The following is a 54,532-nucleotide window of genomic DNA, read 5'->3' as shown; positions in this document are numbered from 1 at the left end:
GTTCGGCGCCCGGCCGCGCCGCCGGCCCGGGCCTGCGCCGGCTTCGGCAAAGCGCCCGCGCCCGGCGGCGGGTACAACTCCAAAGTACTAAGGCTTTCGCCACCGCGGTCGCGCGAATCCGCCTCGGCGATCCTTTAGACTGCAAGTCCACCTTTCCTCGCGCCCTTGCCACGGCAGCCATTCCCTGATGTCCGACAACGATCTGAAAACCGCCGCGCTCGACTACCACCGCCTCAGCCCGCCGGGCAAGATCAAGGTCACCGCGACCAAGCCGATGGTCACCCAGCGCGACCTCGCCTTGGCCTACTCGCCGGGCGTGGCCTACGCCTGCGAGGCCATCGTCGAAGACCCCAACGCCGCCAGCGAGCTCACCGCCCGCGGCAACCTCGTCGCGGTGATCAGCAACGGCACCGCCGTGCTCGGCCTGGGCGACATCGGCCCGCTGGCCGGCAAGCCGGTCATGGAAGGCAAGGGCGTGCTGTTCCAGAAGTTCGCCGGCATCGACGTGTTCGACATCGAGATCGACGAGCGCGACCCCGACAAGCTGGTCGACATCATCGCCTCGCTGGAGCCGACCTTCGGCGGCATCAACCTCGAAGACATCAAGGCCCCGGAGTGCTTCATCGTCGAGCGCAAGCTGCGCGAGCGCATGAAGATCCCGGTCTTCCACGACGACCAGCACGGCACCGCGATCATCGTCGGCGCCGCGGTGTTCAACGCTTTGGAAGTGGTCGGCAAGAAGATCGAGGACGTCAAGCTCGCCACCAGCGGCGCCGGCGCGGCCGGCATCGCCTGCCTCGACATGCTGGTCGCCCTGGGCATGAAGCCGGAGAACATCCTCGCGGTCGATCGCGATGGCGTGCTCTACACCGGCCGTCCCAACCTCGACCCGGACAAGGCCCGCTACGCCCGCGACACCGACAAGCGCACCCTGGCCGACATCGTCGCCGGCGCCGACGTGTTCCTCGGCCTGTCGGCCGGCGGCGTGCTCAAGCCCGAGATGGTCGCGACCATGGCCGCCAAGCCGATCATCCTGGCGCTGGCCAATCCCTACCCGGAAATCCTGCCCGAAGACGCCAAGGCCGTGCGTCCGGACTGCATCATCGCGACCGGCCGTTCGGATTACCCGAACCAGGTCAACAACGCGCTGTGCTTCCCGTACATCTTCCGGGGCGCGCTCGATGTCGGCGCGACCGTCATCAACGAAGAAATGAAGCTGGCTTGCGTGCGCGCGATCGCCCAATTGGCGCGCATGGAGTCCTCCGACCTCGGCAGCGCCTACGGCGGCGAAGTGCCGACCTTCGGCGCCGAGTACCTGATCCCGCGCCCGTTCGACCCGCGCCTGCTGGTGATGCTGGCCCCGGCCGTGGCCAAGGCGGCCATGGATTCCGGCGTCGCCGCGCGCCCGATCGTCGACATGGACGCGTACGAGGAAAAGCTCAGCCAGTACATCTACCGCACCGGCCTGCTGATGAAGCCGGTGTACGACCGCGCCCGCGCCGACCGCAAGCGCGTGGTCTATGCCGAAGGCGAGGAAGAAACCGTGCTGCGCGCGGTGCAGACGGTGATCGACGAAGAACTGGCGCACCCGATCCTGATCGGCCGCCCCGACGTCATCGAGACCCGCATCCAGCGCCTCGGCCTGCGCATGCGCGAAGGCGTGGACTTCGAGTTGACCAACATCAACGACGATCCGCGCTTCAACGACTACTGGCAGCAGTACCACGCCCTGACCGAACGCCGCGGCGTGACCCCGGCGGCGGCGAAGAACCTGCTGCGTTCGCGCCCCACCTTGATCGCTGCCCTCATGGTCGAGCGCGGCGAAGCCGACGCGATGATCTCCGGGCTGGTCGGCCGCTTCCACAAGAAGCTCGGCTACATGCGCAGCATCTTCGACTTCGACCCCGGCGTTTCGGGCACCTCGGCGATGACCGGCGTGATCAACGACCAGGGCGCCTGGTTCTTCCTCGACACCCATGTGCAGGTCGACCCGACCGCCGAGCAGATCGCCGAAGCGACCCTGCAGGCGACCTATCGCCTGAAGCTGTTCGGCATCGAGCCGAAGGTCGCGTTGCTGTCGCATTCCAACTACGGCAGCCACGACAACCCGTCGGCGGCGAAGATGCGCAAGGTCCGCCAGATCATCAAGCAGCGCCAGCCCAAGCTCGAGATGGACGGCGAAATGCAGGCCGACACCGCCTGGGACGACGCACTGCGCCAGCGCATCTTCCCGAACGCGACCCTGCACGGCCGCGCCAACCTGTTCGTGCTGCCGAACCTCGACGCCGCCAACATCACCTACAACATGGTGCGGGTGATGACCGATGGCGTGGCCATCGGCCCGATCCTGATGGGCCTGGACAAGCCGGCGCACATCCTGACCCCGGCCTCGACCCCGCGCCGCGTCGTCAACATGACTGCGATCGCCGCGGTCGACGCCCAGATCCGCGCCTCGCGCGATTCCGAGCGCAAAGGCCTGGGCGAAATCGGCGGCACCTGAGCCGCTGGCTCACGGCGATGGCCGGCTGCGTCGATGACGCGGCCGGCGTTCGGACGTCGCCGTTTGTGTCGCCATTGCAAGGTCGCGGTCGCGACACCTAGATGCCGCGGTTTGCACCGTAGCCGCAGATTCGCGGTCGCGACTTACGTCGCTCCTACAGGGAAGCGCAACGTCGCCGTATTTCCCTGCTAACCCGATGCTGTTCTCCCCCTTTGGAAAGGGAGGCAGGGGGATTTGCTTCAGCGCTCCGTTTGCGTCGGCGATTGATTGGCGCGGTCGCGGCTCGCGCCGCTCCTACCCCAAAGCCGCGCCAGCAAAGGGTAGGAGCGGCGCAAGCCGCGACCGCGATGCCGAACGCTTGCGGCGCAACATTCAGTGCGCGCGTAGCCCCACGAAACCTGCGCCAGCATCCAACCCCGATCACGCCGCATCAAAGCCCCTCTCCCGTCCACGGGCAAGGGGTTGGGGTGAAGGCCAAACGCCGATCAACCGCCTCAATCCAGCGCCACCTCACCCGGCAACCACTGCAAAGCAAACTCCCGCAACAGCTTCACCTTCGCCGAGCGCCGCAGATCCGGATGGGTCGCGAACCACAGGTCCGCGCGCACCTGCGGCAACGGCGCAGAAATCCGCCGCACACCCGGCGACGCGTCGGCCAGATAACACGGCAACAGCGCCCGCCCCAATCCGGCCTCGCAGGCCGCCAACGCCGCCGGCAAGGTATTGACCCGCATCGCGATGCGCTCGGCCGGCACCCGGTCGCTCAACCACTGCGCCGACGACAGATGCGCCAGGCTTTCGTCCAGCGCGATCCAATCGCCCTGCGCCAGCGCTGCTTCGTCGAGCGTCGTCTTGCCACGGCCACCGCCGCGTCCGCCGCCGCGTCCGGCCGACTCATAGGCCGCGATCGAAATCGTCGCGACCTTGCGCGACGACAAACCTTCCGGCGGCAACACGCTCGCCCGCAACGCCACATCGGCATCCTGCTGCTGCAGGGTCAGGAACGCATTAGCCACGACCAGGTCGCAACGCAGCCCCGGCTGTTCGACACGAAACGCCGCGCACATCCGCGCCGCGACCGGCGCCAAGGTGTCCGGCAGGGTGATGCGAATCCGCCCCTCGGTGCGCGCATCGCGCCCGGCGAGTTCGCGCTGCAGGCGCTCGGTTTCGGCGAGCACGCGCTGCGCGCTGGCGATGGTCAGCTCGCCGGCGTCGGTCGGCGTATAACCGCGCCGGCTCCGGCGGAAGAGCGCTGCGCCGACCCGCGCCTCGACCGCGGCGAGGCGCCGGAACGCACTCGAATGGTCCAGTCCCAAGGCCTTCGCCGCACCGGTCAGGCTGCCGTGCGCACCGATCGCGCGCACCAGCTCCAGGTCGTCCAGGCTCAGTCGTTCGTGTCGCATCTGCAAGCAATCCTTGTCGGTTCGCCGTGTTGGCGCGGCGTCGGGGTGCGCGGAAAGTATCGGCTTCCCGACTGGAGTACGCCATGAAGCTCTACTACGCCCCCGGCACCTGCTCGTTCGCCCCGCACATCGTCCTGCGCGAACTCGGCCTCGATGCCGAACTGCGCCGCGTCCGCCTCGGCGCCGAACCGCTGGTCGTCGCCGAAGGCCGCGACTTCCGCGAACTCAACCCGCTCGGCTACGTGCCGGTGCTCGAACTCGACGACGGCCGCGTGCTGACCGAAGGCGCGGCGATGCTGCTGCACCTGGCCGAGCTGAAACCCGAAGCCGGCCTCGCTCCAGCCGTCGGCACCGCCGAGCGCGACGAACTGCACCGCTGGTTGATCTTCATCAGCTCCGAACTGCACAAGACCTTCAGCCCCTGGCTGTTCCACCCCGAGTACGGCCAGCAGGCGGCCGACGTCGCACGCGAACGCCTGGCCAAGCGTCTGGCCGTGGTCGAACGCCACCTGGCCGACCGCGACTACCTGCTCGGCGAGCGTTTCAGCATCGCCGATGCGTATCTGTTCACCATCGTCGACTGGGTGCGCCCGCTGAAGATCGCGCTCGACCCGTATCCGGCCCTGGCCGCTTACCTCGAACGCGTGCGTGCCCGCGACAGCGTCGCCGAAGCCTTGCGCCGCGAGAAAGCGCCATGATCGGCGAGGCCATCAAACCCTCCGTCGCCTGGACCATGCTGATCGCCGCCGGCCTGATCGACGTGGCCTGGGCGCTGACCATGAAGCTGTCGCAGGGCTACACCAAGCCTGGCTGGACCGCGGCCTCGGTGATCGCCCTGATCGCCTTCGTCTGGCTGCTCGGCCGCGCCCTGACCGCCTTGCCGGTCGGCAGCGCCTACGCCGTATGGACCGGTATCGGCGCCGCCGGCACCGTCCTGCTCGGCTCGATCCTGTTCGGCGAAGCGATCACCCCGTTGCGCCTGGGCGGCGTGGCCTTGATCGTTGCCGGCATCGTGGTGTTGCGTAGCGCGCCGGGGTGAGGGTCTGGCGTCGAAGTGGCGCATCGTCGCCGATGATTGCGCGGCTGCTTGGACATGGCGGTCGCGGCTCGCGCCGCTCCTACCCCAAAGCCGACCAAGCAAAGGGTAGGAGCGGCGCAAGCCGCGACCGCGAATCCACACCTGCCAGGTCCGGTCAGAACCGGCATTCCGTCAGCCATAACGGCTTCAAGGGTAGGAGCGGCGCAAGCCGCGACCGCGAACCATCAACCACCACGATGCGCGCAGAACCTGCGCATCACCGCCACAACTCACCCCAGCCATAACCCAGCATCCCCATCGCCTTCATCGGCTCCAACACCTGCGTCACCGCTCCACACCGCGCCCCAATGCGGATACGCCCGCACGTCGTCCACTAACCCCGCCCGCACCGGGTTCATCACCACGTACCGCGCCGCGTCGATCAGCGACTCCTCCCGCCGGAGCGCATGGTCGTGATACGCCTGCGCCCACACCGCATCCAACACAGGCAGTCCGTACATCGCCGCCCGCACCCGTCGCGAGGCGCAGCATTTCAATTGGCGAACCAAGGCCGGCAACGAATCCCTCGGCCCCAGTTCGACCAACCCGTGCCAGTGGTCCGGCATCAACACCCAGGCCAACAAGGTCGATCGCTCCCATGAACGCCGATCGAGCAAGGCCGCGATCGCGCACCGCGCCAGTTCCGCATCGGCGAACAGAGCGCGCCGCTGCGCCGTGGTGAACGTGACCAAATACACGTGGTGGGCTTCCGACACCCGGCCCCGCCGCAGAGCCGCGTGACCGGGAGCCTTCGGGAGAGATCGATCTAGCATGCAGGCAGGTTCGCCGCAGGCCCCGAATGAGCCCATCGGGGAACCGACACGCCGCGTGTCGGGATTCGTCCCGCCCCCGTGTCGCGGCTCGCGCCGCTCCTACCCAAAACCCGCGCCGCAAAGGGGTAGGAGCGGCGCAAGCCGCGACCACGCCAACGCACAAGCCCGCGAACCCGCCAATGCCGACATGCCGGCCGTCGAAGAGCCGCCGCCATCCCAGGCCATCGCCGCCACCCACATCCCGCGATCGCGGCTCGCGCCGCTCCTACCCAAAACCCGCGCAGCAAAGGGTAGGAGCGGCGCAAGCCGCGACCTCGCCATCGCATCAGCCGGCGAACCCCACCGATGCCGACATACCGGCCGTCGAAGAGCCGTTGCCCTCCCAGGCCATCGCCGCCGCTCACCCCGGCGGTCGCGGCTCGCGCCGCTCCTACCCAAAACCCGCGCAGCAAAGGGTAGGAGCGGCGCAAGCCGCGACCGCGCCGCCGCATAAACCGGCGAAACCCGCCAATAGCCGACAAACCGACCGGCCGATCCAGAACCGTCGCCACCCAAGCCGTCGCCGCCACGGACAACCCCTCGGTCGCGGCTCGCGCCGCTCCTACCCAAAACCCGCGCAGCAAAGGGTAGGAGCGGCGCAAGCCGCGACCGCGCCATCGCATCAGCCGGCGAACCCCACCGATGCCGACATACCGGCCGTCGAAGAGCCGTTGCCCTCCCAGGCCATCGCCGCCGCTCACCCCCTCGGTCGCGGCTCGCGCCGCTCCTACCCTAAGAGCGGTGCAGCAAAGGGGCGCCCACCCCCAACCACACGCCCGCGTATCCCAACGCCACCCCATCCACGACCCGCCAACCCGCCCAAACCGACCCGCCACCCCAAGCACACCCCTAGCCAAAACGGACTATTCCACCCTTTACAGCCGCCACCGCAAGTCGTAACCCCGTCACCGTTTGTTAGACTCGGTGCTCTAATCCGTCCCCCACCTTTGAGGCGCGGCCACGGGGCCGCGAGATCGATGAATCAGCCGCTTGCCAGCTCTTTGCACGACCTGCTCCAGAACGACCCCGATCCGACCGAAACCCAGGAGTGGGTCGAGTCCGTACAGGCCGTCATCGCCCGCGACGGTGCCGAGCGCGCGCACCAGCTGCTCGAAGGCATGGTCGAAGTCACGCGCCGCGCCGGCGCGCACCTGCCGTTCCAGCCCACCACCGAATACATCAACACCATCCCGCCGCACCTGGAGGCCAAGAGCCCCGGCGACGCCGCGATGGAATGGCGGATCCGCTCGCTGATCCGCTGGAACGCCATGGCCATGGTCGTGCGCGCCAACCGCAAGCCCGGCGACCTCGGCGGCCACATCGCCAGCTTCGCCTCGGCGGCCACCCTGTACGACGTCGGCTTCAACCACTTCTGGCGCGGCCCCGAAGGCGACCACCCCGGCGACCTCATCGGCGTCCAGGGCCACAGCTCGCCCGGCATCTACGCGCGCTCCTTCCTCGAAGGCCGGCTGAGCGAATCGCAGCTCGACAACTTCCGCATGGAGGTCGACGGCCGCGGCGTCAGCTCCTACCCGCACCCCTGGCTGATGCCGGACTACTGGCAGGTGCCGACGGTGTCGATGGGCCTGGGCCCGATCAGCGCCATCTACCAGGCGCGCAACTGGAAATACCTGGAAGGCCGCGGCCTGATGCCGAAGTCCGACCGCAAGGTCTGGGCCTTCCTCGGCGACGGCGAGACCGACGAGCCCGAATCGCTCGGCGCCATCTCGGTGGCCGGCCGCGAAGGCCTCGACAACCTGGTCTTCGTCATCAACTGCAACCTGCAGCGCCTCGACGGCCCGGTGCGCGGCAACGGCAAGATCATCCAGGAGCTGGAAGGCCAGTTCCGCGGCGCCGGCTGGAACGTCATCAAGACCGTCTGGGGCAGCTACTGGGACCCGCTGCTCGCGCGCGACACCACCGGCAAGCTGCGCCAGCTGATGATGGAAACCGTCGACGGCGAATACCAGAACTGCAAGGCCTTCGGCGGCAAGTACACCCGCGACAACTTCTTCGGCAAATACCCGGAAACCGCCGCGCTGGTCGCCAACCTGTCCGACGACGACATCTGGCGCCTCAACCGCGGCGGGCACGACCCGCACAAGGTCTACGCCGCCTACCACGAGGCGGTGAACACCAAGGGCATGCCCACCGTGATCCTGGCCAAGACGGTCAAGGGCTACGGCATGGGCGCGTCGGGCGAATCGCTCAACCCGACCCACGGCACCAAGAAGATGGACGATGAAGCCGTCCGCCTGTTCCGCGACCGCTTCAACATCCCGGTCAGCGACGAACAGCTCAAAGACGGCGCCGTGCCGTTCTTCCACCCCGGCGAGAAGTCGCCGGAAGTCGAATACATGCTCGAGCGCCGCAAGGCCCTCGGCGGTTTCCTGCCACAGCGCCGCCGCAAGGCCAGCACCTCGCTCGCCGTGCCGCCGCTCGAAACCTATGACCGCCTGCTCAAGAGCACCGGCGAGCGCGAAATCAGCACCACCATGTCGTTCGTGCAGGCGCTCAACATCGCCCTGCGCGACAAGCAGGTCGGCCCGCGCATCGTGCCCATCGTGGCCGACGAAGCCCGCACCTTCGGCATGGAAGGCCTGTTCCGCCAGCTCGGCATCTACGCCCCGCACGGCCAGAAGTACAAGCCGGTCGACCGCGACCAGCTGATGTACTACCGCGAAGACACCACCGGCCAGGTGCTGGAAGAAGGCATCACCGAAGCCGGCGCGTTCTCGTCGTGGCTGGCGGCAGCCACCAGCTACAGCACCAACGACCTGCAGATGCTGCCGTTCTACATCTATTACTCGATGTTCGGCTTCCAGCGCATCGGCGACAGCGCCTGGCAGGCGGCGGACATGCGCGCGCGCGGCTTCCTGCTGGGCGCCACCGCCGGCCGCACCACCCTCAACGGCGAAGGCCTGCAGCACGAAGACGGCCACAGCATGGTCCAGGCCGGCCTGATCCCGAACTGCCGCAGCTACGACCCGACCTTCAGCTACGAGGTGGTGACCCTGCTCCAGCACGGCATGCAGCGCATGCTGACCGAGCAGCGCGACGAGTACTGGTACCTCACCCTGATGAACGAGAACTACACCCACCCGGACATGCCCGAGGGCAGCGCCGAGGGGATCATCAAGGGCATGTACCTGCTGAAGGACGCCGGCAAGCCGAAGAAGGGCGAGCTGCGCGTGCAGTTGCTCGGCAGCGGCACCATCCTGCGCGAAGCCATCGCCGCGGCCGAACTGCTCGACAAGGACTTCGGCGTCACCGCCGACATTTGGTCCTGCCCGAGCTTCAACGAACTCGCCCGCGACGCCACCGACGCCGAGCGCCACAACCGCCTCAACCCGGAAGCCAAGGCCCCGCGCAAGCCCTACATCACCGAGCTGCTGGAAGGCCGCCAAGGCCCGGCGATCGCCGCGACCGACTACATCCGCATGTACCCGGAACAAGTCCGCGCCTTCGTCCCGATGCGCTACACCGTGCTGGGCACCGACGGCTTCGGCCGCAGCGACACCCGCGCCAACCTGCGTCGCCACTTCGAAGTCGACCGCTACTACATCGCCCACGCGGCCATCGCGGCCTTGGCGGCGGAAGGCAAGATGACCGGCAAGGACGTGGCCCGGGCGATCAAGCAGTACAAGATTGATGTGGAGAAGCCGAATCCGTTGGGGGTGTGAGCCATCAGCCCCACCTACGTGATCGAGCTGATTTCAAATAAATGACGTCTGGCCATCGCGCCAGGCGTCACGCTTGTGTAGGCTTGTTGTGTGTGTTAGCAACAAATTGACCGACAACGGGATTACGGCATGGAACCGAACGCGGTAAGCCGGTCACCGCTACGCTGGGCGGGGAGCAAGAAAAAATTGCTCCCTCATCTGCTGAACTTAGCGCCCAAATCTTTTGGTAGATATATAGAGCCCTTCTGTGGTTCTCTCTGTCTATATGCCGCTCTTAAACCAAAGGCTGCGGTGGTCGGAGACATAAACTCTGATTTGATTCATTTCTATAAGATGATTCGATGGCGGCCCCATGTCGTTGCTCATTTGACGCATGACTTTCCGGGGCGTGCTGATTATTACTATACATTAAGGCAAGAGCTTGGTAGTGAATTTACTGCGGAAGGACGCGCCGCAAGATTTTTGTATTTAAATCGCTATTGTTTTAACGGAGTATACAGAACAAATAAGCAGGGGCGATTTAATGTGGCTCGCGGAGCTCATATGGGCGGTATTCCTTCCTCTGAAGAGCTTGTAAATTTTGGACGAATGCTTCGCTCGGCAGAATTGCTTAATTGTGACTTTGAGTTTCTTGTCGGCAAGGCTAAGGAGAATGACTTCATCTACCTCGATCCACCTTATGCGGGTAGAGGAGTTAGGGATCGTGGTGAGTATGGTGCTACCGCATTTAAAGCAAGTGATTTTGCGAGGCTTACTCAAAGTTTAAATACGGCGTCGCAGAAGAAAGCCAAGGTGTTGTTGTCGTATGCAGATTTGCCAGCCGTGCGAAAGGCATTTAAAGACTGGAACGTGTCTGCCATAAACGTTGCTAGAAATGTAAGCGGATTTGCACGGGGGCGGGCAACAGTAAGCGAGTTGATCGTCAGAAACTACGATTAAATGGACGTTGCTGCGATGGAGCGAAATAAAGTACGACTTGCTGTCGTTTCCGATCTGCATTACACCCAGTTTCCTGGTAGTCATTGCCGACCCGCCGCGGCTACGCAGGGGGTTGAGTATGATCCAATATCTGCCTTGATAGACTATATTAAGAGCAAGCGGGGTCATCCAGACGAATGGGCTGCGGATTATCTTCTTTGTCCTGGGGATATAACGGATAAAGCGTCTGTCGCTGGATTTAAAGAAGGATGGTCAAAGTTAATTCTGCTCAAAGAATGCTTGGGTGCAGAGCACTTGCTAGCATCGACTGGAAATCACGAAGTTGATTCGAGAGCCAATGAAACTCACGACGGCTACGGCAATGTGGAAGCTGAGTTAGATCCGTTGAAACATTTGCAGGAATGTCCTGACTACCCCAGTTCTATATGGAACGGATTGGACAGGCAATGGGTCTATTGGGGTAGGGGGTATGAATTTATAGATACAGGAAGTGTGCTTTTTCTTCTTATAAATTCGAGCCACTATCATCAAACCACAAGAAAAAATGAGTTTGAGCGGGGGCGGATAGGGGATCTCGGCATTGATCTGCTTCGGGCTGAAATAGAAGAAAAAGTAAATAGCTCCCGCGCTTCGGCCTTTGTGGTTTTGCTTCATCATCATCCAGTTAATCATGAGAATCTCGACATCAGCCTCGGGCGAATTGAGATGACTAATGGCGCCCGTCTAATCGAGGTTCTGGCCGAATCTGGTGTGTCTTGGTTGATCGTTCATGGCCATAAGCACCACGGAAGAGTTTTGTTGACCCAGGGTAGTGGTTGCCAGTCTGTTGTTATCGCAGCAGGGAGCGCTGGCGCCCTGCTTTCTGGGAAGCACGGAATTAATTGCCGGCTTCAAGCTTATCTAATTGAAATTGACAGCGAAGGGGCGTCAATCTCACCTTCATTGAAAGGGCACATCAGAGCCCTGTCTTGGTTCGATAATCAATGGCAGCCAGCCTTTTCAAATAATCACGGAATCCCTGATGGAAGCGGATTTTCATTTCCTGCGATATCTATCGATGGTTTAGTGCATTCGATTTTAGGTGTTTTGAATAAACAGCCGGGGCGAAATTTCGTAACCTGGGATGAGCTCAGAGTGGAGTTGCCCAGTTTGCGGTATTTAATGCCTGGGCAGCTAAGGCATCTAAAAGCAGCGCTCGAGAAGGCTTCGGTAAGAACAACCTGGCCGGACGCGCATTATTTTCCGAAAGAGATTTCGCTATGAGCACATGGCAGGCAGCGGTTAGCGGAAATGTATTCAATGCTAGAGATCTGAGATCTCAAGATGTCGCCGGCCGATTTGTAGTTCCCGCCGCTTTTGCCAACCTATTGGAAGATTATCACTGTGTGCTCGAAGGGCCTCGCGGTAGCGGAAAGACAACGTTGCTGCGTATGCTTACTCCCGAGGCATTTGCAATCTGGCGAGAAAGTGAGGCTGGTAACTCGCTTAACTTTATCGGAGTTTTCGTGCCTGCTGATGTGCGGTGGGCTAAACAGCTTGAGACGAAGCTAGATGGCGTAGACAATGCTGCGTTAAGAAAGAATTTGATGGAAGCGGCTTTCTCTGTTGCCACTAGTCTTGCACTATTGCAGACACTAGAAAGCTGTGCTGCTGGCTACCCTCGATTTGGCGAACGGCATCCAAATATATTTTTTCCAATAGATAGAGATCGGGAAGTTTTGGTTGTTAAAGCATTAGCTGCCATTTGGAATATTAAAGTTGATGTTCCTTCATTCTTTGGTCTTAAGTTAGCGCTAAGAGTTAGGCAGCATCATATTGGTGCATTGAGTTTTAGCTTTGCAAATGAAAAAGTTAAGTCCAATCTTTCTGCCGAGGATGCATTCGTAAGTAGTTCTTGGCTTGAGAACATCGTTACTGCTGTTGAAACGATAAATGAAGTTGTCGGCAGGCATGATCAACGTTGGGCAATTTTGCTTGATGAACTTGAAATAGTTCCTCAAGAGATCCTTGAGACGATAGTTCAAGCATTTCGATCGACATCGCCTCTAATAAAGCTGAAGCTCGCACTTAGTCCAACTGGAACTGATTTAATATCCAATGGAGATAGCGCGGCGCCAACTCCAAATAATGATTATCGGCCCGTACAATTGTGGTATGAGCGGCGGGAGGACGCGCGAGCGTTCTCTGAGCGGCTTTTTCATGAGGCTCTTAAGCGATTCGGTGTGCTCGGAGACCAGGATGATCTCATGTCAATTTTTGGGCCTAACTTGATCGGAGGCTCTGAAGACGATGAGCCTGAAGAAGATCTTTCTATTTCGCTAGCAGCTAAGCGAGAAAGAATTGAAGCTTTTAAGAGCTTGTATAAAAAAGATGAATCATTTAAGCGCATTCTGGATAAGAAAGGTATAGATCCTACAAGTCCGCCCATATCTGATTCGTCGCCTAATGGAACCTTCGTTCGCAAGATCACGCCATTAGTTTGTCTCCGGGATCGAGAGATTGAAAGCTTCACAGACGAGAAGGGGGTCCGTAAAAAGGGTGGACGCAGAGGGCAGGATGCATACCTGGGTTACCCGAATCTGATCGATCTGGCCGAGGGGAATCCTCGCTGGGTTCTTACGATGGCTGACTTGCTTTACTCAACTAGCAAGCAACGGGGTCAGAGTATTTCCGCACAAGGTGTTCACTCGATCGTAATCAGCGACTTCGTTGATCAATTCATATCAAAGTTGATGGTTTATCCGACCGGCAAAATATCTATTGGAAAGAACTGGACGTTGATGCGGTTCGTTAACGCGCTCGGAAAGTGTCTTGCTGAGTCTCTATATGGGCAGGATTTTAATTCCGATCCCGCTATGTCTTTTTATATCGATAAGCGGGCTCTAGGTCAGTACGCAGAGTACATCCGGTTATGTATAGACCTTGGTGTATTAGTGATTATTCGGGCGGGCTCGGTTGCACCGCTAGCTGGCGCAACTGGCGGAAACTCTCTCGAAGACGCGAGAGTTCGGATTAGCTATCGCTTAGCTCCTGAGTTTCGATTGCCACTTCGTTCTACGAAGGAGCGTTCAATTAGCGGAGCACTAAAAGGCGGCGGTTTGCTCGAGTCAGAGCAATCGCTCCTTGTTTCTCTGGACTCACCCCACATTATGTTTGAAAACCCACAGCGGAAGTTGCTATGAGTTATTCCGTATCCGGTTTTGAAGACACGCAGCTGTCTGGTCAAGAGAGATTTGATCTCATGATCTTTGCCGTTACAGGCGAGACTCGCGGCTGGACAATTCCAGAAATGTTTTTGTCGAGCAACGCTGCGGCATGGGTGCTCGCCCGCCACAATAAGAATTTGGCGGCTGATCGACTAGATAAACAAATTGAGGCGCGGCTGCCAAGCTTTACCGTATTGCGAGAGGGCGCCGTTAAGGAAAGTCTGGATGGTTTTATCGCAGCTAGGAAATCCTCAACGCTGAAAGTATTCATCGATGTAACGTGCATGCCTCGCGTGGACATGGGCATGATCTTTCAAGAGATTCGCGCCGCTGCCGCACGCAATGCGCTGGATTTAGATATTACTGTCGGCTATGTTTTAGGTGAATTTAGTCCGCCACCAGTTGATCTTCAGTTTAATGAATACATCCGCCCTATAACACCCAGTTTTGCTGGATGGCCAGTTTTGGCGTCTGCTCCAACGACTCTCGTTGTGGGATTGGGATACGAGCGGGGCAAGGCTGATGGCGCTTGCGAATATTTTGATTCCAGTGAAAGCTGGATATTTTCTCCTCAGTCGCCGATAGCTGAGTACGATAACGCTGTGTACGAAAATAACCGACAAATTGTAGATCGTTCGTCTCGGCAGGGACGTCTCATTGGTTATCAGGTCGACCGGCCATCGGAAACTTTCGGAAAGCTGGGCGCGTTAATTTCCGATCAGGTCGCGAAAGCGAATCCCGTTATCTTGCCATTTGGGCCAAAAGTTTTTTTTGCCATGAGCCTGCTAATAGCCTTTGTTTATCGAGAAGTGGGTGTTTGGCACGCCACTGGGGATAACGGATTTCCAGAGATTGATCACACTCCATCCGAGCACATAATTTCTTTCTCCGTTCAAATGCAGTACGTGGCGACAGTTGAAGTCTAACTGTGTGTGGTTCGCGATGGATAGTTCACTAGGCTGTGACGGCGGAGTTCGTTTCGTGGTATCTAGGTGTCATTGTAGAGCCGGCTAGGGTATTACGATAATCGTAATTACGATTATCGTAATTGACGCTCAGATTTTTTGTCGTAATCCTTTTGTATATGACCCGCAAATCGGGTTGAAACAAAAGGAGCTGGGAATGACCATAGGTCTACCGCAAGAAACCGCGGCCGTGCGGATAAACCGCTACTAGAAGGCGGTCCATGACGCCGATCTGGCGACCGCGCGCCGAATCGCCGAGGCCTTGGGTGTCCCGCTCGCCTTCCTCTACGCCGAAACCGACACCATGGCCGAGGCCATCCTGACCTTGGGCCTGTTGCCCAAACCCGAGCAGCGCAAGGCCGTAGCCGACCTCAAGGCCCGCCTGACCGAGTCGGTCGCCACCCGCAGCAAGGCCTGACTCGGCGCGATCGAGCGGGCAGGGCAGTACGTTCGGGTTACAGACGGCCGCCCGGCCGTCGCCGAGAGTGCGCGCATCGGATCTGCCGGATCGAGGTGGCGCTATGGGATGGCAAGCAGTGGTGCTGGGCATCCTGGTGATGCTCGACCTGGCGGCAACGAGGGTGGTGCTGGGCAGCGGCGGGTTCTCCCCGCGCAGCAGCGATGGCAGCTCGCCCTGATCTGGTTGTTGCCGCTCATCTGGGCCGTGGTGTGCGTGCAATTGGCGAAGACCGATGCACGCGAAGCCGGCTTGGTGCTCTCGCAACACGATCCCCATGAGTACCCGAGCGACGGTGCCTACGTGGAAGATGGCCCATCGATCTGTGGCTGTAACGGCGGAGACGAGGGCGGCGATTGAGCCGCCTGGCCTCAAGTTACTGAGCCGACTAGGTCACCCATAAGATCGTCGATGGGATCGAGGCTCCTCTTGTAACGCCGCTCAAACACTTGCGTGCGGTGGTAGTCCAGGTAGGTCGCCTGCTTCTCGCTAAATAAGCCGCAGTTCCGTCCTTGGCGCAGGTTCAGACCAAGCCGCTTTATCACGTCGGCCGGCAGCTCGTTGGTGACGATGAGGGCGCCCTTGCCTTCGAAGGTGATCCAGCCGCGATCAAACAACAGGTCCGCTTGTGGGGTCAGCAGCATGCCGTTATGGGCGTCGGTGCGTTCGTCGCCGCTCGTGCAGGCGGCCCAGGGCTTGATGTGGCTGGCGCGAAGGAAGCGCAGGTCTTGAATGCCCGTGAGCCGACACTGCTTCTCGATACCGAGCAAGCGCCTGCGGAACAGCGACTGCTTGTTGCGAACTTCGACCAGTCGCGAAGAGACCGTGCTGTCGAGCGTCTGATATGAGGCCTGGGGTTCCGCGACCTTGTTGCCGGCAAAGAAGGCGCCGTCTTCTACCGGGACCAGGCGAAAGACGATCGCAGTCCGCAAAGAGCCGCTAGTGTCCGGCGTATTAGGCCTCAGGTAGGACGACTGTTTGACGAACTCGCCGAGGTAACGATACGGCTTGCCGCGCCCCATCATCTGAAACAGCAGCAGCCTCTTGCCGTCGGCTACATGGTTTTCAATGGCTCGGTTGCCGCCTGTGTACTGCATGTCCCCGCTTTGGCCTTCGCCAAAGTAATGAAAGACACGTTCGTCATCCCAGAAGTCCTCGTAGCCGTGCGATTTACCGGCCTCGCCGGTGAAGGCGATGATGAAGGGCTGGTCTTTCGGCGTAGAGATCCCGCCTTGCCGTTGGCCACCGAGTAATCCGTGTATTTCATTGCCGCGGTGGTAGAGCGCGCCAACTTCAAAAGGGAGGTCGATCACTGGGGCTTCGCCATGGCTGCGCCCGATGCGGGGGCGGAGAGGTGCTCAGTCTTCCAACAGGCCTAGCAACATCTTTTGTTTCTTGGCGGGCAGTCGACGGTAGCGGGCCAGCAATGCCTGCTCGTCCTGACTGTCTGCCGCCCGGGGAGAAGGCTCACTGGCTTTGCGGGCCTTATCGGTCTTTGCCGAGCCAAACTTCTTCCCCGTGATCAGCCAATCCAGCGTCACGCTGTCCTGGGCGAACACCTGTAGGAACAGCTCAAGGTGCCCCAGATTGGGCTCGGCCCGCCCGGTCTCCCACTTCGAGACGGTCGCACCGGTGACCTCGAGTTCGAAGCCCAGCTTCTCCTGGGACCAACCGCGAGCTTCGCGCAGGCCACGCAACCTAGAGCCGAAAGTATCCATGGCCGGAGTCTGACCAAATCGGCAAGGACTTTCCTTTCCAAAACGGTTGACTTCATTGATTCCATATTGGAAAGTTGTGGTGTGTCCGATCTGGACATATCCGCCGGCCCAAGTGGCTGACTTACCTGAGGAGTGGACGCATGGATGCTGCCCTAAGTGCTCGTCTCGCAAATGCCCGATTCGTTCGTTACTTGAAGCCGGGCGACAAGCCAGAGCTAGCCGCTCTGCAACGCATCGCGGATGATCTGCGGGTGCCAGTCGCCTACTTGTTCGCGGACTCGGATCTGCTTGCCCAGATGGTGCTCGCCTTCGGGTTGCTATCGGAAGTGCAGCAACGTCAGGCCCTGGCGGAAATCAAGCGGCGGATATTTCCACCCTTTGGCCCGCGCGGCTAAGCTCGCGAATACGACGGAGCGAAATGGCCGGGGGAAAACGCTGCAGCGGAAGCGGCAAGCCGAACTCGCGCAAGAATGGGTACACAGGCCAGGAGGGGCAATGACAACGCTGCGTTATCACGACGGCCAGGACGTGCGACTGGGCGATCAGATTCGTTGGGGCGATAGCGGGACTGGAGCCGTCGTCGTCATGATCGCCGAGCAGACGGCTTTGACTGGCTACATAGCCACGGAGTGGGCCTACCTGCAAGAAGGATGCATGATCGAGGTGCCTGCGGCCGGCCTGTTTCACTACAGCGCGGAGGGCTTACAGCACGATGCCAATCTCGAGCTGATCCTGCGCACGGATTCTGGTTCATAACCGAATCGTCGAGGCGTCTTGCGCACCTTGCTCTACACCGGGTTCGACATCAAGGGGGCCGCAGCTCTCGGCTAAGACCAATTGTCCAGCTCAAGCTGCGCAGCATGTGGCGACCCGATAGACGACAGGCTGCCGGTGCTCAGGCTTCAACTGGATAGCGCATGACCAATGCTTGAGTGATAAGGCTGGCCTGAGCTGGGCTGAGTGGTGTCGCGCCCAAGCGCGCATCCGCCATGAAATGGGCGCCTCGGCCCGCAGGATTGAACACCCGGACGCCATCGTCTGGCAGCCGCGGACTATCGATCCACCAGCCGGGCAGCGCGACCGCGGCTTTCACCGGGACTGCAATATTCATCTGGCGCAGATAGGCGGCTAGCCAGCCGGCTTGCTGCCGTGCCTGCGCGATGGCCTTTGCGTTGACATGGTCGGGAAAGCGCAGGCGCTCGCCGTCATAGGCCACTTTGAAGTGATCTTTGCTGCCGGTCTTGGGCGGCTTGCGCACCGATTTGGTCTCGATCACGAAAACGGCGTGGCGGCCGATCACAACGTGGTCGAGATTGAAGGATTCGCAGGGGACGTCATGCAAGACCGTCGCCCCCAACCCGATCAGCCGATTCAGCTCCTGCGCGACGAACATCTCGGCCTTCAAGCCGTCCATTCCGCGCCGCCGTGCATTGCCGCTGACGATGATGCGGCGTAGGGAGAACGCAGCCATAACCAGAAAAGCGGTCAGATACAAAACCTCGCTCACGCCGAACTTGGCATTGCCCCATTCGACCTTTGGCAGCGCCCATGCCGCGAGGAAGTAGGGGCCAAGAAAGAACAGGGCGATCAAGCCGCCCAGCATCGAGTCGGTGTGGTCTTCGATGCGCTTGCGCAACTGTTCGCCGGCGCCGTGGATGCGTCGGTCCGCAAGCGGGGATCGGCGGCCCTGGCGGTCGCGCCACAGCTTGTAGCCCCAGAGCGCTCCTATCGCCATCAGCGCAGGAATGAAGATGGAGGCGGCTACGGCAAGAACGAGAAGGATCGAGTCCATCAGATGTCCCTATCTGTGTCGTATTTACCAGCGCAGGCTCTTATATGGAACGACGGATGACAAGGGACAGGGCGCTCAGATTGAGCAGGTGAGCCGCTCGGCGGCGCCCGGCGGCCTGGCACGCGCATGGACCGCCTTGCCCTTCGGCTCCGCCCAGGCCTGAGGCCGGTGCAGGCCTAAATACTCAGGGCACTCCGTCCGGTGTAGCGGGGGCCGGTAGAGAGCATGCACCGACGATGGAACCTGCGCGTTTACGAGCCATGCCGCAACCTGGAGTTGCGATAACACTGCATCGGAAAGGGCCGACTAGCGAACGGCGCTGCGCCCATTAACGCCTCACAAGTGTGCCTAGTTCACGATTGCTTGTAGACAAACGCGTGGTCGACGCGGCTCATCGAAATATGCATTGTTTCCGCGGTTAGAGCTGGCGTAATCTCGGCCTGATTTCGAAGTTGCAGGAAGGCGACATGGATGGGTCCCGAAACTTACGCGGGAGGCGATTGCTGCCATCAATGTGGCTTGCGCTAGGTATGTCGCCAGTGGCCTTCCTCGCATTGGCTGCCTTTGCGCAGACGTCACCTAGCGCTGAGGTTACTTCCCGGCCTTCAGAATCGTCCGTTAGGACGTCGTACGATACCTTCAAGTCCGGCCCCGCCAGGGATTACCCCGAAGTCACGCCGGAGGAAATGGGGCGGCGCTTCGTGAAGCTGATCGACGGGCTTAAGACCGTCGACGCGCTGACGCCGGAATACGTGGCAGCCGAGACCGGTCTGCCTTTGAAGTACACACCGGCCGGTAAGGTCTACTCGTTCACCCCTCACGAGCCCAAGTCGGGCTGGTACTACGAACTGGACTACTACCAGAGCCCGGCAGCGGGATGGAAAACCGCTAGCGTGCAGTTCAGCAACCCGACAAACCCCGGTGCCGATATGGCACCAGTCTGCGGCCTCGACTTCGATGGCTATGCGGCGGCGCTCAAGGGCATGGGCTTCGCGATGACGCCTACGTACGACATGCACGGCAACGTAGTGGAAAATCGCTTCTACCGCGGCGAGCTCGACGTGTCGGTGGGCTATCGCGAGCAGGCCCGCTCAACGCAGGTCGAGCAAACGCATTTCTGCGTGGAGTCGATTTCGGTCCACGGAGCGAAGTGACATGCCGCAGGCGAATGCGCAACTGAATGTGGCCATCCATTGCCTTACTGCGCCGTCGAAACCTTCGGGTGTGCTTTTGTGTTCTGAAGGTGAACGGATCGGGGTTCTCTGTTCGTCGCTGCCGGCTTCGCTTATGCTCGCCCCGTCTGCAAAGCAAGCGGTGCATGGAATGCGCAACTTTCAGTTTCGTCCGTTTCAACCATCGGCCCGTTCGGCCGTACGATCCGCTGTGTTTCGCGCAACTACACCGGTGGCCGAGCATCAGCGACACCAAGCGGATCTCGGTTCAGCACGCGCGCGCTCCGCGATCTACCGTGCGTCACGATCCCTGTTGGCGGTGACGCTCCTGGTATTGGGCAGCGCGTGCGCGCACGAGCCCACGGCCAGCCCCTCTATCCCACAAAAGGAGCCGCATGACATGACGTCGACCGAACCTTTTCGGAGCAACTCGCCTGCTGAGTACCCCGAGCTGACCCCGCTGGAAGTCGGCAATCGGGTGCTTCGGCTGTTGGATGGTTTGAAAACCACCGATGGTTTGACGCTTGATGAAGTAGCAGCCAAGACCGGGCTCCCACTGAAGTACGAGCCCCGGGGCAGGGCCCATGCGCTGATCATCAAACAGCAGGACTCGCCCTGGTTCTACAGTGTGGTCTATCGCGGCGCCAAGCCGCCCATAGCGGTCGAGCTGAATTATGCGTACGACGGCGATGCCCCACCGCCCGGGGAGCCGCCGTGCGGCTTGGAGTTGGACGTGGTGGCTAAACGGCTGAAAGATGATGGCTTCATGATGCGAATCGATGAGGACGGGATAGGCCAACCACTCGCCTACATCTTTCGTCGCGACCGCGTCGATGTGCAGGTGGTGCTGGCTGCGAGCACCTCGAGGGAACAGACCGCCGCGTCGCGTCTTTGCATCGGCCAACTGATGATCACTTCGGCGGATTGAGCATGGCAGGGATGAATCGGCAGCTGGATGCTGCAATCGATGCGTTTGCAACGCAGCCTGGGGTAACGGCTGCCCAAGCCGAGCAGTTGCGTCGATCTTTGCAGGCGGACGATGCCTTGCTAAGAAGCCTGAACGACGCCGCCAGACAAGGGACTCTGCGCTCCTTCGCCCTGGAATCGAATCAGGTCGATCCTGTCGGCCGCACGGATATCGCCAGTGGGACCATGCGGCTACCGCCTGCGTCCCTCTCATCGCCGGAAAGCGGTACAGCTGTCTCGTTGCACACGGCACTGAAGCTTCAGGAAATGTCCCTGCGCTTCGGCAACAGTGAGTATGTGGACGGCCAAGGCCTAACTGCGCGCGTATCCCAGGAGATGGTCAGCAACTTGCAGCAGACTCTGGGTGCGTCGCCGTTGCTCCTCGAGCGCACCGAGGCGGCCATGAATGCCAGGCCGGAACCGCACCTTAAAAGCTTCGCGGTTCTTGCTGGTGATCAAGGCATGGGGGCGGCTTACGACGGCGATGCCAAGACCATGCTGATTCCGGCGTATCGGCTTCAGGCCATGACCGCAGCGAATCCGCGAGGCTTCGATAAGGTCACGATGGTCTACGCCTTCGCCCACGAAATTCAGCACGGCTTCAATCACGAGCGCAAGCAGAAGGCGTGGCGTGAGTTCAAGGCGGAAGTGCGTCAAATCGCCAAAGACGGCGAGCCGGTCAACGACTATACCCAGCCTGTGGCGAAGATCATCCGCGCCTCGCGTGTCGACGAGGCCGAGGGGGAGATTGCCGGCTGGAACGCCGTGCTGAGCATGAAACAGAAGGCCGATCCGTCGTTCGACCTGGAGGAAATGAAGAAAATACCGGGTGCGCGGCCCTATCTGTTTGTCACGGGCGGTTCGTCCAACGTGGAATCGGTCGGACGGTCCGGGCTGAAGTTCAATGAGGATGGGTCGGTCACGCCCTCCGCCGAGAACGTCGAAGCAATGGGAAAGAACTATTTCGACCGGGCCTCCCGAAAGGGATTGGCCGAATCGGCCGAACGCGTTGGGCTGGGTGCGCATAAGGAGTCCAACTACCCCAACTACTACGGGCGGAACGCGATCGAAGAGCTCATTACCCTCGACAGAAAGGCCGCGAAGACGGTAGGTGGGGTCGAGCCGCGGATGCAGCTGAACATGGCAGCGCTGGGTTTGGAGGAGAATCTGATTGAGCGGCTAGGGCTACGGGTTGATCCCCGGCCGCAAGAACGTCAGCCGTATTACGACAGCAGCGAATCACCGCCGGTTCTTCGCCATTTCGACCACACGCGCAACGGCGTTAATTTGAACCAGCACGTTCCTCTTGAACCGGTAGCCGACGTATTGCCTGTGGCTGCCAAGCCTGGAGACCCGGCGCAGACCTCGCACCCGGACCACCGGCTGTACGGACAGATCCGCGATCTCGTGCTGGCCCAAGACCAGCAACACGGCCGCCAGTGGGATCAGACCAGCGAACGCCTTACCGCTAGCTTGCTGGTCCTGTCGAAGGAGTCCGGGCTGACCCGCGTCGACCACGTGGTTTTCAGTCAGAAGACCGACCGCGTTGCCGCCGGCGAGAACATCTTCGTCGTGCAAGGCCGGCTGGATGACCCTGCCCATGTCCGCGCGCATATGAAGACCGATGAAGCCACGCGCACGCCGGAGAGCGCTTCGTTCACCAAGGTGGAGGCGTTGAACGAGCGCGCCGCGAGTCAGGCCATGACGCAGGCGCAGAGCCAGACGCAAGAGGACATTGTTCGCGGACCGTCGATGGGGCGCTGACGCTGCATTGAGCGCAGGCTGTTGTGATCCACGCTCAACGACGTGCCGGCCGAGGCCACTGCTGTCCGAACCGGAGCAGCACAAGGCCGTGGCCAACCTCAAGACCCGCCTGACCGAGTCAGTCGCCACCCGCTGCAAGGCTTGACCTTCCGCTCGTCGTTCCATCATGGCACGGCAATGCAATGAGAGCCCGTACGTTCTATCCTGCGCAGTCCGCTATGACCTACACAGGCCACGAATGAGACTCACGGGCTACGGCATTGAAGATCGGGACGCAGACGAGTTCCGTCACATAGAACTGGCAGAGATCAGCCTGTTGGCAACCCCAGTCGAGCTTCGGCGTATCGCCGCATTCCTGAGCGACGCGGCCGATAACATGGACCGCATGGGCGGCGACTACGATCACGAACACCTGGGCGATCGCCAGCCCGGTTTCGACGATTCGCCGCACTTGGTCGTGGCCAGGGCGAGATAGACGCGCGGATAGTGATTGCATCGGAAGCGGCATGCCGCAGTCCCTGTGGCATGCCTTACTCACATTCGATAGAGCAATGACGACACTGCGGTACCACGATGGCCAGGACGTTCGGCTGGCGACACCATTCGCTGGGGAGACGAGGCGGGCGGGGTCGTCGTGGTGATGATTGCCGAGCACGAGGCCATGCGGGGCTACGATGCTGCGGAATGGGCTTACCTCCGGGATGGCTGCATGATCTTGTCTTCCACTACCGACCTGGTCCGCTACGACGCACCGGGGTTGGCGTTCGACTCCAACCTCACATTGCATGTCCGCATGCTTGAATAACGCTTGAAAAGGCGCGTATGATCCCGTCGACCTGATCGCGCCATGCTGGCGCTGCCGCCCACCGGGCGCGTACACGAAGTAGCGCCGGCGACGCCGGCAAAACACCTTTAGTCCTCATCAGCTCCTATGCTGCACCCAGCCTCTCCGGCAATGGGTGCTGTTCCCGCGTGGCAACCCTCGTCAATCAACTCGCGGCCGTGCCGCCTGATCTCATGACCAACGCACCCTCGCTCGACGCTTGGATCGATGCCTTCATCGAATACCACATCGAACATGAAACATCCGAGCCAAATTTGGATCACCCGCTCGCGTGGGCTGATGAGCAAACAATGTTCATCCTTGAGCCCGTAGATCGCGAAACGATGTGGCAGTTCGTTACGGGCGTCCTGGCCCGCAGACCATCCGCGTCCGTCCTTGGATACCTGGCGGCAGGGCCGCTGGAGGATATGATCGCCCACTTCGGCGACTACTTCATCGAACGCATCGAGTCCACCGCTGGGAGCGATCCGGCGTTTCGCGAGTTGCTCCACGGGGTGTGGAAGAACTGCACTCCCGATGCGCTGTGGGAGCGCGTCGAGATCGCCCGCGGTCCTTGCGATTCATCACCTGCTGCTTAAGCGCGTCTGACAGAGTTTTTCTCAATGGCGTCGGCGCTCTGGACGGAGTGTCGGCGCTCGAATGCACCTCATCCGGCAAGACCCCGCATTCGATGGGCTTCATTAAGGCCCGTGGCGTCGGGATGCTCCTATCAAGGAGCGGGCAGGTGTCGAATCTGCACGTCATCACGGCGAGCCACCCGGCTGAAATATGAGTGTCGAGGACTGCCTAGGGGCAATAGCGCAACCCGGAGTTGCGAAAGCAGCTGCATGGAGGAAAGCCGTAGTGGCAGACCCCGCCGCGGCAACCTCGTAAGTGTGCTTAGTTCTCGATTCGTTGTAGACAGAACCCGCTGTCGATGCAGTTACCCGGATTGCGCATTGTTTCCGGGGCAGGGGCTGGCGTAACCTCGGCCTTGATTCCGAAGTCATGGGCATTGGGCAGGCATGGACAGGCCGCGAAACTTACGCATGAAGCGACCACGGCGGGCATGGCTTGCCCTAGGTGCAATGTCCGCAGTCATCCTCGCATCGAGTGCTTGTGCGCAGGCGCCGTTGAAGGCGGCGGTTTCTCCTCAGCCTTCGTCATCCAATGTCGAGACGTCTTCCGATACTTACAAGCTCAGCCAAGCAAGCGAGTATCCAGATCTGACGGCCGAGGAGGCCGGACGACGCATTCTGAATCTCGTCGATGGGCTGGAATCGATGGATGAGCTTCCGCTGGAGCGAGTGATAGAGCGAACTGGCTTCCCGCTCAAGTACGCTCCTGCCGGAAACCTGCATGCCTTCGCCGTTGAACTGGCTGGAAACCGAGGTTTCTACAACGTCATTTATCGCGACAAGAATGGCCGAAGGTTCGTCGAGATCCGATATGCCGGGCCGGAGGAGTCCGAACATTCCGACGTATTTCCTTGCGTGCTGGGTGCCACTGCGGTCGCGGAGCGGCTGAAGGCATTGGGCTATATCATGAACACCGACATTGACGAGATTGGTCGTACGCTCGAACACATGTTCACTCGGGGCCGCCTTGGAGTGCGTATCGTGCCGAGCGACCACAGCATGCCGAGTCCGCTCGGGATCGACACTTGTATTGAAGTGCTGACAATTCAGTCAGAGGACTAGTTGATGCCAGCCCGTCCACACAATTATCTATGTTTGAAGAATGCTTATGATCGTCACACGCGATCATAGATTCCTTGTGTCGTCGGACGGAGTTCCGATGATTGTTTTATTTCGAACTGCGGTAGGTATGGCGGTGCTGGCGGGTTGCAGCCTGATGAGCGCTTTTGCTCATGCCGTCTTACCTTCCGCGCCGAAAGAGTCTGTCGACATGACGTCGATAGATACTTACCGGATCAGTTCGCCCGCCGAACATCCAGAGTTGACCCCAGAGGAACTTGGGCGCCGGACCCTGCGACTGCTGGATGGGCTGAAATCCATGGACGAATTGACCGTCGGCCAAGTGTCTGCCCGCACCGGAATACCGCTGGAGTACGCGCCGAAGGGAAAGGTCTATGCGTTCACGGTTCAGATACCCGACTCCCCTTGGTACTACGGTGTGAACTACCGCGAAGGTCTCGAAGGGAAATTGTTCGAGCTGGAGTATGCGTATGTCGGCGACGCTCGGCCTAAAGGGGCCCCCTTGTGCGGTATGTCCGCCGATGGTCTTGCAAGGAAGCTCAAGGCAGATGGCTATTCCCTGTGGATCGATGTCGACGAGTTAGGTCAGGCCTTGGCCTACTACTTCGAGCGCTCGCCGCTTAAGGTCCGGGTGGTGCCCGGGGCGAGCGTTCCCAATGAGAAAACAGGGGCGTATCACATGTGTGTCTCGCAGTTGATGATTACTTCAGCGGATTGAGCTCGATAGAGCCTTGAATCCACGGACGAAGGGAGGCTTCCGCATGCTTGCATCAGGATCATCGTTACTCGTTCGGATCAATAACGTATGGCCAAGTCAGAACTCATGAAGCACCTAAATCATCCTTCGATCGTCAGGCTGCTGCTGGCTGCTAGTTGCACAATTTTGAGTGCTTGCACCCATGCAGCGCCCGTTAGCCCAATAGATCAGCCATTTGCCAAGGGGGCCTCCGACGTGAGCTCAACTGAGTCCTATAAGCCGCATCCTGCGAGCGACTACCCGGAGATCACGCCTGAGGAAATGGGGCGGCGTCTCCTGAAGTTGGTCGACGGGTTGAAAACGATTGAGGAGCTGACTCTGGATCGAGTCCTCGAGCAAACCAAGCTCCCCCTTCGATATGCCCCAGATGGTAGGGCATATGTGTTCGGACTGTATCTGCCGGACTCTGGCTGGCACTACGCGCTTTCCTATTTCGAAGATGCGGAAGCGAAGCTGAAGACTGTTCGTTACGACTTTGCGAACCCGGCGAATGAACAGGCGGATATGACGCCAGTGTGCGGCCTTAGCTTCGATGATTACGCAGACTCGCTGAAGAAGATCGGCTTCACCATGACGACTTCGCATGACGAAATAGGCCGAGCGATTGACTACAGCTTCTATCGGCCCGAGGTGCAAGTTATCGTCACCGAGAGGAGGGAGCGCATTGCAAGCGAAGGAGCGTTGCCGCGTTCTTGTGTTAAGTCGGTCGCGATACATTCGGTGGATTGACTATGGCCAGGCCGAATAGGGAACTTCAGGCAGCGATTGATAGGTTCGGCGCCACATCGGGCGCGAATAGTGACCAAGTGGCGCAACTGTATGCTGCGATTGATGCGGATTCGAGTCTGCTGCGAAGCTTGAATAAGGAGGCCGAGGCTGGGCGGCTAAAAGGGTTCGCATTTCACATCACAAGAGACAACCTTGTTGGTGCGTACGACATACAGTCCGGGATGATCATGTTGCCCGCTTCGGGCTTCCGCGAAGCAGGCAAAGAGCCGAGTCCGAACCTTGCCGGCGCGCTACGTATTCAGGACATGTCAGTACGTTTTGCGCATAGCAGCTATACAGATGCGGCGAACCAGCCGGCCACCGTCAGCCAGGAAATGGTCGACAATCTTCAGCGTACGATTAACGGCTCACCTGTATTGGCTGACCAAATGAAGGCGGCCACTGCGGCCGGTCATTTGAAGCAATTCGCGGTGATGGCGCCAGGAACTGGAGCGGGTGGTACTTACGATGGCTCTACTCAGACCATGAATCTCCCCGCATCGAGCCTTCAAAGTAAGACTGCAGCCAACCCCGCTGGAAGGTTCAACGTTGGCTCATTGACCTTCGTGCTCGGCCATGAAACTCAGCATGGATTCAATCATGCCGAAAAGCAGGCTGCCTACCGGGTGTTCGATTCGGAGGTCCGGAAAATTGCACGGGATAGCAATCCGATCAACGATTACACCCTGCCTATTGAGAAGTTGGTTCAAGCAGGCCGAGAAGATGAGTCAAAGGCCGAGATCGCAGGCTGGAATGCCGTTCTGAGTAGCACGCAGCAAATCAAGCCGTCGGTCGATTTGGCTGTGATGTCAAAAATCCCAGTAAACCAAGTCAGGGATTTCGTTGACTACGATATCGTCGCGCAGAAAGCCTCCCCTAAGCCGGGTCTGGTCTTCAATCCAGATCTTTCCTTGTCTCAGACTCCCGAAAATATTGTCGCGATGGGAAGGCATTACTTCGATAAACATCCTGATGGTACGCCGGGAATACCTCTGCAACAGACGTCGAGCTTGGGCCCACATAGAGAGGCCGACTACCCCAACTACTACGGTCGTAACGCCATCCAGCGTGCCATCACGATCGATCGTAAGCACGCGCATTCGGTCGATGGCGTCGAGCCGCAGATGCAGATCAACATGGCGCAGCTGCGTCTGGATGAACGCTTGATCGAGCGTTTGGGGCTTGAGATCGATCCGCACCCGGAACGGCCCCAGGCTTATTACGACACCAGTCAGTCGCCGCCGGCGCTACGGCATTTCGACCATACTGAGACGGGTCTTAACCGTTACGAGCATGTCCCGATCGATCCCGAGATCCTCGCCGGCGACGTAGTCAACAAAGACCATGTCAAGCCGAATCCCTCCCAGCCGGGCCATCCCGACCACACGCTGTACTCGCAGATCGTCGCGCAGGTGAAGGAGCAGGATCGCGTCAACGGTCGCAGCTGGGATCAGGTTAGCGAACGCTTGAGCGCCAGCCTGTTGTCGCTGGCGAAGGACAGCGGCGTCACCAGGGTCGACCACGTGGTCTTCAGTCAGAAGACCGACCAAGTTGCAGCTGGGGAGAACGTCTTCATCGTGCAAGGGCGATTGGACGATCCTGCTCATGTCCGAGCGCATATGAAGACCGAGGCCGCGGTGCAGACACCTGAGGCCGCGTCGTTCCAGAAGGTCGAGGCACTGAACGAGCGGTCGGCGCAGCAGGCGCTCAGCGCGCAGCAGAACTATCAGGCGCAAGAGGAAGTGCAGAAGTCGTCTGGGATGAGTCGATAAGACGCATCTCGGTGGCTGACGATGCATCGGTTCGCTGCTGAGGCCTTGCCCCTAGCGACTACGCGTCATCCCCAAAAAAACGGGCCGCTTTCGCGGCCCGATTCGTATCTATCGCGGTTCTATCGCTTAGTCACTCAACAAACCGTGCCGTCCCCACGTCGTACCACGGGGTGCACAGCAGCTGGCGGCCGGCGCTGGTATCGCCGGCCGCGGTCCAGATGGGGCCGTGGTCGGTCTTGACCGGGTTGCGGAACTGCTTTTCGTCGAACGCGGCCACCGCGACGCACCAGCGCAGGCGCTTGGGCGTGCCGTCGGTGAAGCGGTGGACGAACTGGTCGGCCAGTTCGCCGCCGGGCTTGAGTTCGACGGCGAGCGGGGCGGCGCCCAGCGGGTCCATCGCAGCGGTGGCCGGGGCGGGGCCGGGGCCGTGCAGCAGGACGGTGCCGTCGGCCTGTTGTTCGACGCGCGGTGCGCCGACCGGGCCGGGGTTGAAGGCGGCGCCCGCGCGGTCGCCGTAGACGCCGCGATCGAACACGGCCAGGGCGCGGTCGGCGCTGCCGTTGCGCAGGCGGTAGCGCACCAGCACGGTGTTGGCGTCGGCGCTGTAGTGGAACTCGGTATGCAGGCTCGCTTCCTGGCCGTCCTGCACGCGCAGGCGGGTGTCGGCGGTGGCGGTGGTGGTGTCGGGCTGGGCGTTCATTCGGGATTCTTCTGCAGGATGCGGTAGGCCATGCGCGCAGGCGGCGGCCAGCGAGGCGGCGAACACGGCGGAGGCCTTGAGCGCGTATCGCGGGCGGGCGGCGGTCGTGTGGTTCGCTGTCATCGGGCGGGCCTCGGCATGGATCGGTGGTTTGCAGGTGGGTGGGGTCGCGCCGCCCAGGCTGGGTGCCTGCGTGCGGCGGTCGCTCATCGGCGCATGCCGCCGGCGCTCTGGGCCGGTTCGGCTTGTTGCTGCTGCGCCTGGGCCTGCGCTTGCGCCTGGGCTTGTTGTTCCTGGCGGTCGACGGCGTGGATGGCTTCGTGGCGCATGGACTGGCCGGGCGCCTGCTCGGCGAGGGCGCGGGTGGCGTCGCGGGCGGCGCTGCGGTCGCCGGATTCCATCGCCTGCAACAGCGCGTCCAGGTGGGCGTGGCTGTGGTTGTGCCCGCCGTTGGGACCGGCGCCGGTCGCGCTGGGGTTGCCCGGGGCGGAGAACGCGCTCTTGGCGTCGACGCTGTAGTCCGGACGTCGCGTCAGGCCCATCTCGTCGCGCATGCCGTTTTCGGTCAGGTTGCGCGGGTTGGTCTTGGTATCCGGCGTGGCCGCGTTGTGGTCGAAGTCGAAGGCGACGCCGCTGTTGTCCAGACCGACGGCCTGGCGCTCGAAGTTGCGCACGCTGCCCGAGTCCGGGCCGGTGCCGCTGTACACGCCCTGCTGCAGGGTGCCGCCGGTGATGTTGTAGGCGTGCGACATCTCGTGGTGCAGCACCACGGTTGGCGTTTCGAAGAAGTCGCTGTGGAACGAGGGGTTGTAGCTGATCACCGAGTCCATGCCGGCGCCGCGCGTGGTCACGCCGGTGGCCGGGTCGGTCTGCAGGAAGGCGTCGTTGGTCAGCGAGGGGCCGGCGTAGCCGTTCATCTCGTTGCTCAGCTCGGTGATGCTGACGCTGTGGCCGGTGCCGATGGCGGGGCTGGCGTTGCGGTCCAGCTCGCTGAGCATTTCGCGGCCGTTGTTGGACGAGCGCAGCATGTCCAGGTCGGCTTCCACGCGCTGGCGGAAGGCATCCGACGAGCCGGCGGCGACGGTGACCGTGGCGCCGACGTTGGTGCTCATGTCGACTTCGATCTGGTTGTTGCGCGCGCCGCGGGCGGCGGTGATGGTGTCTTCGCTGGCCTGGCCGTACACGGTGTCGCGGCCGCCGCGGTTGTCGACGGTGTCGGCGCCGGCGCCGGTGTAGACGCGGTCGTTGCCCTGGCCGCCGCGCAGGATGTCGGCGTCCTGGCCGCCGGACAGAATGTCGTTGCCCTGGCCGCCTTCGAGCGTGTCGTTGCCGCGCCCGCCTTCGAGGTAGTCGCGGCCCTGGCCGCCGCGCAGGATGTCTTCGCCGTCGCCGCCGTAGACCACGTCGTTGCCGCCGCCGGCGTCGATCGTGTCGTTGCCGGTGTTGCCGAACACGTCGTCACGGCCCAGGCCGGTGCTGATGGTGTCGTTGCCGTCGCCGCCGTCGACGCGATCGCGCCCGCGGCCGGTGGTGATGGTGTCGTTGCCGTTGCCGCCTTGCACGTCCATGTTGACGCGCACGTTGGGGCCGGCGTGGATGATGTCGTTGCCGTCGCCGCCGCGCACGCCGAGCTGCTGCTGGGCGGCGAGGGTGATCTCGTACGGCTGGCCGTTGATCTGCACGTCGAGCACGCCGTTGGCGCGCTGGCTGACCTGCACGTTGTCGTCGCCGGCGCCGCCGTTGATGACGAGCAGATCGCTGAACTGGTCGCCGCCGGTCACTTGCTCGCGGCTGATGACGATGTCGCCCTGGCGGAACAGTTCCTGCGAGACGATGCCTTTGCCGTCGGGCGTGCTGCGCGACAGGTCGGGCGGCGGACTGCCGGGCGGGACGGTGCCGCCGTTGATGACGGTGGGAGCGGGGCCTGCCATAGAGATTCTCCTTGGCGTTGTAAGGCTGACGGATGGGTAAGCCGCCCGGCGCAGCCGTTTCCTGCCGGGCGACCTCAGTTCGACGACTATAGGTGGACTGCCGGCACGAAGGAACTCGGGGCGGCCGGCCGGCGCGACCAACGGCACTGCCTGGACAGGCGGGGCCGTGTCCCAATCGGGCGGAGGGCCTGGAAGTGGGAGCGCAGTCACAAGAAACGCGGTGGGCCCGGCGATCCGGCCACGCCGGTTGCATGGCAAGTCGAGGCACCGAGCTTGTTCAGGGCACCGGCCGGCCGTCGCCCGTGACCGGGGCGGTGGCGCGGAGGCTGCATTGCGTTCGGCTCCCATCCGGCTGAACAGGCGCGGGCCTTGCCGTATCCTGCCGCCCATGCCCACCTATATCGCCTTGCTGCGCGCCGTGAATGTCGGCGGCACCGGAAAACTGCCGATGGCCGAACTGCGTGCGATGTGCGAGGACGCCGGCTTCGAAGACGTACGCACCTACATCGCCAGCGGCAACGTGGTGTTCCGCACCGCCATGACCGCCAAGCGCGCGCAGGCCGCCCTGGAGCAGCGCCTGGCCGTGTATGCGGGCAAGCCGGTCGGGGTGATCCTGCGCACCGCCGCGGAGATGGCGCGCGCGCTGGCCGCACAGCCCTTCGCGGGCGCCGCGCCGAACCGGGCGGTGCTGATTTTCCTGGACGCGCCGCCGCCGGCCGATGCGCTGGACACGGTCAGGCACCGCAACGGCGAGGAAATCGCTTTGGGCGAGCGCGAGATCTACGTGCACTACGGCGACGGCATGGCCGATTCCAAGCTCGTCATCCCCGCGGCGAAGGCCGGCACCGCGCGTAATTTGAACACGGTGGCGAAGTTGATCGAGATGGCGGGCGGTTGAGGGGCGCGGGCGTCGCTGTCGGGCCGGAGTGGTCGCACCGGCCATCCTGAGCCGGGCATGCCTGCGTCCGGCGCGCATGGCGCTCGCCTTCCGGCCGCCCGGCCCGCCGTACTAAACTGCGTCCCATGCGAAATCCACTGCAAGATCAATTGCTCAAGGCCGGCTTGGTCAAGAAGGCCCAGGTGGCCCAGGTCGCGCGCGAGCAGGCCAAGCAGCGCCAGGGCAAGGCGCCGCCGGCGCCGACCGCGGAACAGATCGAGAGCGAGCGGCTGCGCGCCGAACGCGCCGAGCGCGACCGCGCGCTGTCGGCCGAACGCAACGCGCAGGCGAAGGCGCACGAGCTGCGCGCGCAGGTCCGCCAGATCGTCGAGACCAACAAGGTCAAGCGCGAGGGCGAGATCGCCTATGGCTTCACCGACGAAGGCAAGATCAAGAACGTATTGATCAACACCGCGTTGCGCACGCAACTGGCGAGCGGCGCCCTGGTGATTGCGCGCCACGACCAGGGCTACGAGTTGCTGCCGCGCGCCGCCGCGGAAAAAGTGTATGCCCGCGACCCGTCGATGATCGTGCTCGATCACGCCGCGCCAAAGGCCGACACGCCGCCGAGCGAGGACGACGAGTACTACGCACAGTTCCAGGTGCCGGACGACCTGATCTGGTAACCGCCACGCTGGCCCGCTCATCGCAGCGACACGCATCGTTGGCCTGACACTCACGCCATGCATCCGCCACCGCCGGTCACCGCGCGCACTTACCGCTTCGCCTTGCGTTCGATCGAGGAGCGCTTCGGGCCCGGCAACTTCGACGATGCCGGCGACGCGATCGTCGAGGCCTTGCACGATAGCTACGACCAGGCCGAGCGCTGCGCCGTCGATTTCGACTTCGTCACCGCACATGCCAACCCTTGGTTACATGCCCTGGTCGTGACGATAGACCCGCTGCCGGAGTCGGCGCACGCGAGGTTGCTGGTGCGGCTTGACGAAATCGGGCTTCAGCCTGCAGATCGCTGACCTTTGTGTGCTATCAAGTTCGATGTGCCTTCCACGAGTCGTAATACTTGTCGCTTGAAAGGGCCGCGCCGACGCCGTTAGCGATACTTTCGGTTGCCGTTGTTGCGCGGGTTAGGTTGACGTAGGCTTCGAGGCATAAGAACCGTTGAGTCGAGACCAGCGCGTCATCGCCATCGTCGCGTAGTCCGAACCTTTCCTGCCATGGAGGCATCGATGCGCACCATAGTCCGCCTTCTCTTTGTCGCGCTGCTGGTGGCGACAGTGTCCGCTTGCTACGACACCGGGTTCCCGACGACGAAGGAACTCGAAGCGAAGTACCGCCGCAACCCCGCGCCGAAGCAGGCCTACCGGATCACGCTTAGCGTCGCGGAGGCGCCGGGGCCGTTCGCCAAAGCCGAAGGCTCGATCCGCTACGAGGCGCCGAACTGCGGCTATATCGCCGAAGGGATCTCGGGTGTGCCGATGGAACCCTCCCATTACTTGCCGATCAAGTTCAGCAAAATCGGTGAGAACACCTTTGCCGCCACGATTCATGCGGATGCCATGCTCGATGAGGATTATCTCGGCACGGGTGTGTGCCGCTGGCAGCTGATGAGTGTGACTTCCTCGATCCGGGCCACCGGCGCCAGAACCGACATCGAATACCTCGTGGGTTTGAGCGGCGATGAGTTGCGGGCGACAAAGGCCCAGACTAGCTACTTCGTAAAGGACGAATATCCGGGCGACGATCCGTCTGAGCGCAGCGATTTGGGCAATGCCGATCCCAATTGGTATAGGCCGGAACTACAGGGGCAACTGTTCAGCGCCACCCTGACGCCAGTGGCGGTGACGCCCTGAGCGCAGGGACAGAACTTGCGGCATGCCCTTGGGCGGTCGCACCACTCGCAACTGGCAAGGCCATCGCAACTTTCGGTTGCCGTTGCGGCGATCTCCCACCTGACGTAGGCTCGGCCTCGTAGGCCCGTCCTTGACCCGGGCGGGACCATGGCGGTGCCGCCGCCGGCCCGCTTCTTAATCATCTCTTGCCATGGAGGCATCGATGCGCGGTGAGCTTCGCACCTTTTGCCTTCTGCTGGCGTTGAGTACTTCCGCCTGTAGCGCTCCCGAGACAGCAATGACTTCCGACAAATCCTCGCCCGATTCCGCTCCCTCGACGGCTGAGATGGAGGCCAAGTACAAGCGCAATCCGGTTCCCAAGCAGCCGTATCAGATCGTGCTCAAGGTGTCGGACGCGCCGGGGCCGTTCGCTGTAATAGATGGGTCAGTCGATTACGAGGCTCCAGATTGCACGTACATACCGGATCCCATTGCAGGTGCAACGATGAATCCGTCGTATAGCTTGCCGATCAAGTACAGCAAGATTGACGAGACTACGTACGCCGCTACGGTTTACGCCGATGCGATGCTCGACGAGGATTATTTAGGTAAGGGGGTGTGTCATTGGGAGCTGTCGACTCTCAATGCTGTACTCAAAGCCACCGGTGCCAACACAGATACCAGTTTCGTAGCGAATCTTCAGGGCAGGGAAGTGCGCGCCCTGCAGGCGCGTACGAATTTCTATGCCAAGTACAAGTATCCGGGCAGCGAGCCTTCAGATATCTCCGAGTTCGGCAAAGTGGATCGCAATAGGTTTAAGCCTGAACTTCAGGATCAACTATTCACTATCACTCTGACGCCAGAGGCAGGGACGCCATGAGCCTTAACAGCCAACAATACGCAGATCTCGCCGACGATTCTTATCGTGCGCGCGAGAAAGATAAGGAATATGTAATCGGCGGTGTGGAGTACAAAGTTCTAAAGCATGTCGACAAACCGTCCGGCTATCAGGGGACGATTTACCAGCGTGTCGATACCGGCGAAATTGTCGTGGCTCATCGTGGAACCGAGTTCGATCGCGAGATGCTCAAGGACGGTCTGACCGATGCTCGCATGGCCACGAATCGCACTAACGCCCAAGCCAAGGATGCGATTGCGCTGACCCGGGACGCGGTCAACGAAGCTAAACAAATGGGCAGAGATAATCCGCCGGCCCCCGAGGTTACCGTCACCGGCCACTCCCTCGGCGGCACCCTGGCGCAGATCACCGCCCACCACTACGACCTGCGCGGAGAGACCTTCAATGCCTATGGCGCGGTCAGCCTGGGCTATCGCATCCCGGAAGGCGGCAACCGCATCACCAACCATGTGATGGCGGGCGACCCGGTCAGCGCGGCCAGCGATCATTACGGCAAGGTCAAGGTTTACGCGACGCCGCAGGAAATCGCGAGCATGAAGGACCGCGGCTACGAGAACACCCGCAGTATGTTCGACGCGCGCAACATGGCCGGCGCGGTCAAGGACATGGTCGGTACCTCGCACAGCATGCACAACTTCCTCAATGAGGACGCCAAGGGCAAGCCCGACCGCTCCGCACTCGCCGATCCGCAGGCACAGCGTCTGGCGCAGCAGTACGACCCGATGATCGACAAGTACCGCGGCGACGTCGAAACCACCCGCCGGGGCGTCACCCATGTTTCGCGCAATCCGCTCGAACGGATCGGCGATGCGATCGACGACATTCGCGGCCCGGTCAAGGCCGGCGAGCCGGGACGCAGGGAAGAGCGCCATGCGCCGGCCCTGCCGCAACGGCATTCGTCGCCGCTGCACCTCGATCCCTATGCGCCCGGCAAGAGCATTCCCGACTACCTCCATCCGGGCAGGCAGCAACCGTCCGGTCCCGGCATCCCGTTCCGCAACGCCACCACCTCGATCAGCGGCGACCCCTCGACCTTCCTCGACCGCATGCTGGCGGCGTCGCAGAACGGCGACCGCGATACCTTTCGTCAGATGACCCAGGATGCCGCGTCGGCGCCACCGGGGCGCGCGCTGCGCGAGGAAGCGGCGGCGACGGTGGACCGGCAGGAGCAGGCGCTCGCCCAACAGGCGGCGCAGCAGCAGGCGCAGACGGCCGAGCAGGCGTCGCCGGTGCGCAGCGGGCCGCGCATGGCGTGACGGCGCTTCCGGTATGAAGCAGCGGCACCTTAAAGAAGCAGACACGAGAGATACAGGCACGGTTTGAGATCGCACCGAGGAGCGGTTGGATGCAACAGGACGAGTTGATGGGCCTGGTCAGCAAGACCGCGGCCCTGATGGAGCAGTTCGAACGTCGCTGCGAAGAGATCGAACAACACCAACGTGCGGTCTACCAGCAGTTGCTGCAGCTCGCGCAGCAGGTGCCCGGAGTGGTGCGGCAGTCGGCCGACGAGAGCCTGCGCAATCTGCCCGGCGCGGTGATGGGCAAGCTGGAAAGCGGTCTGTCGCAGCCGGTCGGCGCCTACGAGCGCCGTCTGCAGGATGCCGGCGGCCTGCTGCAGGAAGGCTCGCAGTCGCTCGCTGCCCAGCTCAAGCGCATGGAGTGGCTGCACAAGCAGCTGATCTGGAAAGTGGTCGGGGCGGCCCTGGGCAGCGTGCTGCTGTTGCTGGCCGGCGGCGGTTGGCTGCTGTGGCAGTACCGCGCCGACATCAACGAGAACCGGGTCACTGCCGACCTGCTGCGTGCGTACAACCAGGCCGACGTGACCCTGTGCGACGGACGGCTGTGCGCCAACGTCGATACCAAGGGCAAGACCTACGGCGACAACAAGCAGTACCGGCCGGTGCAAGCCCGGCCCTGATCGGCGCACGTGCGCCTCGCTGGTCGCGGTAGCCGCGGCCGGCCTTCGTATCCGAAGACTTCGGCCATCCGACTACGCCGGCCGTCCGCGGCGGGCGCCGCGCTGCCGCGAGTCGCAGGGGCGGCTGAGTTGCCGTTCCTGTCGGCCCGCCCCGGCGGCAGGAATTATCCGGGCCGGAATCAATTGAGGACCGATTCTGTCCTCGATGGCGGTTACCTTGGTCCTGCCGCACACGACCGGTAACCATCACTCCGAGGTCCCCATGCTCACTCTGATCCACGCACCGCACTCCCGCTCGACGCGCATCATCAGCCTGCTCAAGGAACTCGACGCGCTGGCCGACGTCGACGTCCGCCACGTCGATATCCAACGATCCGGCCAGGCCTTCGACGGCGATGCGCGCAACCCGCACCCGGAAGGCAAGGTGCCGTTGTTGATCCACGACGGCGTCGAGATCTGGGAGAGTCCGGCGATCATCCTTTACCTCACCGACCTGTACGCCCACCGCAAGCTCGGCCCAGCGGTCGGCGACAAGGATCGCGGCCGTTATCTGTCGTGGCTGAGCTGGTACGGCGGTGTGATCGAGCCGGTGCTGCTGCTGGAAGCGGCCGGGATCAGCCATCCCTACGCCACCGCCACGTTCCGCGGCCCGCGGGAGCTGCACGCGCGCCTGATCAAGGCGCTGGCCGACCAGCCCTATCTGATGGGCGACCACTACACCGCCGCCGACCTGCTGCTGCAGTCGCCGTTCGCGTGGTTCCCCGACAGCGCGCCGTCGGACCCGGCAGTGCAGGACTGGATCAAGCGCTGCGGCGAGCGCCCGTCGGTGCGGTTCGCGGCCGAGTACGACGCTGCGCTGGCGGCCTAGCCGCGCGACGTGCAACCCGGCCTGTGCATCGCCGCCGATGCACGGGCCGGGCATGGGCCGTGAACAAGCGGGCGGCCCTTACGCCGTGGTTTGCGGTCGTTCGCCGAGACGCTGCGTTCGCGCAACGGCGTTGATCGAATGCGCAAACCACGCTTGACCTCAATCGCACTTGAGGCTTTACCGTGGCCGCTCGTCAACACGATCGAGGGCCCGCGATGACGTCACGCCTGCAAGACATCGACCTCTACCTGCAACGCCTCGGCTACGAGCGCGCGCCGCCGCCGACCTTGGACAGCCTGCGCGAACTGCAGCGGCGACACACCGCCGAGTTTCCGTTCGAGACCCTGGCGACCTTGTTGCGCATGCCGGTGCCGATCGACCTGGCCTCGCTGGAGCGCAAGCTGTTGCACGAGGGGCGCGGCGGCTATTGCTACGAGCTCAACCGGATGTTCCTGGCCCTGCTGCAGCAACTGGGCTACGACGCGCGCGGCATCACCGGCCGGGTGCTGATGGGCGGCCCCGAGGACGCGCTGCCGGCGCGCACCCATCTGCTGGTGCTGGTGACCATCGATGGCGTGCGCCATATCGCCGACGTCGGTTTCGGCGGCATGGTGCCGACCGCGCCGCTGCGCCTGGACGACGAGGACGCGCAGGCCACGCCGCACGAGCCCTACCGCATCGAGTCGCGCGATGGGCACTACCTCCTGCGCGCCCAGGTCGCCGGCGAGTGGCGGGCCATGTACGTGTTCGATCTGCAGTCCCAGGTCGAAATCGATTACGAGGTCGGCAACTGGTACGTCTCGACCCATCCCGAATCGCCTTTCCTGGGCCAGTTGTTCGTCGCCCGCACCGGTCCCGGCCTGCGCAAGACCTTCAACAACGGCAGCTTCGCCGTGCACCGGCTGGGCGAAGACAGCGTGCGCCGCCAACTGGCCGACGCCGGCGCCGTAATCGAGGTGCTGCGTTCCGAGTTCGGTATCCGCGTGCCCGAGCATCCGCAGTTGCATGCAGCGCTCGAACGTCTGTTGGCGAGGTCGGCGGCGGCGTGAATGGGGCGCAGTCCACACGCGGCCGTCCTTTGCGTCCGGTCGCAGCGCGATCCGCTCCTGTCCCCCGCCGGCAACGTTTTATAGACAGGGCTTGCGCGATACTGCGGCGGCATCGGAGCGGACGGCCATGGCCCAGAACATCTACGACGATCCGGCCTTCTTCGAGGGCTATTCGCAACTGCGGCGCTCGATCGAAGGCTTGGTCGGCGCACCGGAATGGCCCGCGCTGCAGGCGCAGTTGCCGGAGCTGCGCGGGCGCCGGGTGATCGACCTGGGCTGCGGCTATGGTTGGTTCTGTCGCTACGCGCGCCTGCAGGGCGCCGAGCGCGTGCTCGGCGTCGATGTATCCGAGAAGATGCTCGAACGCGCACGAACCACTACCCAGGATGCCGGGATCGCGTATATCCGCGCCGACCTGGACGAGTACGAGCCCGATCCGGCCGCGTTCGATCTCGTCTACAGCTCGCTGACCTTGCATTACCTCGACGATCTGCCCGGCCTGTGGGCAAGAGTCCACCGCGCGTTGGTTCCGGGCGGACGTTTGCTGTTCTCGGTCGAGCACCCGATCTATACCGCGCCCGCGCATCCGGGATGGTCGAGCGACGCCGACGGCCGCAAAACCTGGCCGATCAACGGCTACCAGGCCGAAGGGCCGCGCATCACCCATTGGTTCGCGCCGGACGTGCGCAAAGTGCATCGCACCCTCGGCACCTATCTCAATGGCCTGATCGCCGCCGGGTTGCGTATCGTCCATGTCGAGGAATGGGGCCCGAGCGATGCCCAGGTCGCGCAGATCCCGGCGCTGGACGAAGAACGCGAACGGCCGATGTTGTTGCTGGTGGCGGCGCAGCGCGACTGAGCCCCATGCCGCCTAGCGATGTTCGTAGTGCGGACCGGTAAGCGGTGCGGAATCGAAATCGTTTCGTTCCGCTGAAGATATCGTTAGGGCTGGGTGAGAGCCTGGTGAGCGCGGTTCGAATCGCGTGCGTGGCTTATCGTCGATACACCGGTGCCGAGCCTCGCATCGCCGGTTCCTGCATGAATGCGTGGATGTTCATGCCTCGTTTTCGTGGCCTGTCGAAAATCGAGACTCCCCACGCACAGGAGTACGCCATGAAGCCGCTCATGCTCGCGCTCGCCTTGGCGGTTTGCATCCCCGCCGCCGTCGCGCAATCGCCGCAAGGCAGCGAAGCCCTGACCGAACACCAGATCCGCACGCGTCTGGCCGAACAGGGCTATACCAAGGTCAACGATCTCAAGTTCGGCGATGGCGTCTGGCATGCCGACGCACGCAGCGGCGACGGCAATCGCGTGCAAGTCCGCCTCGACCCGCGCACCGGCACCGTATACCCGAACGAGCAGGTCGCCCGCATGAGCGAACGCGACGTGCGTGCCGCTCTCGCCGCGGCCGGATACACCAATGTCCACGATGTCGACTACGAGGACGGCATCTGGAACGCCGAAGCCGACAGCCCGAACGGCAAGGACGTGGAGGTCAAGATCGACCCGAACACCGGCAAGGTGATCGGTACCGAAAAGGATTGATGCCATCCGATGCGACGATGCGGCCGCTCCTGTCTGGGGCGGCCGCTTTGCTGTGGGGCGGCGCGATGCGTACGCCCATGCGCGCTTCGTCGCGAGACCGAAGCCGCGCGGTCGCGGCTTGCGCCGCTCCTACCCAAAAGCAGCCGCGACGCCACATCACCGTTGGCGTGTTTTTGACCTGCTTTGCCGCTTTGTCGCTTTGCCGGGCAATTGAAGACCCGTAGGGCGGCCCGCAGGGATGCGGGCCGTGCGCAAGCAGGCCATGGATGGCCTGTCTGGAGCATCCCTGCGTCGGCACCGATCGCGCGGGCTTTTGATTCAAAGAAAGGCATTTTTCTTTGGTTACCTTTCTTTTGTTGCTTATGACAAAAGAAAGTAACCCGGCCGCGTCAGCGGACGGAAGCTTTAGACCTTGATGTTGCTTTAACGATCTGCGGCCAGGGACGCAACAATCGGCACCTGCGCGGTCGCGACTCACGTCGCTTCTACAGAGGCTTCGGCAAGCAACGTCGCGAGATCAATGTAATGCGGTCGCGACTTGCGTCGCTCCTACCCCGCGAGAGTTGACGGCTTCGACCAGTGGCCTCGGCGGTGCGGCCCGTGCGCGCCCCTTGGTCGCGGCTCACGCCGCTCCTACAGAGACCCCGCCGATGGCGCAGCGAGGCTGATCGGCGCGGTCGCGACTCGCGTCGCTCCTACCCAGAAGCAACCGCGTCCGCGGCAGGCGCCGGCGAGGGGAGCGGTAAGGGCCCGACCGGGCGGCCAGCGAAAAAATAATTCGCGGACGTGTCGATTGCCCCATTCCCGGTTCGTCGTTGAAAGGAGCAGGCAGTAAAGAGATCCTGCCCGACCCGCCCGCCAAGCCAATCTCCCTTCGTCCCATAAAGGAATCGCCATGTCCGAGCATCCCAAGATCTTCGTCAACCTCGCCGTCAAGAGCCTCGACCGCGCGGTCGCCTTCTATACCCAGCTGGGCTATACCTTCGACGCCAAGTTCACCGACGAAAACGCCACCTGCATGATCGTCGGCGAGAACATCTACGTGATGCTGCTGGTCGAACCGTTCTTCCAGAGTTTCACCAAGAAGTCGATCTGCGACACCTCCAAGAGCGTGGAGGCCCTGCTCGGCCTGTCGGCGGAGAGCCGCGAGAAGGTCGACGAGCTGGTCGAAAAGGCCGTCGCCGCCGGTGCGGTGACCCCGAAGGACCCGATGGACTACGGTTTCATGTACCAGCGCAGCTACGAAGACCTCGACGGCCATACCTGGGAAATCTTCTACATGGATCCGAATGCGGACATGGACGCCGCGCCTCAGCAGTAAATCCCGCAGACAGGCCGCGCCATGGTCGGTTGCTGCCACTCGACCGCCACCTCCGGGTCCGGCGTCGGGCGGCGCCAGTCGCCCGGCCAAAAAACATCGCCCCGGATGCCAGGCATCCGGGGCGATGGTCGTTTCACTGTAGGAGCGACGTTAGTCGCGACCGCGCCACCGCAATAGCGTCGCGGGTGCGGGGCGCGTGGCGATCCTGGGTCGCTCCTACACAAGCCCGGAGCGGACAGGGAACGGGATGTGCTCGGGGCGCGAACGCTCAGGCGCCCGGTGCCTTCAGCTCCCGCGACAGCCAGTCGTCGATCAGGCGCTTCTCGTAACGCAGCGGATCGCTGTCGCTGACGCTGCGCGCGCCCATCATGAAGCTCAGGTCGCGCAAGGTGCGCTCGCCTTCCTCGACGACCTGGCCGCTGGCGTCCAGGCGCTTGAAGTTCAGGACGATGCGCGGCGGATAGATTTCGCGGATGAACCGGGTGTCGTCGAACTGCGGGCCGTGCCAGGGTTCGAAGTCGCCGGCGCGCTTGATGTCGGCGATGTCGACTTCCAGCCGCTGCCCGTCCGGCAACCGCTTCTGCGCGCGCATGCGCAGGTGCTGCGCGAGCTGTTCGACCCAGTTACCGCGTTCGGCTTCGAAGCGATTGCGGCTGTAGCGGATTTCGGTGAATTTGGCCGGGTCTTCCCAGCGCACCGCGACCGGGCCTTGTTCGGGCAGGGCGCGCGGCGCGTCGGGATCGGTGACGTTGCGGGACTTCGCGTCGACGTTCCCGGCCATCAGCGCGGCGGCCGAGAACAGGACGGCGAAGGCGATGCGCAGGTTCATGACGGGCTCCGATGCGGTCAGGGGACGCCCCGATTCTCCGCCTGCCGCTCTATCGCCGCCAGCGATAAGACGTTAATCCCGCGTAGGCCGGGCAAGCCGTTGCCGCCAATTCACCATCGCGGCGGCGATGGAGGCCTTATTCGCAGGCGACGCCGTCGCCGTCGCGATCCAGGTGGCGGCCATAGCCGGGGTCGCCACGCCGCACCAGCGCGGCACCGGCGGCGCGCGCGGCGCTGCAATTGGCGTAGGCGCCACCGCCGTCGGCCGCCGAGTCGGTTTCGTCGGCGGCCCAGGACGAATCGCGGCTGGTCGTACGCGGCGTCGCCGGACGCAGGTTGTTGCCGCCCGCGGCAGGGCCGCGATGGCAGTGATACCCGCCGTTCTTGCGATCGTTGTGGCAGCCCTCGGCATTGAGGCCGCCGCCGTGCGCCCAGGCGGGCGAGGCGGCGCTCAGCGCCAGGGCGGCGCCGAGAGCGATGGTGTGGATGCGCATCTGGATTCCCCCGTGCCCACCCCAACGGGGCGGCACGGGGAAAGCGGCCAGCTCTTGAACCGGCGACCGGCGCTACTCAACGCCAACGGACGCAGGCGGTCGCCTTACGCCTTATGCGCGGCAGCGGATGGCTGTGGGGCTAGGCGGATGCTGCGTGGTCGCGGCTCTGGCCGATGGCGCAGCGGGATTGAGGCGACGCGGTCGTGGCTCGCGTCGCTCCTACCCCGAGACAGTCGCGGCTTCGACCAGCGACGACGGCGGTGCATGTTTACCTGTCCCTTGGTCGCAACTTGCGTCTGGTCGCGACTTGCGTCGCTCCTACCCTTGGGTGCCGCCACTCCGGGGGAGGAGCGGCGCGAGCCGCGACCGCGGGATTGCGGTTCGCGGCGCGAGCGGCCTGGGCGATGCCGCCACCACTGCCGCGGCCCGTATCCATCGGGGAAACCTGGGTCGGGACACGAAAGACGGCTGAGCTCGCCCTCAGGACGCAAACTCGCGCCGCACGTCGTCGAAATCCACGACCGGACGCACTTCGACCCGGCCGGTGCGGCTCCAGGGGAAGGATTCGGCGATGCGCACGGCTTCGTCCATGTCGGCCGCTTCGATCAGGTTGAAGCCGCCCAGATATTCCTTGGCTTCGGCGAAGGGGCCGTCCATGAAAGTAGTGCGGCCGTTGCGGGTGCGCAGCGAGGTCGCCTGCTTCGGCGGCGCGAGCATCTGCGAGTCCAGCAGCACGCCGGCGTCGCGCATGGCGTCGGCATGGGCGATGCAGCCGCGCATCATCGCGCCGAACTCGCCCTCGGGCAGGGCTTCGATCAGGCTGTCGTCGTTGTAGATCATGACCAGATATTTCATGGCGTTCTCTGGAGGGACGGGAGGGTGCGTCGATGGGGCCGGCGGCGCGTACCGATGTCCGCGGCGCCGAGCATAACGCCGGCGCCGCGCGCCGCAGCAGTGACGAAACTCATGAACCGCATTCGGCCGGCATGATGGCCGCGGTGCCGGCCGGATGAACGCGGCCCCGGCGCTGCGTGCGGCAATTTGCAGTGCCGCAGTCGCAGCGGCTGCGATCCCGGCGCAGGGCCGATCGTCGGGCCCGGCCGCGACGGTTCGCTGATCGACGCGCGAGGAGGGCTGCGGCGACAATGCCGGCGTTCCGCAATGCCTGGCGACGCCCGATGTCCGATGTCTTCCCCTGCCGCCCCATCGCTTATCTGCGCTCGCCGTATGCGCAGCGCATCGACGCGCCGCACCAGTCGACGGTGGTGCAGGGCACGCAAAGCGGCGAGGTGGTCGAGGCCCGGCTGGAGTTCGTCGACGATCTGGCGCCGGAGGCCTACGCCGACCTGGCCGGGTTCGAGCGTGTCTGGCTGATCTTCGTGTTTCACCGCAGCCAGGGCTGGAAGGCGCAGGTGAAACCGCCGCGCGGCGGGCCCAAGCGCGGCGTGCTGGCGACGCGTTCGCCGCACCGGCCGAATCCGCTCGGGCTGTCGGCGGTGGAGCTGGTCGCGGTCGAACCCGGTGCGCTGATCCTGCGCGGCGTCGACCTGCTCGACGGCACGCCGGTGCTCGACGTCAAACCCTACGTGCCCTACGCCGATGCCTTCGCCGGCTCGCGCGCCGGCTGGATCGACGAGATCGACGCCGCGCAGGGCCGACAGTCGGCGCCGGGGCCCAAGCGCCCGCGCAAACCCCCGAGGGGCCAGGGCGGCTGAGGCCGCGCGGCTTCGAACTCATTCCGGACCGAGGGGCTTGACCGGCCCGTCTTGTGGTTGTAGTTTCCGATTGGGTTAATTAGCTAGTTGGTTTAGATGCAGCCCCCATAAGGCCCGACGCCGGATCGGCGCGCGGCCTCCCTTTCGTTCGAGGAACTCACCATGACCTTCGATGGCCCCGGCACCGCCGACACCGCGTCCTCCGACCGCACCACTCATCAGGTCGAAGACCACCGCATCACCCTGCGACGCATCCTCAACGCCCCGCGCGAACTGGTGTTCGCGGCCTGGACCGACCCCGTGCAAGTGGCGAAGTGGTGGGGCCCGCACGGCTTCAACAGCGAAGTGCGGCAGATGGACGTCGCGGTCGGCCGCATGTTCCGCATCTGCATGGTCGCCGCCGACGGCGCCGAGTACCCGATCAAGGGCACTTATCAGGAGATCGTGGCGCCCGAGCGCCTGGTTTACGTCGACGATTGGGACGACGACAGCAAGCCTTCGCAACAGTCGCGCGTCACCGTGCAGTTCGCCGAGCACGGCGCCGGCAAGACCTTGCTGACCCTGGAGATGCGCTTCGACTCGGTCGCCGAACGCGCCGAGGCCGAATCGCAGCAGGTGATCCCGGGGTGGGGCGAGTGCTTCGAACGCCTGGACGCGCTGCTGTCCGCGCACTGAGGCACGAAGCGTGCATGCGGTCGCGCGCCGGCCTGCACCGCGGCGCGCGACGGTCGTACACTGGGCGACCGCACGCGCCCGGCGCGAGTCTCGCGCCGCCGTCCGCGTCATCGCCTCCGCGGAGTGTCCATGCCGTCCGTTTCCGAATCCTCACCGCCGTCCGTGCAAGCGCGCAGCGATACGCCCGCGATCGTCTCGATCAAGGGCCTGACCAAGACCTATGCCGGCGGTTTCCAGGCGCTCAAGGGCGTCGACCTCGAGATCCGCCGCGGCGAGATCTTCGCCTTGCTCGGGCCCAACGGCGCCGGCAAGACCACCCTGATCAGCATCGTCTGCGGCATCGTCAATCCGAGCGCCGGGCAGGTGCTCGCCGACGGCCACGACATCGTCCGCGACTACCGCGCCGCGCGCTCGGCGATCGGCCTGGTGCCGCAGGAACTGCATACCGATGCCTTCGAGACCGTGTGGGACACGGTCAAGTTCAGCCGCGGCCTGTACGGCCGGGCGCCGAATGCGGCTTACCTGGAGAAGGTCCTGCGCGACTTGTCGCTGTGGGACAAGCGCGGCGAGAAGATCATGGCCTTGTCCGGCGGCATGAAGCGGCGCGTATTGATCGCCAAGGCGCTTTCGCACGAGCCGACGATCCTGTTCCTGGATGAGCCGACCGCCGGTGTCGACGTCGAGCTGCGCCGCGAGATGTGGGCGATGGTGTCGCAACTGCGCGACAGCGGCGTCACCATCATCCTGACCACCCACTACATCGACGAGGCCGAGGAAATGGCCGACCGGGTCGGGGTGATCAACCACGGCGAGATCGTCCTGGTCGAAGAAAAGCGCGCGCTGATGCGCAAGCTGGGCAAGAAGCAGCTGACCCTGCAACTGCAGACCGCCTTGTCGGCCCTGCCCGAGGCCCTGGCCAGCGATGCGCTGAGCCTGTCGGACGACGGCCACGAACTGGTCTATACCTTCGATGCGCAATCCGAGGAGACCGGCATCGCCGCCTTGCTGCGGCGCCTGGGCGAGCACGGCATCGACTTCAAGGACCTGCATACCAGCCAGAGCTCGCTGGAGGAAATCTTCGTCAACCTGGTCAAGTCGCCGCGTCAATCCGGCGCGGAGGGGCGCGCATGAACCGGCACGCGATCAAGGCGATCTATTTCTTCGAGATGCACCGCACCTTCCGCACCCTGATGCAGTCCATCGCCACGCCGGTGCTGTCGACTTCGCTGTATTTCATCGTGTTCGGTTCGGCGATCGGCTCGCGCATGGTCGAGATCGGCGGGGTCAGCTACGGCGCCTTCATCGTCCCGGGCCTGATCATGATGGCCTTGCTGACCGAGAGCATCTCCAATGCTTCGTTCGGCATCTACCTGCCGAAATGGTCGGGCACGATCTACGAACTGCTGTCGGCGCCGGTGTCGTTCCTGGAGGTGATCGCCGGCTACGTCGGCGCGGCGGCGACCAAATCGGTGATGCTGGGCATCCTGATGCTGATCACCGCGCGCTTCTTCGTCGACTTCGAGATCGTGCATCCGGTCTGGATGGCGGTGTTCCTGGTGTTGACCGCGGTCACCTTCAGCCTGTTCGGCTTCATCATCGGCGTGTGGGCCGACGGCTTCGAGAAGCTGCAGATGATCCCGATGATGATCGTGATGCCGCTGACCTTCCTCGGCGGCAGCTTCTACTCGATCGACATGCTGCCGCCGTTCTGGCGCAGCGTCTCGCTGTTCAACCCGGTGGTCTACCTGGTCAACGGCTTCCGCTGGAGCTTCTACGGCAAGTCCGACGTCGACATCGTTCTCAGCATCGGCATGACCACCGGCTTCATGCTGCTGTGCCTGGCCGCGGTGTGGTGGATCTTCCGGACGGGGTACAAGTTGAAGAGTTGAGCAGGCGTGCTTCTCCGGCAAGCGGGAGGTTGCTCTTATTCCTTCTCCCGCAAGCGGGAGAAGGGGCCCAAGGGCCGGATGAGGGCGAGGGGCCAGGGCGCGTATCGCTCGCCTCGCGAGTGCATGCCCTCAGCCCAACCCTCCCGTAATGAAGAGGGGCTGGCGAGCGGAGGGGGCAACATGCGGGAGAGCGGGGCGGTCCGTGGTTCGGGCGGGCCGCGCTGCGACGGCCACCTGCCCACCCACCTCACCCCGGAGTATGCTTCGCCGATTCCGGTCCGGCCGCGTTGAACGCAGCGCGGGCGTCGCGCCGGACCGATTCCGGGAGCCTCGCGGATGCAGACGAACCAGCAGGAACTTCATCGCGGTCTGAGCGAACGCCATATCCGCCTGATGGCGCTCGGCGCCGCGATCGGCGTCGGCCTGTTCCTGGGCTCGGCCAACGCCATCAAGCTGGCCGGCCCCGGCATCCTGCTGGCTTATCTGCTCGGCGGCGCGGCGATCTTCATCATCATGCGCGCGCTCGGCGAGATGGCCGTGCACAACCCGGTCGCCGGTTCCTTCAGCCGCTACGCGCGCGATTACCTCGGCCCGCTCGCCGGCTACCTGACCGGCTGGAACTACTGGTTCCTGTGGCTGGTGACCTGCGTGGCCGAGATCACCGCGGTCGGCATCTACATGCAGGTCTGGTTCCCGGACACGCCGCAATGGATCTGGGCGCTCGCTGCGCTGATCGCGATGGGTTCGGTCAACCTGATCACGGTCAAGGCCTACGGCGAGTTCGAGTTTTGGTTCGCGATGATCAAGGTGGTGACCATCGTGGTGATGATCCTCGCCGGCCTGGCGATGATCGTGTTCGGCTTCGGCAACGACGGCGTGGCCATCGGCATCAGCAACCTGTGGGCCCACGGCGGGTTCTTCCCGAACGGCGCGCAGGGCGTGTTGATGTCGCTGCAGATGGTGATGTTCGCCTACCTCGGCGTGGAAATGATCGGCCTGACCGCCGGCGAGGCCGCCAACCCGGGCAAGTCGATTCCCGATGCGATCAACTCGGTGTTCTGGCGCATCGTGATCTTCTACGTCGGCGCGCTGTTCGTGATCCTGTCGCTGTACCCCTGGAACGAACTCGGCACCACCGGCAGCCCGTTCGTGATGACCTTCGAGCGCCTGGGCATCCGCGAGGCCGCCGGCATCATCAACTTCGTGGTCCTGACCGCGGCGCTGTCCTCGTGCAACGGCGGCATCTTCAGCACCGGCCGCATGCTCTACAACCTGGCCCAGCAGAAGCAGGCGCCGGCGTTCTTCGCCAACACCTCGCCCGGCGGCGTGCCGCGCGCGGCGATCCTGGTGTCGGTGGTGGCGCTGCTGTTCGGCGTGCTGCTGAACTATCTGGCGCCGAAGGAAGTGTTCGTCTGGGTGACCTCGATCTCCACCTTCGGCGCGATCTGGACCTGGGCGGTGATCCTGGTCTCGCACATGCGCTTCCGCAAGGCGCTCAGCGCCGAGGAACGCGCGCGCCTGGCTTTCCGCATGCCGATGTATCCGGTGGCTTCGTGGGTTGCGCTGGCCTTCCTGGTGCTGGTGGTCGGCCTGATGGCCTACTTCCCGGATACGCGCGTGGCGCTGTACGTCGGCCCGGCCTTCCTGATCCTGCTGGTGGTGCTGTACTACGCGGTCGGCTTCCACAAGCGCGACAGCGCGGTGACGCAGGGCGCCTGATCGCGGCGTCGGTCGCTCCGCGCTCGCGTGCGGAGAACTGCATCGTTCGAAGCCCCCTCCCGCGTGCGGGAGAGGGAATGCTTCGCGTTTGTTCCCGCCGACCGCCGCACCGCGCGCCGTTCCGCCAGCGGGAGAAACTCGCCGCGGGGTGTGCGACTTTGGGGATGTCGGCTGGCGCGCGATGCGGTCGAGGCGACGGCGATGGCCACACCAGGTAAGCCGGCCTTCGCTTTTCGTTATGACGGCGGTCGTTTTCCGCCGGCCCGGCTTCGGCCACAATCTGCGTTCACGATCCATGCCGGCGCCGGGGAGGCGCCAGGCCCCGATGACCCACGACCGGCTCGCCACCGCCGACTTGCTGCGGCTCGCGCTCGACGCCATCCAGCAGGCGCGCGACGTCGAGGCCGTGCGTCTGCTGCAGCGCGTGCTAGAACGCGAGCCGGGCAATCTGCACGTGCAATACCTGCTGGCGATCCAGCACGCCCAGCTCGGCCTGTTCGATCGCGCCGAGGAACGCCTGCGCGCGGTGTTGGCGGTGCTGCCGGAATTCGTCGTCGCGCGTTTCCAACTGGCGCAGTTGCTGCTGATGCGCGGCACCGCCAAGGACGCGCGCGAGTGGCTGGCGCCGGTGCTGGACCAGGCCGACCCGCTCGGCGCCTATGCGCGCGGCCTGTCGGCGGCGGCCGAGGGCGAGCTCGACCGCGCCTGCGCCCTGCTCGAAGCGGCGTTGCGCCTGCCGCAGCCGATACCGGTGCTGGCCGAGGACATGCGCCGGCTGTGCGGGCAGTGGCGCGAGGCCGTCATCGCTTGACCGCGCGGGCCGATGCTCAGGCGCGCAGATTGACCGCGAGCAGACCGAGCACCGACACCGCGACCAGCACGAAGTGGGTCAGCTGCAGGTTGTCCTGGCGGACGTAATACGCGAACCAACTGCCGCCGACCGCCATCAGGAAGCTCGTCGCCATCAGCGCGGTCAGCGCGAGGTTGGCCAGGACCGTGGCATCGGCGGAGGCGGCGAGACCGGCCAGGGCGGCGACCGTCGCCCACAGCAGCACGGCCGCGACCAGTTCGGCGCCGAGCACGACGCAGAACGCGGCGCGGTGCCAGGATGCCTCCTCGACGCGACGCGACAGCAGCGGGGTCTGGATCGCCGGGGCCTGCTCGAACGGCGCCATGCGCATGATCGAGGCGAGCGCGAACACGCCGTTGCGGAAGGCGATGAGATTGTTGAAGGCGACCACGCTGAGCCACAGCGCCAGGCCGGCGATGAAGACGAGCTTGAACAACAACAGGCTGGCAGCGAGGGACATGCGGATCTCCGGAAGGTCGAGGCGGTGCCCCCCGGCCGCGGATGCGGCTTATCAGGGGCTCTTGCCGTATCGACGATCCAGGAGGCGGGGTTAAGACATCGCCCGCGAAAGAAGCATCCGCAGAAACATGGCGCCGTGCCCGATGGGCAACGGCGCGGCGCGGGCAGACGGACTCAGTCGGCCTGCGGTGCTTCGGTCAGGTAGTACGGCTCGACCTGGCCCTTGACCTTCATCGTCATCGGGTTGCCGCGGCGGTCGAGCGACTTGCCGACCGGCAGGCGCACCCAGCCTTCGCTGACGCAGTATTCCTCGACGTTGTTCTTCTCCACGCCGTTGAAGCGCAGGCCGATCCCGCGTTCGAGCACGGCCGGGTCGTAATAAGGGCTGCGGGCGTCGTTGGAGAGGCGATCGGGCGGGGTGTCGGTCATGGTGGCGCTCTTTCGGTAGTGAACTGACGTGGTGCGTGGCCGCTCGGCGTAGGGCAGCCGGGCGTTGGAGATTCGGCGGCCAGGATACGCGCACCGCCGCGCCCGGCCCAGTCCGGACGCTCGTGCGGGTTCGCGCGCCCCCAGCCCCGGGCGTGGCCGCGCCGGCGACGCGATGCGGACCGGTCGCCGCGAAAATCCGGCACCGCAGCTAGTCACGGGAAAACCGCGGGCGAATCCGTCCCGCCGCCGGTCACGCCGGCCATGGCGAACCGTGCCGCGCGGGCCGCGCATCGCGGCGGACGCCCAGGCTTGGCCATTGCCGCGCGCTGGTGCAGGATCGGGCCTCGCGCCGCCGGCGCTGGAGACCCCGATGATCCTGCGATCCCCCCTGCTTGCCTGGAGCCTGTCGATGACGCTTGTTGCCGCACCCGCCGCTGCCGAACCCCGCGCGCAGCCCGAGTTGCTGGTCGGTTGCTACACCGGCGCGGTCTGCAAGGGCATCGGCCGCTATCGCTTCGACCCGGAGCAGGGACGGATCGAACCGCAGCCGCTGGAAGTGATCGAGACCGACAACCCCTCCTGGCTGACCTTTTCCGCCGACGGCCGGCGCCTGTTCGCGGTCAACGAAAACGGCCCCGACTCGGCCGACCCGGTCGGCCGCGCCAGCAGCTTCGCCCTCGCGCGCGGCAACGCGCGCTCGACGCCGCTGTCGCAGGCCAACAGCCTCGGCGACGAGCCCGCGCACGCGGCGCCGAGCCGCGACGGGCGCTATCTGTTCGTCGCCAACTACTCGGTCAACGCTGCGCCCGGCGGCACGCTCGCGGTGATGCCGGTCGACGGCGACGGCCGGCTGCAATCGGCGGTGCAGGTGCTGACCCATCGCGCCAGCCAGGCCGATCGCGAACGCCAGTTGTCGACCCATGTGCATGCTGCGGTGCCATCGCCGGACGGCAAGCACGTGTTCGCGGTCGACCTCGGCGCCGACAAGGTCTATGCCTATCGCTACGATCCGGCGCGCAGCAGCGAACGCCCGCTGCGCGCGGTGGCGACGCCGTTCCTCGAGCTGCCGCCCGGCAGCGGCCCGCGCCATCTTCTGTTCGACGCGTCCGGCCGCCATGCCTACCTCACCTTGGAAATGAGCGGCGAGGTAGTGGTGCTCGACTACGACGACGGCCGTTTGCAGGCGGTGCAAACCGTGGCGATGGATCCGGCCCGCAGCAGCGGCAATGCCGCCGCGGCCCTGCACCTGTCCGCCGACGGACGCTTTTTGTATGCGAGCAATCGCGGCGAGGACAACCACATCGCGGTGTATGCGGTCGATGCGGCCAGCGGGCGGCTGTCGGCCTTGCAGCGGCGCAGCAGCGAAGGCCGCGGGCCGCGCGAATTCGCGCTCTCGCCCGATGGCCGACACTTGGTCGTCGCCAACCAGCACAGCGGCAACCTGGTGGTGATCGAGCGCGACCCCGCCGACGGCCGGCTCGGCAAGACCGTACAGACGCTGGAGATAGCCTCACCGTCGGACGTTAAGTTCGCGCCGGCGGACTGACCGGTCGCCGCGCCGCGAACGGCTCGGTACGACCCACGTTCCAGTGCATTGCGTTCTCCCAAGGCCCGGCATGTCCGGGCCTTGTGCGTTCGGCGCGCAACGCAGCGGTTCGGCCGCACTGGGGTCCGCCCGAGGATGAAGGCCGGCGGCCGCCGGAGGAAGATGACGCGGTGCAGCGCAGCGCGCGTTCCGCGCCTGCACACGACGGATCGGCGCCGGTGAGACCGCGCGCCGGCCGGCGCAGTTCAGAGGTGACGGGGGTCGCGGATCGCGATATTGCCGGGCAAAACCGCCTCGAACAGCACTTGCCAGTCAGGCAAATGCAGTACAAGGACCCCGCGGGGAATTTTTAATTCTCATGGGGAAACAAAAATGAACAAATATTCCGAACGCCGGTTCGCTGCCTGCCTGCCGTCGTCGTTGTCGCTCGCCGTGGCCGGCCTGTTGGCCCTCGCCGCACCCTGGCTCGCCATCGCCGCACCGGCGCCCGAAGACCGGGCCCTGGCCCAGCGCCTGCAGATCGAGGAATCGCTGGCGCGGGTCGACCGCGCCGTCTATGCCGACTACTTCCGCCAGGCCTATGCGCGCTATCCGGCGATCCCGGCCGGCACGCTCGAAGCGGTCGCCTACGTGATGAGCCGTTGGCAGCACCTGCAGCCCGGCGCGGCCCAGTACGGCGACCAGCACCAGCACATGCCGCGCTCTTACGGCGTCATGGGCCTGTACCGCGGCGAAGGTTTCGCCGACCAGGTCGGCGAGGGCGCCAAGCTGCTCGGCGTGCCCGCGGCGCGGGTGCAACGCGATCCCTTGAGCAACATCCTCGCCGCCGCCGCCTTGCTCGATCGCGAGTTGCGCGCCGACGGCGTCGGCGCGAAGGCGGCGCCCGAGGCCACGCGCGCGGCGCTGGAGCGTTACGCGGGCTTCGCCCGCGGTGGCGCCGCACGCAGCGCCATCCAGGACCACGCGCGTTCGAGCTTCGCTTTCGACGTGCTGCTGGCCCAGGACAAGGGCGTCAACGACCGCGGCATCGTCGTGCCCGAACGTGCGGTCGCCTGGGAACGCGCCTTCGACGCGCGCAAGCTGGTGCAGTTGCGCGCGCCGTTCGTGCGCCTGGACCTGGCCCGCGACCGCGTCGAGGCGCAAGGCCTGAAAAGCGGCGACTACGCCATCGACCCGCTCAGCGAAACCCTGACCGCGCCGAGCCTCGACAGCGCCGACACCAAGAGCACCGACTACGGCCCGGCGCTGTGGGTGGCCTCGCCCTACCACTCCACCCGCAATTCCTACGACTCGGTCACCATCCACACGATGCAGGGCTATTACGCCGGCAGCATCTCCTGGTTCCAGAACAACCCCAACAGCGTCAGCGCGCATTACCTGATCCGCAGCTCGGACGGCCAGATCACCCAGATGGTGCGCGAAGATCGCGCCGCCCATCACGTCGGCGTGCACAACCGGACCACCTTGGGCATCGAGCACGAAGGCTTCATCAACAACGCCAGCTGGTACACCAGCGCGATGTACAACGCCTCGGCGGCGCTGACCCGCCACTTCTGCGCGCGCTACAGCGCGATCAGTTGCGCCAGCGCCTTCCGCGGCCCGGCCGGCACCGGCATCAACGTCCTGCCGACCAGCGTCAAGGTCAAGGGCCACCAGCACTACAGCAGCCAGACCCACACCGACCCCGGCATCAACTGGGATTGGGCGCGCTACTACAACCTGCTCAATCCGGGCAGCGGCACCGGCACGGTGATCGACAGCTTCGAGAGCTCGGTCGGCCATTTCGACACCAGCCCGGCGTACTCGGGCAGCACCACCGGCATCGCCGCGACCTCGCTCGGCGAGCGCAACTGCGCGACCCGCAAGAACGGCGAATGCTCGCTGCGCGTGCTGCTCGAGGACGACACCGCCAACGCCAGCGACTGGGCGGTGCGGCTGTTGTCGGCCAGCGGCACGCCGGCCAGCAACGCCGCGCTGACACGCGCCAACGGCAAGGTCGGGTTCTGGGTCTACACCGGCGCGACCGGCATGAGCGCCGCGCTCGGCATCGACGACAGCGACGGCACCGAGCGTTCGGTCAGCCGCGCGATCCCGGCCGGCACCTGGACTTATCTGGAGTGGCGCCTGGACGACGCCGCGCAGTGGGACGCCTGGGTCGGCAACGCCAACGGCGCGATCACCGCCAGCACGGTCAAGCTCGACGCGATCTGGCTGTACCGCGACCAGACCAGCTACGACGTCAACCTTTATCTCGACGACGTCCAGGTCAAGTACTGATCAAGTGTCGATCAAGTACTGATCGGGTCCCGATCCGAGAGTTCCATCGCCGATCCCACCGCGCGCAGGCCGGCCTCCCGCAACCGGCCTGCGCGCCTCGGATCCTCGCGGCCGCACGCGCACCCGTTCCACCGCCCGGCGGCATGCAGCGCCTGCGGCCGGCCTCGTCTCCCACAGGGGATCGTCCATGTCCGAACACTCGCAAGCGCCCGCCGCGAGCCCGCCGCATCCGCCGCACCGGGTACCGACCTGGCTCGCGGTCCTGGCTGTGTTGCTGGCCGGCGCGGTGTTCGCGCAATGGCTGCGCGCGCCCGCTGCGAGCCAGCGCACGATCGGCGCCGGCCCGGCCGCGCCGACGGCCCATAACGCCACCGCCAGCC

The 54,532-nt window shown here is 63.8% G+C and carries 53 protein-coding genes; 41 read left to right on the top strand and 12 right to left on the bottom strand.

The window, feature by feature from the left end; genetic code table 11:
* Nucleotides 1-187: 187 nt before the first annotated feature.
* A complete protein-coding gene (locus ACSAMQ_RS06730; protein ID WP_435394920.1) occupies nt 188-2,500 on the top strand; it encodes an NADP-dependent malic enzyme in 2,313 nt (770 codons plus the stop codon).
* A gap of 494 nt (nt 2,501-2,994) precedes the next feature.
* On the opposite strand, the gene ACSAMQ_RS06725 is transcribed toward ACSAMQ_RS06730, so the two are convergent.
* Entirely contained in the window at nt 2,995-3,903 is a 909-nt protein-coding gene (locus ACSAMQ_RS06725) for a LysR family transcriptional regulator (RefSeq protein ID WP_435394919.1), read from the bottom strand.
* An 83-nt stretch (nt 3,904-3,986) separates the two neighbouring features.
* Between ACSAMQ_RS06725 and ACSAMQ_RS06720 the strand changes: the two genes are divergently transcribed.
* On the top strand, nt 3,987-4,601 hold the full coding sequence (locus ACSAMQ_RS06720; RefSeq protein WP_435394918.1) for a glutathione binding-like protein: 615 nt from the start codon (nt 3,987-3,989) through the stop codon (nt 4,599-4,601).
* A complete protein-coding gene (locus ACSAMQ_RS06715) occupies nt 4,598-4,942 on the top strand; it encodes a DMT family transporter (RefSeq protein ID WP_435394917.1) in 345 nt (114 codons plus the stop codon). Before ACSAMQ_RS06720 ends, ACSAMQ_RS06715 begins: the two co-directional genes overlap by 4 nt.
* Before the next feature lie 269 nt (nt 4,943-5,211).
* Here the strand turns inward: ACSAMQ_RS06715 and ACSAMQ_RS06710 are convergent, their stop codons facing one another.
* The gene (locus ACSAMQ_RS06710; protein ID WP_435394916.1) at nt 5,212-5,754 is read right to left on the bottom strand and encodes an REP-associated tyrosine transposase; all 543 of its coding nucleotides are present in this window, start codon (nt 5,752-5,754) and stop codon (nt 5,212-5,214) included.
* Nucleotides 5,755-6,770: 1,016 nt separating this feature from the next.
* Here ACSAMQ_RS06710 and aceE point away from each other — a divergent pair.
* The 6 genes from aceE to ACSAMQ_RS06680 all read left to right on the top strand — a co-directional run bounded on the left by aceE (nt 6,771) and on the right by ACSAMQ_RS06680 (nt 15,004).
* Nucleotides 6,771-9,476, top strand: coding sequence for a pyruvate dehydrogenase (acetyl-transferring), homodimeric type (gene aceE, locus ACSAMQ_RS06705; protein WP_435394915.1), 2,706 nt, complete (start codon nt 6,771-6,773; stop codon nt 9,474-9,476).
* 129 nt (nt 9,477-9,605) lie between these two features.
* The gene (locus ACSAMQ_RS06700) at nt 9,606-10,415 is read left to right on the top strand and encodes a DNA adenine methylase (RefSeq protein ID WP_435394914.1); all 810 of its coding nucleotides are present in this window, start codon (nt 9,606-9,608) and stop codon (nt 10,413-10,415) included.
* Entirely contained in the window at nt 10,416-11,678 is a 1,263-nt protein-coding gene (locus ACSAMQ_RS06695; RefSeq protein WP_435394913.1) for a metallophosphoesterase family protein, read from the top strand.
* Nucleotides 11,675-13,597: an ORC-CDC6 family AAA ATPase gene (locus ACSAMQ_RS06690; protein ID WP_435394912.1), complete on the top strand. Its 1,923-nt coding sequence runs from the start codon at nt 11,675-11,677 to the stop codon at nt 13,595-13,597. Before ACSAMQ_RS06695 ends, ACSAMQ_RS06690 begins: the two co-directional genes overlap by 4 nt.
* Nucleotides 13,594-14,547, top strand: coding sequence for a hypothetical protein (locus ACSAMQ_RS06685; protein ID WP_435394911.1), 954 nt, complete (start codon nt 13,594-13,596; stop codon nt 14,545-14,547). The genes ACSAMQ_RS06690 and ACSAMQ_RS06685 overlap by 4 nt, the downstream gene beginning before the upstream one ends.
* A gap of 301 nt (nt 14,548-14,848) precedes the next feature.
* The gene (locus ACSAMQ_RS06680; RefSeq protein ID WP_435394910.1) at nt 14,849-15,004 is read left to right on the top strand and encodes a hypothetical protein; all 156 of its coding nucleotides are present in this window, start codon (nt 14,849-14,851) and stop codon (nt 15,002-15,004) included.
* Nucleotides 15,005-15,414: 410 nt separating this feature from the next.
* On the opposite strand, the gene ACSAMQ_RS06675 is transcribed toward ACSAMQ_RS06680, so the two are convergent.
* The gene (locus ACSAMQ_RS06675; protein ID WP_435394909.1) at nt 15,415-16,356 is read right to left on the bottom strand and encodes an HNH endonuclease; all 942 of its coding nucleotides are present in this window, start codon (nt 16,354-16,356) and stop codon (nt 15,415-15,417) included.
* A gap of 45 nt (nt 16,357-16,401) precedes the next feature.
* Nucleotides 16,402-16,761 carry a helix-turn-helix domain-containing protein gene (locus tag ACSAMQ_RS06670; RefSeq protein WP_435394908.1) on the bottom strand — a complete coding sequence of 120 codons (360 nt, stop codon included), beginning with the start codon at nt 16,759-16,761 and terminating at the stop codon, nt 16,402-16,404.
* Nucleotides 16,762-16,901: 140 nt separating this feature from the next.
* Between ACSAMQ_RS06670 and ACSAMQ_RS06665 the strand changes: the two genes are divergently transcribed.
* Both ACSAMQ_RS06665 and ACSAMQ_RS06660 read left to right on the top strand, forming a co-directional pair.
* Entirely contained in the window at nt 16,902-17,156 is a 255-nt protein-coding gene (locus tag ACSAMQ_RS06665; protein ID WP_435394907.1) for a hypothetical protein, read from the top strand.
* A 100-nt stretch (nt 17,157-17,256) separates the two neighbouring features.
* Nucleotides 17,257-17,517: a hypothetical protein gene (locus ACSAMQ_RS06660; RefSeq protein WP_435394906.1), complete on the top strand. Its 261-nt coding sequence runs from the start codon at nt 17,257-17,259 to the stop codon at nt 17,515-17,517.
* A 139-nt stretch (nt 17,518-17,656) separates the two neighbouring features.
* On the opposite strand, the gene ACSAMQ_RS06655 is transcribed toward ACSAMQ_RS06660, so the two are convergent.
* The gene (locus ACSAMQ_RS06655; protein ID WP_435394905.1) at nt 17,657-18,553 is read right to left on the bottom strand and encodes a nuclease-related domain-containing protein; all 897 of its coding nucleotides are present in this window, start codon (nt 18,551-18,553) and stop codon (nt 17,657-17,659) included.
* 701 nt (nt 18,554-19,254) lie between these two features.
* Between ACSAMQ_RS06655 and ACSAMQ_RS06650 the strand changes: the two genes are divergently transcribed.
* The 9 genes from ACSAMQ_RS06650 to ACSAMQ_RS06610 all read left to right on the top strand — a co-directional run bounded on the left by ACSAMQ_RS06650 (nt 19,255) and on the right by ACSAMQ_RS06610 (nt 28,293).
* Nucleotides 19,255-19,707 (top strand): hypothetical protein, encoded by a 453-nt coding sequence (locus tag ACSAMQ_RS06650; protein WP_435394904.1) that lies wholly within the window; start codon nt 19,255-19,257, stop codon nt 19,705-19,707.
* 418 nt (nt 19,708-20,125) lie between these two features.
* A complete protein-coding gene (locus ACSAMQ_RS06645; RefSeq protein WP_435394903.1) occupies nt 20,126-20,653 on the top strand; it encodes a hypothetical protein in 528 nt (175 codons plus the stop codon).
* 2 nt (nt 20,654-20,655) lie between these two features.
* Entirely contained in the window at nt 20,656-22,455 is a 1,800-nt protein-coding gene (locus ACSAMQ_RS06640) for an XVIPCD domain-containing protein (protein WP_435394902.1), read from the top strand.
* Nucleotides 22,456-22,621: 166 nt separating this feature from the next.
* A complete protein-coding gene (locus tag ACSAMQ_RS06635; protein WP_435394901.1) occupies nt 22,622-22,930 on the top strand; it encodes an Imm32 family immunity protein in 309 nt (102 codons plus the stop codon).
* A gap of 497 nt (nt 22,931-23,427) precedes the next feature.
* Nucleotides 23,428-23,877, top strand: a complete 450-nt coding sequence (locus ACSAMQ_RS06630) for a DUF6869 domain-containing protein (RefSeq protein WP_435394900.1) — start codon at nt 23,428-23,430, stop codon at nt 23,875-23,877.
* Nucleotides 23,878-24,366: 489 nt separating this feature from the next.
* Entirely contained in the window at nt 24,367-24,978 is a 612-nt protein-coding gene (locus ACSAMQ_RS06625) for a hypothetical protein (RefSeq protein WP_435394899.1), read from the top strand.
* Between the two features lie 97 nt (nt 24,979-25,075).
* Nucleotides 25,076-25,714, top strand: a complete 639-nt coding sequence (locus ACSAMQ_RS06620) for a hypothetical protein (RefSeq protein ID WP_435394898.1) — start codon at nt 25,076-25,078, stop codon at nt 25,712-25,714.
* 87 nt (nt 25,715-25,801) lie between these two features.
* Nucleotides 25,802-26,482 carry a hypothetical protein gene (locus tag ACSAMQ_RS06615; protein ID WP_223621416.1) on the top strand — a complete coding sequence of 227 codons (681 nt, stop codon included), beginning with the start codon at nt 25,802-25,804 and terminating at the stop codon, nt 26,480-26,482.
* Between the two features lie 2 nt (nt 26,483-26,484).
* Entirely contained in the window at nt 26,485-28,293 is a 1,809-nt protein-coding gene (locus tag ACSAMQ_RS06610; protein WP_435394897.1) for an XVIPCD domain-containing protein, read from the top strand.
* Nucleotides 28,294-28,423: 130 nt separating this feature from the next.
* Here ACSAMQ_RS06610 and ACSAMQ_RS06605 read toward each other — a convergent pair whose 3' ends face one another.
* Nucleotides 28,424-28,993: a hypothetical protein gene (locus ACSAMQ_RS06605; RefSeq protein ID WP_435394896.1), complete on the bottom strand. Its 570-nt coding sequence runs from the start codon at nt 28,991-28,993 to the stop codon at nt 28,424-28,426.
* A gap of 206 nt (nt 28,994-29,199) precedes the next feature.
* Nucleotides 29,200-30,924 carry a M91 family zinc metallopeptidase gene (locus ACSAMQ_RS06600; RefSeq protein WP_435394895.1) on the bottom strand — a complete coding sequence of 575 codons (1,725 nt, stop codon included), beginning with the start codon at nt 30,922-30,924 and terminating at the stop codon, nt 29,200-29,202.
* A 388-nt stretch (nt 30,925-31,312) separates the two neighbouring features.
* On the opposite strand from ACSAMQ_RS06600, the gene ACSAMQ_RS06595 reads away from it, so the two are divergent.
* From ACSAMQ_RS06595 to ACSAMQ_RS06540, 12 genes are all read left to right on the top strand, one after another.
* Nucleotides 31,313-31,822, top strand: coding sequence for a DUF1697 domain-containing protein (locus ACSAMQ_RS06595; protein ID WP_435394894.1), 510 nt, complete (start codon nt 31,313-31,315; stop codon nt 31,820-31,822).
* Nucleotides 31,823-31,947: 125 nt separating this feature from the next.
* Nucleotides 31,948-32,487 carry a DUF2058 domain-containing protein gene (locus ACSAMQ_RS06590; RefSeq protein WP_435394893.1) on the top strand — a complete coding sequence of 180 codons (540 nt, stop codon included), beginning with the start codon at nt 31,948-31,950 and terminating at the stop codon, nt 32,485-32,487.
* A gap of 57 nt (nt 32,488-32,544) precedes the next feature.
* Nucleotides 32,545-32,835 (top strand): hypothetical protein, encoded by a 291-nt coding sequence (locus ACSAMQ_RS06585; protein WP_435394892.1) that lies wholly within the window; start codon nt 32,545-32,547, stop codon nt 32,833-32,835.
* A 213-nt stretch (nt 32,836-33,048) separates the two neighbouring features.
* Nucleotides 33,049-33,672, top strand: a complete 624-nt coding sequence (locus tag ACSAMQ_RS06580) for a hypothetical protein (protein ID WP_435394891.1) — start codon at nt 33,049-33,051, stop codon at nt 33,670-33,672.
* Between the two features lie 277 nt (nt 33,673-33,949).
* Complete coding sequence (locus ACSAMQ_RS06575) at nt 33,950-34,531, top strand: hypothetical protein (protein ID WP_435394890.1); 582 nt, start codon at nt 33,950-33,952, stop codon at nt 34,529-34,531.
* Nucleotides 34,528-35,826 carry a lipase family protein gene (locus ACSAMQ_RS06570; RefSeq protein ID WP_435394889.1) on the top strand — a complete coding sequence of 433 codons (1,299 nt, stop codon included), beginning with the start codon at nt 34,528-34,530 and terminating at the stop codon, nt 35,824-35,826. The genes ACSAMQ_RS06575 and ACSAMQ_RS06570 overlap by 4 nt, the downstream gene beginning before the upstream one ends.
* An 89-nt stretch (nt 35,827-35,915) precedes the next feature.
* Complete coding sequence (locus ACSAMQ_RS06565; RefSeq protein ID WP_435394888.1) at nt 35,916-36,488, top strand: relaxation protein; 573 nt, start codon at nt 35,916-35,918, stop codon at nt 36,486-36,488.
* Between the two features lie 262 nt (nt 36,489-36,750).
* Nucleotides 36,751-37,356 carry a glutathione S-transferase family protein gene (locus ACSAMQ_RS06560; RefSeq protein ID WP_435394887.1) on the top strand — a complete coding sequence of 202 codons (606 nt, stop codon included), beginning with the start codon at nt 36,751-36,753 and terminating at the stop codon, nt 37,354-37,356.
* A gap of 215 nt (nt 37,357-37,571) precedes the next feature.
* On the top strand, nt 37,572-38,405 hold the full coding sequence (locus ACSAMQ_RS06555) for an arylamine N-acetyltransferase family protein (RefSeq protein ID WP_435394886.1): 834 nt from the start codon (nt 37,572-37,574) through the stop codon (nt 38,403-38,405).
* Nucleotides 38,406-38,532: 127 nt separating this feature from the next.
* Nucleotides 38,533-39,264 carry a class I SAM-dependent methyltransferase gene (locus ACSAMQ_RS06550; protein WP_435394885.1) on the top strand — a complete coding sequence of 244 codons (732 nt, stop codon included), beginning with the start codon at nt 38,533-38,535 and terminating at the stop codon, nt 39,262-39,264.
* A gap of 254 nt (nt 39,265-39,518) precedes the next feature.
* Nucleotides 39,519-39,950, top strand: coding sequence for a PepSY domain-containing protein (locus ACSAMQ_RS06545; RefSeq protein ID WP_435394884.1), 432 nt, complete (start codon nt 39,519-39,521; stop codon nt 39,948-39,950).
* An 895-nt stretch (nt 39,951-40,845) separates the two neighbouring features.
* Nucleotides 40,846-41,271 (top strand): VOC family protein, encoded by a 426-nt coding sequence (locus tag ACSAMQ_RS06540; protein WP_435394883.1) that lies wholly within the window; start codon nt 40,846-40,848, stop codon nt 41,269-41,271.
* A 268-nt stretch (nt 41,272-41,539) separates the two neighbouring features.
* Here the strand turns inward: ACSAMQ_RS06540 and ACSAMQ_RS06535 are convergent, their stop codons facing one another.
* The 3 genes from ACSAMQ_RS06535 to ACSAMQ_RS06525 all read right to left on the bottom strand — a co-directional run bounded on the left by ACSAMQ_RS06535 (nt 41,540) and on the right by ACSAMQ_RS06525 (nt 43,448).
* Nucleotides 41,540-42,100 carry a DUF3016 domain-containing protein gene (locus ACSAMQ_RS06535; protein ID WP_435394882.1) on the bottom strand — a complete coding sequence of 187 codons (561 nt, stop codon included), beginning with the start codon at nt 42,098-42,100 and terminating at the stop codon, nt 41,540-41,542.
* Nucleotides 42,101-42,236: 136 nt separating this feature from the next.
* Nucleotides 42,237-42,593, bottom strand: coding sequence for an excalibur calcium-binding domain-containing protein (locus ACSAMQ_RS06530; protein WP_435394881.1), 357 nt, complete (start codon nt 42,591-42,593; stop codon nt 42,237-42,239).
* Between the two features lie 480 nt (nt 42,594-43,073).
* On the bottom strand, nt 43,074-43,448 hold the full coding sequence (locus tag ACSAMQ_RS06525) for a YciI family protein (RefSeq protein WP_435394880.1): 375 nt from the start codon (nt 43,446-43,448) through the stop codon (nt 43,074-43,076).
* A 323-nt stretch (nt 43,449-43,771) separates the two neighbouring features.
* On the opposite strand from ACSAMQ_RS06525, the gene tsaA reads away from it, so the two are divergent.
* The 6 genes from tsaA to ACSAMQ_RS06495 all read left to right on the top strand — a co-directional run bounded on the left by tsaA (nt 43,772) and on the right by ACSAMQ_RS06495 (nt 49,402).
* Entirely contained in the window at nt 43,772-44,308 is a 537-nt protein-coding gene (tsaA, locus tag ACSAMQ_RS06520) for a tRNA (N6-threonylcarbamoyladenosine(37)-N6)-methyltransferase TrmO (protein WP_435394879.1), read from the top strand.
* A 162-nt stretch (nt 44,309-44,470) separates the two neighbouring features.
* Nucleotides 44,471-44,983, top strand: a complete 513-nt coding sequence (locus tag ACSAMQ_RS06515) for an SRPBCC domain-containing protein (protein WP_435394878.1) — start codon at nt 44,471-44,473, stop codon at nt 44,981-44,983.
* Nucleotides 44,984-45,112: 129 nt separating this feature from the next.
* Nucleotides 45,113-46,114 (top strand): ABC transporter ATP-binding protein, encoded by a 1,002-nt coding sequence (locus ACSAMQ_RS06510; RefSeq protein ID WP_435394877.1) that lies wholly within the window; start codon nt 45,113-45,115, stop codon nt 46,112-46,114.
* Nucleotides 46,111-46,872 carry an ABC transporter permease gene (locus ACSAMQ_RS06505; protein ID WP_435394876.1) on the top strand — a complete coding sequence of 254 codons (762 nt, stop codon included), beginning with the start codon at nt 46,111-46,113 and terminating at the stop codon, nt 46,870-46,872. The genes ACSAMQ_RS06510 and ACSAMQ_RS06505 overlap by 4 nt, the downstream gene beginning before the upstream one ends.
* 336 nt (nt 46,873-47,208) lie before the next feature.
* A complete protein-coding gene (locus ACSAMQ_RS06500; protein ID WP_435394875.1) occupies nt 47,209-48,591 on the top strand; it encodes an amino acid permease in 1,383 nt (460 codons plus the stop codon).
* A gap of 325 nt (nt 48,592-48,916) precedes the next feature.
* Entirely contained in the window at nt 48,917-49,402 is a 486-nt protein-coding gene (locus ACSAMQ_RS06495; protein WP_435394874.1) for a tetratricopeptide repeat protein, read from the top strand.
* Nucleotides 49,403-49,418: 16 nt separating this feature from the next.
* Here the strand turns inward: ACSAMQ_RS06495 and ACSAMQ_RS06490 are convergent, their stop codons facing one another.
* The gene (locus ACSAMQ_RS06490) at nt 49,419-49,901 is read right to left on the bottom strand and encodes a DUF2165 family protein (RefSeq protein ID WP_435394873.1); all 483 of its coding nucleotides are present in this window, start codon (nt 49,899-49,901) and stop codon (nt 49,419-49,421) included.
* 173 nt (nt 49,902-50,074) lie between these two features.
* Complete coding sequence (locus ACSAMQ_RS06485; RefSeq protein WP_435394872.1) at nt 50,075-50,329, bottom strand: DUF3297 family protein; 255 nt, start codon at nt 50,327-50,329, stop codon at nt 50,075-50,077.
* A 370-nt stretch (nt 50,330-50,699) separates the two neighbouring features.
* Here ACSAMQ_RS06485 and ACSAMQ_RS06480 point away from each other — a divergent pair, with 370 nt between their 5' ends.
* From ACSAMQ_RS06480 to ACSAMQ_RS06470, 3 genes are all read left to right on the top strand, one after another.
* Nucleotides 50,700-51,875 (top strand): lactonase family protein, encoded by a 1,176-nt coding sequence (locus tag ACSAMQ_RS06480; protein WP_435394871.1) that lies wholly within the window; start codon nt 50,700-50,702, stop codon nt 51,873-51,875.
* A 372-nt stretch (nt 51,876-52,247) separates the two neighbouring features.
* Nucleotides 52,248-54,152, top strand: coding sequence for an N-acetylmuramoyl-L-alanine amidase (locus ACSAMQ_RS06475; RefSeq protein ID WP_435394870.1), 1,905 nt, complete (start codon nt 52,248-52,250; stop codon nt 54,150-54,152).
* 187 nt (nt 54,153-54,339) lie between these two features.
* A partial coding sequence (locus ACSAMQ_RS06470; RefSeq protein ID WP_435394869.1) for a hypothetical protein occupies nt 54,340-54,532 on the top strand: 193 nt, incomplete at its 3' end.

The organism is Lysobacter sp. 1R34A, from assembly GCF_051217035.1.
Lineage (GTDB): Bacteria > Pseudomonadota > Gammaproteobacteria > Xanthomonadales > Xanthomonadaceae > Lysobacter.
The sequence above is the reverse complement of the archived record's forward strand: the minus strand, read 5'-3'. Positions and strand labels throughout refer to the sequence as shown.

Bases quoted from the DNA above. Each gene is read 5' to 3' on its own strand.
- ACSAMQ_RS06495 (WP_435394874.1), top strand. From the start codon at position 48,917: ATGACCCACGACCGGCTCGCCACCGCCGACTTGCTGCGGCTCGCGCTC.
- aceE (WP_435394915.1), top strand. From the start codon at position 6,771: ATGAATCAGCCGCTTGCCAGCTCTTTGCACGACCTGCTCCAGAACGAC.
- ACSAMQ_RS06645 (WP_435394903.1), top strand. From the start codon at position 20,126: ATGACGTCGACCGAACCTTTTCGGAGCAACTCGCCTGCTGAGTACCCC.
- ACSAMQ_RS06715 (WP_435394917.1), top strand. From the start codon at position 4,598: ATGATCGGCGAGGCCATCAAACCCTCCGTCGCCTGGACCATGCTGATC.
- ACSAMQ_RS06690 (WP_435394912.1), top strand. From the start codon at position 11,675: ATGAGCACATGGCAGGCAGCGGTTAGCGGAAATGTATTCAATGCTAGA.
- ACSAMQ_RS06530 (WP_435394881.1), bottom strand. From the start codon at position 42,593: ATGCGCATCCACACCATCGCTCTCGGCGCCGCCCTGGCGCTGAGCGCC.
- ACSAMQ_RS06535 (WP_435394882.1), bottom strand. From the start codon at position 42,100: ATGAACCTGCGCATCGCCTTCGCCGTCCTGTTCTCGGCCGCCGCGCTG.
- ACSAMQ_RS06625 (WP_435394899.1), top strand. From the start codon at position 24,367: ATGTCCGCAGTCATCCTCGCATCGAGTGCTTGTGCGCAGGCGCCGTTG.
- ACSAMQ_RS06555 (WP_435394886.1), top strand. From the start codon at position 37,572: ATGACGTCACGCCTGCAAGACATCGACCTCTACCTGCAACGCCTCGGC.
- ACSAMQ_RS06580 (WP_435394891.1), top strand. From the start codon at position 33,049: ATGCGCACCATAGTCCGCCTTCTCTTTGTCGCGCTGCTGGTGGCGACA.
- ACSAMQ_RS06660 (WP_435394906.1), top strand. From the start codon at position 17,257: ATGACAACGCTGCGTTATCACGACGGCCAGGACGTGCGACTGGGCGAT.
- ACSAMQ_RS06670 (WP_435394908.1), bottom strand. From the start codon at position 16,761: ATGGATACTTTCGGCTCTAGGTTGCGTGGCCTGCGCGAAGCTCGCGGT.
- ACSAMQ_RS06610 (WP_435394897.1), top strand. From the start codon at position 26,485: ATGGCCAGGCCGAATAGGGAACTTCAGGCAGCGATTGATAGGTTCGGC.
- ACSAMQ_RS06475 (WP_435394870.1), top strand. From the start codon at position 52,248: ATGAACAAATATTCCGAACGCCGGTTCGCTGCCTGCCTGCCGTCGTCG.
- ACSAMQ_RS06540 (WP_435394883.1), top strand. From the start codon at position 40,846: ATGTCCGAGCATCCCAAGATCTTCGTCAACCTCGCCGTCAAGAGCCTC.
- ACSAMQ_RS06510 (WP_435394877.1), top strand. From the start codon at position 45,113: ATGCCGTCCGTTTCCGAATCCTCACCGCCGTCCGTGCAAGCGCGCAGC.
- ACSAMQ_RS06560 (WP_435394887.1), top strand. From the start codon at position 36,751: ATGCTCACTCTGATCCACGCACCGCACTCCCGCTCGACGCGCATCATC.
- ACSAMQ_RS06590 (WP_435394893.1), top strand. From the start codon at position 31,948: ATGCGAAATCCACTGCAAGATCAATTGCTCAAGGCCGGCTTGGTCAAG.
- ACSAMQ_RS06575 (WP_435394890.1), top strand. From the start codon at position 33,950: ATGACTTCCGACAAATCCTCGCCCGATTCCGCTCCCTCGACGGCTGAG.
- ACSAMQ_RS06515 (WP_435394878.1), top strand. From the start codon at position 44,471: ATGACCTTCGATGGCCCCGGCACCGCCGACACCGCGTCCTCCGACCGC.
- ACSAMQ_RS06710 (WP_435394916.1), bottom strand. From the start codon at position 5,754: ATGCTAGATCGATCTCTCCCGAAGGCTCCCGGTCACGCGGCTCTGCGG.
- ACSAMQ_RS06605 (WP_435394896.1), bottom strand. From the start codon at position 28,993: ATGAACGCCCAGCCCGACACCACCACCGCCACCGCCGACACCCGCCTG.
- ACSAMQ_RS06490 (WP_435394873.1), bottom strand. From the start codon at position 49,901: ATGTCCCTCGCTGCCAGCCTGTTGTTGTTCAAGCTCGTCTTCATCGCC.
- ACSAMQ_RS06725 (WP_435394919.1), bottom strand. From the start codon at position 3,903: ATGCGACACGAACGACTGAGCCTGGACGACCTGGAGCTGGTGCGCGCG.
- ACSAMQ_RS06550 (WP_435394885.1), top strand. From the start codon at position 38,533: ATGGCCCAGAACATCTACGACGATCCGGCCTTCTTCGAGGGCTATTCG.
- ACSAMQ_RS06525 (WP_435394880.1), bottom strand. From the start codon at position 43,448: ATGAAATATCTGGTCATGATCTACAACGACGACAGCCTGATCGAAGCC.
- ACSAMQ_RS06695 (WP_435394913.1), top strand. From the start codon at position 10,416: ATGGACGTTGCTGCGATGGAGCGAAATAAAGTACGACTTGCTGTCGTT.
- ACSAMQ_RS06500 (WP_435394875.1), top strand. From the start codon at position 47,209: ATGCAGACGAACCAGCAGGAACTTCATCGCGGTCTGAGCGAACGCCAT.
- tsaA (WP_435394879.1), top strand. From the start codon at position 43,772: ATGTCCGATGTCTTCCCCTGCCGCCCCATCGCTTATCTGCGCTCGCCG.
- ACSAMQ_RS06505 (WP_435394876.1), top strand. From the start codon at position 46,111: ATGAACCGGCACGCGATCAAGGCGATCTATTTCTTCGAGATGCACCGC.
- ACSAMQ_RS06700 (WP_435394914.1), top strand. From the start codon at position 9,606: ATGGAACCGAACGCGGTAAGCCGGTCACCGCTACGCTGGGCGGGGAGC.
- ACSAMQ_RS06600 (WP_435394895.1), bottom strand. From the start codon at position 30,924: ATGGCAGGCCCCGCTCCCACCGTCATCAACGGCGGCACCGTCCCGCCC.
- ACSAMQ_RS06545 (WP_435394884.1), top strand. From the start codon at position 39,519: ATGAAGCCGCTCATGCTCGCGCTCGCCTTGGCGGTTTGCATCCCCGCC.
- ACSAMQ_RS06585 (WP_435394892.1), top strand. From the start codon at position 32,545: ATGCATCCGCCACCGCCGGTCACCGCGCGCACTTACCGCTTCGCCTTG.
- ACSAMQ_RS06685 (WP_435394911.1), top strand. From the start codon at position 13,594: ATGAGTTATTCCGTATCCGGTTTTGAAGACACGCAGCTGTCTGGTCAA.
- ACSAMQ_RS06655 (WP_435394905.1), bottom strand. From the start codon at position 18,553: ATGGACTCGATCCTTCTCGTTCTTGCCGTAGCCGCCTCCATCTTCATT.
- ACSAMQ_RS06570 (WP_435394889.1), top strand. From the start codon at position 34,528: ATGAGCCTTAACAGCCAACAATACGCAGATCTCGCCGACGATTCTTAT.
- ACSAMQ_RS06620 (WP_435394898.1), top strand. From the start codon at position 25,076: ATGATTGTTTTATTTCGAACTGCGGTAGGTATGGCGGTGCTGGCGGGT.
- ACSAMQ_RS06485 (WP_435394872.1), bottom strand. From the start codon at position 50,329: ATGACCGACACCCCGCCCGATCGCCTCTCCAACGACGCCCGCAGCCCT.
- ACSAMQ_RS06640 (WP_435394902.1), top strand. From the start codon at position 20,656: ATGGCAGGGATGAATCGGCAGCTGGATGCTGCAATCGATGCGTTTGCA.
- ACSAMQ_RS06720 (WP_435394918.1), top strand. From the start codon at position 3,987: ATGAAGCTCTACTACGCCCCCGGCACCTGCTCGTTCGCCCCGCACATC.
- ACSAMQ_RS06665 (WP_435394907.1), top strand. From the start codon at position 16,902: ATGGATGCTGCCCTAAGTGCTCGTCTCGCAAATGCCCGATTCGTTCGT.
- ACSAMQ_RS06615 (WP_223621416.1), top strand. From the start codon at position 25,802: ATGGCCAAGTCAGAACTCATGAAGCACCTAAATCATCCTTCGATCGTC.
- ACSAMQ_RS06635 (WP_435394901.1), top strand. From the start codon at position 22,622: ATGGCACGGCAATGCAATGAGAGCCCGTACGTTCTATCCTGCGCAGTC.
- ACSAMQ_RS06595 (WP_435394894.1), top strand. From the start codon at position 31,313: ATGCCCACCTATATCGCCTTGCTGCGCGCCGTGAATGTCGGCGGCACC.
- ACSAMQ_RS06730 (WP_435394920.1), top strand. From the start codon at position 188: ATGTCCGACAACGATCTGAAAACCGCCGCGCTCGACTACCACCGCCTC.
- ACSAMQ_RS06480 (WP_435394871.1), top strand. From the start codon at position 50,700: ATGATCCTGCGATCCCCCCTGCTTGCCTGGAGCCTGTCGATGACGCTT.
- ACSAMQ_RS06565 (WP_435394888.1), top strand. From the start codon at position 35,916: ATGCAACAGGACGAGTTGATGGGCCTGGTCAGCAAGACCGCGGCCCTG.